The organism is Stenotrophomonas sp. LC732, from assembly GCF_052446685.1.
GTDB classification, from domain to species: domain Bacteria; phylum Pseudomonadota; class Gammaproteobacteria; order Xanthomonadales; family Xanthomonadaceae; genus Stenotrophomonas; species Stenotrophomonas muris.
Window position 1 is genome coordinate 3,363,590 of record NZ_CP199214.1, and the last position, 54,897, is coordinate 3,418,486.

The following is a 54,897-nucleotide window of genomic DNA, read 5'->3' on the forward strand; positions in this document are numbered from 1 at the left end:
GCGAGAACACGGTGATGTCACGCGCCAGCGCATCCCCGGAGGTCGCTGCGGCGCTGCCACCGGCACGCATTTCGGTCACCCGACGGGCCATCGAACCGGCCACCACGACCTGCTGCAGTGCGCTGTACACCTGCGACGAGGGGGCGCCGGAGGCGGACATCGCGCGCACCAGCTCGTTCAGCTGGGCCTGCAGGCCCGGTACCGCGCCGGTGAAGTTGTTGGCATTGCCGGCCAGCGCCAGCACCGCCGGCTCGCTGGCCACCAGCTGCCCGGCCTGCTTGCCCAGCGGCGCCCAGGTTTCGCCCAGGGTGGCGATGGCGCCGGACACGCCCGGCTCCTTGCCATAGCGGCCCTGCAGCGTCGACACGTTCTGTTCGATCGCGTTGCGGGTGGCCTTGAAGGCGGTGAAGGCCTGGGCGTTGCCGCCGACCGCGTCACGTCCCTGGTTGGCCAGCTGCTGCGACAGCACCTGCAGGTCGGCGGCCTTGGAGCCGGCGTCGGCAAGGCGGCTGCCCTGCCAGGTGGCGACGCCGGTGTTGACGCCGAACAGGATCATCGATGCCAGCAGCAGGAACAGCCAGAGGTTGCTGCCGCCCAGCCGCAGCTTGCCGGTCTTGGTGGCGTCCGAAGCAGTACTCATCGTTCAACCTCGATCTTCAATGCAGGGGGCGATGCCCGGCCTCAGGCCGCGGCTTGCCGGAATTCAGGGGTGCGCGACAGCAGCGAGAGCGAGAACACGCCCCAGTCATGGCCGTCGGCATGGAAGGCACGGTCAACGAAATGGCCGTAGCGGCCTTCGGCCAACGTGCCCGCGTCGATCTGCTGGTCCAGCTCGAAGCTGCGCTGGCCGAACAGTTCATCGATGGTCAGTGCGACGTCGCCGCCAGCCTGGCGCATGATCAGCACGCGCTGGCCTTCCTGCTGCACGGTGCGCGTGCCTTCCAGGAAGTACTTCAGGTCGACCACCGGGAACAGGTTGCCACGCAGGTTGCCCACGCCCAGCAGCCAGGGCTGCGCGCAGGGCACCGGGGTCACCGGCGGCATCGGCACGATTTCCACCACTTCGCGGAAATCGGACACCAGCCGGCGCTGGCCGACGCGGTAACCGACGCCACGCCACAGGTCCTGGGCGAACTGCCGCCCGGGCAGCTGCACTGCATGGGCCAGGCTGCGTCGTTCGTAGGCTTCAAGGATGTCGAAGGGCGAGCGCATCAGGCCACCAGTTCGTTGATCCGCGCGATCAGTTCATCCTCGCGCGGCGGCTTGACGATGTAATCGGCTGCGCCCTGGCGCAGGCCCCAGGCCTTGTCGGTTTCCATCGCCTTGGTGCTGACGATGATCACCGGGATGTGCTTGATCGCCGCATCGCGGGCCATCGCCCGGGTGGCCTGGAACCCGCTCATGCCGGGCAGGACCACGTCCATCAGCACCAGCTGCGGCGCCTGGTCGCGGACCAGCTGCAGGCCATCCTCGGCGTTGTCCGCTTCCAGCACCTCGTGGCCGGCACGGCGCAGCCACTGGGTGAACACCGCGCGGTCGGTCGGTGAATCCTCGATCAGGACGATACGAGCCATTGTGCCTTTCCCCCCTGGTCAGGCGTTGACGTATGTGCGGATGGCACCCAGCAGTTCTTCGCGCGTGAAAGGCTTGGTCAGGTATTGCTCCGAGCCGACGATGCGCCCCCGCGCCTTGTCGAACAGACCATCCTTGGACGACAGCATGATCACCGGGGTCGCCTTGAACAGCTGGTTGCCCTTGATCAGCGCACAGGTCTGGTAGCCATCCAGGCGCGGCATCATGATGTCGACGAAGATGATCTGCGGCTGCTGGTCTGCGATCTTGGCAAGCGCTTCGAAGCCGTCGGTGGCGGTGACCACCTCGCAGCCTTCGCGCTTGAGCAGCGTTTCCGCAGTCCTGCGGATGGTCTTCGAATCATCGATGACCATCACCCGGAGTCCTGCGAGTTCCCCGCCCGCAGTCGTGTTTTCAGTCATTGCCTATCCCCAAGCGCACGGCCCAATCTCTGGCGGGAGCCGCTGCGAAAGCGTATCTATATCGCACTTCCCGCGCCCGCTTCAAGGCCGGCCTGCCGCGCAGGGGGTAGCACCGGGCTGAACGTGACCGGGTTCGCAATGACTGCGCTGCCGGCAGGCGGACGCTGCGTTGCACTACGGCGGGGAGGCGCACGGCCGGCGTTGCCGCTACCATCAACGCCTTGCCTGACAGGTGCGCCCATGCCGTTGAACGTCATCGTGGTGATGGACCCCATCGCCCACATCAAGATCGCCAAGGACACCACCTTCGCCATGTTGCTGGAAGCCCAGCGCCGTGGCCATGCCCTGCACTACGTGCGGCCCGGCGGGCTGGCCCTGGAAGGTGGCGTGGCGGTGGCCCAGACCGCACCGCTGCAGGTGCGCGACGACCCGGCCGGCTGGTATGAGCTGGGCGCGTTCAGCCGTACCGCGTTCGGTCGCGGCCAGATCGTGCTGATGCGCAAGGACCCGCCCGTCGACGCCGAGTACATCTACGACACGCAGGTGCTGGACGTGGCTGCCGCTGCCGGCGCCTGCGTGGTCAACAACCCGCAGGGCCTGCGCGACTACAACGAGAAGCTGGCCGCCCTGCTGTTCCCGCAGTGCTGCCCGCCGACCCTGGTCAGCCGCGATGCCAAGGCATTGAAGGCCTTCGCGCTGGAGCACGGCCAGGCCGTGCTGAAGCCGCTGGATGGGATGGGCGGCCGCTCGATCTTCCGCAGCGGCCAGGGCGATCCGAACCTGAACGTGATCCTGGAAACCCTGACCGACGGCGGCCGCAAGCTGGCGCTGGCCCAGAAGTTCATTCCCGACATCACGGCCGGCGACAAGCGCATCCTGCTGGTCGACGGCGAACCGGTCGACTACTGCCTGGCGCGCATTCCCCAGGGTGACGAGTTCCGCGGCAACCTGGCGGCTGGCGGCCGTGGCGAAGGGCGCCCGCTGAGCGAGCGTGACCGCTGGATCGCCGGCCAGGTTGGCCCGGAGATGAAGCGCCGTGGCATGCGCTTCGTCGGCCTGGACGTGATCGGCGATTACCTGACCGAGGTCAACGTGACCAGCCCGACCTGCGTGCGCGAGCTCGACGCGCAGTACGGCCTGAACATCGCCGGCACCCTGTTCGACGCGCTCGAGGCCGGCCTGCGCTGATGGCGGCCGCACCTGCCGTCCTGCCCCCGCCGGCGCGCGAAGCGCAACGGCTGGGCGCGACCATCGCGCTGTCGATCGTGGTCCACGCCCTGCTGATCCTGGGCGTGGGTTTTGCGGTGAAAGGCGACGCACCACTGGTGCCGACGCTGGAGGTGATCTTCAGCCAGACCCGCACCGCACTGACCCCGAAGCAGGCCGATTTCCTTGCCGCCGCCAGCCAGGAAGGTGGCGGCGAGCACGACCGTGCGCAGCGCCCGCGCGACAACCAGGCCGGCATCGTTCCGCAGGCCCAGGCGGGGCTGAGCCCGGTGCCGCAACAGCAGCAATCGGCCGCGCCGGCGCCCCCGCCGCAGGCGCGGGTGGTCAGCAGCCGCAACGGCGAAGAGGCAGTGGCCCAGGCGCAGGCGCGCCCGACACCGGAGCAGCCGGAACCGGATGCACCGCTGACGGCACGCGAGCAGCGTGATGCCGAGATGGCGCGGCTGGCGGCCGAGGTGCATCTGCGCTCGGCGCAGTACGCCAAGCGCCCGAACCGCAAGTTCGTGTCGGCCAGCACGCGCGAATATGCCTACGCCAATTACCTGCGCGCCTGGGTCGACCGCGCCGAGCGCGTCGGCAACCTGAATTACCCGGACGAGGCCCGGCAGCGCCGGCTCGGCGGCCAGGTGGTGATCAGCGTGGGCGTGCGCCGCGATGGCAGCGTGGAAAGCAGCCGGATCCTGCGTTCAAGCGGGACGCCGTTGCTGGATGAGGCGGCGCTGCGGGTGGTGCAGCTTGCGCAGCCATTCCCGCCGCTGCCGAAGACCGAGGACGAGATCGACATCCTGCAGGTCACCCGCACCTGGGTGTTCCTGCCGGGTGGCACCCTGCACGACGACCGGTAGGGGTTTGTTGCCCGGGCCTGCCGCCCGGGACCCGCTGGAAGCAAAGTCAAAGTCAACATCAACAGCAGCGGTCGGGATATTGGGTTTGGCGGGGCGGTATGGGCTTGCAGGACACGCCGTAAACCCGTCCCTGGGGGCTCGATGGCGCCATCCATGGCGCCAACGGTCCTGCAAGCCCATACCGCCCCGCCTCTGACAGATCCCGACGCATCATTGCTGTTGGTAGGTGTCGACCTTGGTCGACACACATCCACGCTACGCGTGGATGCGAGCGAAGCGATCCGCTGTTGACTTTGATTTTCTTTTGATTTTCCGTGGCGGACGCACACGGAAACTGTCAGAGGTCGGGCGGGGTGGGTTCGCGGGGGTGTCCGCGGCATGGATGCCGCGGCCAAGCCCCCATGGGTGAGGGCGCTTTGCTTGCGAAGCACTGCTTCGCAAGCGCCCGAACGCACAGCCGCCAGCGGCTGGGCCGGACCGCGGAGCGGGGTTTACGGCGTCCCCCGCGAACCCACCCCGCCCGGCCAAGCGCGGCTTTGGGTTTATGCGATCAACCAACCCCGCCACGAGGGGCTCAGCCGTTGGCCTTCGCCTTCGCCTCGCGCGCGGCCTGCTGCTCGACCAGGGTCAGTGCCACGTTGTCGCGCAGGTAGGCCGGCTCGACCTTCTCCGGTGCAATGGCTTCGCCGCGCGCGAACGCCGGCACCGCCAGTGCGAGCACGTCCGACGCACGCGGCAATGCCGTGGCGTCGAATCCGCGCAGGCCAGTACCGAGCTGCGCGACCAGCGCACCCTCGGCTGCGGCGAACCCGGTACCGACACCGTAGGCCGACAGCCCTTCCGGCAGCGCCACCGCTGCCGGCGCGCAGACGCGCTCGGCATCGCGCGCGACCGGCAGGCCGTCCACGCGCTCGAAGCGGGCGACGTAGAGTTCGCCCATCCGCGCATCGATGGCCGACAGGATCTGCGTTTCTTCCGCCGGTGCGCGCAGCGCCAACACCTGCAGCGTCGAGACCGGCAGCAGCGGGCGGTCCAGTGCCAGTGCGATGCCCTGGGCAATGGCAATCGCCAGGCGCACGCCCGTGAACGCACCCGGACCGCGACTGAGGGCGATGCCATCAAGCTGGCGACGGCTGATGCCGGCGTCGGCCAGCAGCGCCTCGGCCCACGGCAGGCTCAACTCGGCGTGCCGGCGCGGGGCGAGCTCGAAGCGTTCCAGCACCTGCCCATCGACATGCAGGGCAACGGAACAGGCTTCGGTGGCGGTTTCAAAGGCAAGCAGTTTCATTGGATCAGGTCAGAACAAGGGGAACGTGGCACCGGGAGCAGGCTCCGGGCCCGCCGCAACGGCGGCCGGGGCAGCCGCATCATCGGCCACGGGCAGCCATTGTGGCCTAAAGAAGGCCTGCACATCGGCCAGGCTGCGGGTGCGCCGGAACGGCGGCAGCGACTCAAGAAAGACCCGGCCATAGCCACGGTTGAGCAGGCGCGGATCGCACAGGACCAGCACGCCCCGGTCGCTTTCGCTGCGGATCAGGCGGCCAACGCCCTGCTTCAGGGCGATCACCGCCTGCGGCAGCTGCTCATCGCGGAACGGGTTGCCCCCCTGGCTGCGGATCGCCTCCAGCCGCGCCTCGTATACCGGGTCATCCGGTGCCGCGAACGGCAGCTTGTCGATCATCACCACGCTCAGCGCTTCGCCGACCACGTCCACGCCCTCGCGGAAACTGGCCGAGCCCAGCAGCACGCCATTGCCCGATTCGCGGAAACGCTGCAGCAGCGCCGCGCGTGGCGCCTCGCCCTGCACGAACAACGGCCACGGCCCGTCGCGCAGTGCCTCGGCGGCCTCGCGCAATGCACGGTGCGAGGCGAACAACAGGAACGCCCTGCCCTGCGAGGCCTGCAACACCGGCCGCAAGGTCTGGATCAGCGCGGTGCCAAACCCGCGCGCCGCCGGATCGGGCAGGCCTTCGGGCAGGTAGCACAACGCCTGCTCGGGCCAGTTGAACGGGCTCGGCTGGACCAGCGTGTGCGGATCGTCCAGGCCCAGGCGCGTGGCGATGTGGTCGAAGCCACCGCCCACGGTCAGCGTGGCCGAGGTGAAGATCCATGCCGCGCGGCTGCGCTCGCGATGCTCGCGCAGCGGGCCGGACACATCCATCGGCGTGCGCTGGCAGCGGAAACCACGCGGGGTGAGCTCATACCAGAGCACATCGGCGGCACGGGGGGTCTCCGCCGGATCGGTATCGAAATCGAGGGTGGGCTCATCATCGCCCAGCCAGCGCTGCAGCCGCGACACCGCCTCGCGTGCCCGCGCATGACAGGCATCCAGACCCGCCGCCGCCTCGCGCAGCGGTTGCAGTGCCTGCTCCAGCGTCACCAGGCCGGCCATCACCGTATCGAATCCATCGCGCACCTGTGGCATCGCCAGCGCACGCCACTGCGTACCCCGTGGCGGCAGCCCCTCCATCGCCGAGCGCAGCGCCAGCAACGCCTGCTGCAACTGGTCGACCGGTTCCTGCAGGGCCGACTGCGCGCCGCCTACGCCGCGCGCCTCGGCCAGGCAGTCGCGGCCGAGTTCCTGCCACGGGCGCATGCCGAAGCCTTCGCCGAAAAACTGCGCGGCCAACTCGGGCAGCTGATGCGCCTCGTCGATGACAAAGGCCTGCGCCCCCGGCAGCAACTCACCGAAGCCGTCCTGTTTCAGTGCCAGGTCGGCCAGCAGCAGGTGGTGGTTGACCACCACCACGTCGGCAGCCTGCGCACGTTGGCGCGCGCGCACCACGAAGCAGTCGTCCCAGAACGGGCAATCGGTACCCAGGCAGTTGTCGACCGTGGAAGTGACCATCGGCAGAAGCGGCGAGTCATCGGCCAAGCCTTCCAGTTCGGCGATGTCACCGAACTCCGAACGGCCGGACCAGGCCAGGATGCGCTGGAACTGCGCAGCCTGCTCCGGGCTGGAAAAACGCGGTTCGCCCCGCGCCTGCTGCAGGCGGTAGCGGCACAGGTAATTCGCGCGCCCCTTCAGCAGCGCGCTGCGCAGGCCAACGCCCAGTGCCTGGCGCACGCGCGGCAGATCGCGGTGGTAGAGCTGGTCCTGCAACGCGCGGGTACCGGTGGAGATGATGGTGCGCAGCCCGGACAGCAGCACCGGCACCAGATAGGCGAAGGTCTTGCCGGTGCCTGTACCGGCCTCGGCCAGCAGCAGGTCGCGCTGCTGCAGCGCTTCGGCGATGGCGTCGGTCAGGTGCAGCTGTGCCGGACGCGGGACAAAGGCATCCAGATGCGAGGCGAGCGCGCCGCCTTCGCTGAGGGCTTCGCGGCTGGCATGGACAAGGTCGGACATCAGAGGGAGAGGATACCCGGCCGGGCGCTGCCCGGCACCCGTTTCAAGCCAGGGCAACAGCAACGGCAACAGCAACAGCGTGGTTCATGGCTCTGGGTTGCTGCGTGTTTGGCGGGGCGGGAGGGGCAGGCAGGACACGCCGTAAACCCGTCCATGGGGGCTCGATGGCGCCATCCATGGCGCCAACGGTCCTGCCTGCCCCTCCCGCCCCGCCTTCGACAGTTTCCCAGTGACGGATGCACGCGCGGCGTCGCGTCGAGCTTGCTCGACTGCCCTTTCAGAAGCGGTGGGTGGAACGGAAACAAGAAGGGGTCGGATCCGTTTTCCTGCGGAAAACGGATACGACCCCACAACGAGTGCGCGCAGCGCGCGACCCGCTTTTGATTTTCTTTTTCTTTTCCGTGGCTGGACGCACACGGAAACTGTCAGAGGTTGGGCGGGGTGGGTTCGCGGGGGTGTCCGCGGCATGGATGCCGCGGCCAAGCCCCCAGGGACGGGTTCACGGCGTCCCCCGCGAACCCACTCCGCCCGGCCAAGCGCGGCTTTTGCTTCTGGCTTCAGCGACCAACCCACAGCCACGAGGGGCTGTGCCGTTGGCTGGAAATTCAGTACCGCTTGATCCCCGGCACCGTGCAGCCCTCAATCTGCGCATGCGCCGACACCGCATTCTCCTTCTCGCCCCGCGCCAGGCGCGACTGCTCGATCGTCGCCCAATGCCGGCGGCACAGCGGCCCGGTCTTCGAGCCCAGATCCACCGCCTTGCGCGCGAACGTCTCCGCCTGCGCCCACTGGCCCTGCAGCAGCGCCAGTTCGGCACGTTCCTGCAGCACTGCCGGGTCACCCGCCACGATCTCCAGCGCGTGGTCCAGGCTGCTAGCCGCGCCGGCCAGGTCGTTCGCCTGGCGTTGTGCCAGTGCGGTTACCCGCAGATCTTCCACCTGCGAATCACGCAGCGGCTGTACCGACAATTCCTTGTCGTCCGGACCCGCTGCAGCATCCACCGCAGCCAGGCGCTGCGCCGGCGTGGTGGTATCGACCGGCTTGACCACCGGTGGTGCGCTGCTCACGCAGGCGGCCAGGGCCAGGCTGAGGCCGGTCAGGGCCAGGGGCTGCAGCAGGGATCGCATGTTCATCGGCATCATCGGCTCGGGGGAGGAGTGGCGGCGGCAGGTGCCGCGGCAGGTTCGGCAGGCGCTTCCGGCTTGCGGTCCAGGCCGAACCAGCTGCGCCAGCCACCGCCCTCGCCTTCGGCCTCGCCCTGCCCCTCCGGCGACGCGGCCGGCGCGCACGGCGCATAGGCAGGCGCATAGCCCACCACGAACGGGAAACGACGCGCGCCGGGGCAGCCTTCATCGGTGCTGTTGAGGCCGGTGGGGGCCACCGACTGCCAGTCCAGGCCCTTGTTGCTGACCCGCAGCGGCGCGCTCGGCAGGCGCTGGAAGATGCCCGACCAGACCCGCATCGCGCCGGTGGCGCCATACAGGCCGGCCTGCGCGTTCTGGTCGTTGCCGATCCAGATCACTGCCAGGTGATCACCGGTGTAGCCGGCATACCAGCTGTCACGGCCATCGTTGGTGGTGCCGGTCTTGCCGGCGGGCTGCAGGCGGCCGAGGCCATCGGCATTGAGCCGCTGCGCGGTACCGCTGGCGACCACCTGCTGCAGGCCGACACTGATCAGGTTGGCGGCAATCGAGTCGCCTTCCTGCGCCGGTGCCGGGGTCTTGTCGTATCGCTTGAGCAGCTTGCCCTGCGGATCGAGCACGCCACGCACCGCGTGCAGCGGCTGGATCTCGCCGCCGGACGCCAGGAACTGGTACAGCTGCGCCATCGCGTACGGGCTCTGGTCGGTCGAGCCGAGGATCACCGCCGGGTTGGCGTCAGCCTTGATGCCGGCCAGGACATGGATCAGCTGGGTCACGCGCTCCGGGCCAACCTGCATGCCCACGCGCACCGTGGCCTGGTTGTAGGAATGCGCCAGTGCGTCGATCAGGCGCACCGTGCCGTGGCTGCGGTTGTCCGCGTTGCCGGGACTCCAGTTGCGGCCGCGGCCGAGCTGCACCGTCACCGGCGAATCATCCACCCAGCTGGCCAGCGAGTAACGGTCCGGCTGCGCCAGGGCCAGCAGGTAGACGAACGGCTTGAGCAGCGAACCGACCGGACGCTGCGCCTCGATCGCGCGGTTGAAGCCGACCTCGGACACCTCGCGGCTGCCGATCACCGCCAGCACGTCGCCGTTGTGCACGTCGGTCAGCACCATGCCGGCCTGCAGCTCGGGGCGGCGCTTGCTTTCCAGCGACTTGATGGTGCGGGTCACCGCGCCTTCGGCATAGGCCTGCGCGGACGGCGACATGCCGGTCATCACGCTCAGGCCCGCGCCCTGCAGCGCCGATTCCGGATAGTCATGGCCGAGCTGGCGGCGGACCAGGTCAACGTAGGCCGGGAAGCGGTTGGCTGCCACCAGGCCCGGCGTCTTGGGCACGCCCAGCGGTGCCTTAAGCGCGCGCTGGTACTCGGCATCGTCGATCAGCGTGGCCTCGTGCAGCTTGCCCAGCACGAAGTTGCGGCGATCCAGCGCGCGCTCCGGGTTGCGCCGCGGGTCGTAGAAGGACGGCCCCTTGACCAGGCCGATCAGCAGTGCGATCTGCTCGGTCTCCAGCGACTGCAGGTCACGGCCGAACCAGAACTCGGCGCCGGAGGACATGCCATGGATCGCCTGGCTGCCGCGCTGGCCCAGGTACACCTGGTTGAGATAGGCCTCGAAGATGGTGCGCTTGTCATAACGCGCTTCCATGATCAGTGCGTACAGCACCTCATTGAACTTGCGGGTGACCGTCTGCTCCTTGCCGATGCCGAGCAGGCCGCTGCGGGCCAGCTGCTGGGTCAGCGTCGAAGCGCCCTGGCGGCTCTGGCCACCGGAACGGATCGTCACCCACACCGCGCGCGCGATGCCGGACAGGTCGATGCCGTGGTGGCGGTTGAAGTCCTTGTCCTCCACCGCCTGCAGGCCAGTCACCAGCAGGTCCGGCGCCTCGTCCATGCGGATCAGGCGGCGCTCTTCCTGCTTCTGGCCGTACAGGGTGGCGATGCGCGCCGGATCCAGCCGCGCGGCCTTCAGCGCCTTGCGGTTGTCGGCGTCGCGCAGCGAGGCCACGCCGCCATCGGCCAGCGACAGCTCCACCCGGCGCGGGGCCACCCGGCCGTCAACGTCGTTGAAGCCGCGGCTGGAGATGACGAAGCGCCCGCCGTTCACCGCATAGGTGGCCGGCTCCTTGCCCTGCCCGTCATCGCGGTAGGCAGAGGCGGCCAGCTCGGTCTTCAGCGTAGACGCATCCATCGCCTTGCCGGGGGTGAGCACCAGCGGGCGCGCGTACACGCGCGTCGGGATCTGCCAGCGCAGTTCACCGAAACGCTGGGTCACCTGTTGGTTCAGGTACAGCGTATAGGGAATGAGGAAACCCAATCCCAACGCGACCGCAGCCATGCTCCAGGTGATCAGCCGGCGCCGCCACAGCGGACCGTTGTCCTGCTGGTCGTCGTCGGAATCGTCGATGTCGTCGGAATCGTAGCGTCGGGGCACGGGAATGCGAGAATGTAGGGTCTGGCGAGTCTACCCCAGCCGCTGCGGCTGGCGAATTCTCCCGGGTTCCCCTGCTTAAGCTGGAGTTGCAACCGGATGGCGATGTCCCTGGCCGAGATCCGATACCTGATCAACCGCCTGTCGGGCCTGGCCCGCCGGAGCCTGGCAAGCCTGCGCACCCGTGGCTGGCGGGCCACCTGGCAACGCATCCGCGTGCATGCCCAGCGCGCCGTCCCCGCCCCGCGCACGCCACTGTTCCTGCCGCCAGCGCAGGATTTCGCCCCCTTCACGGTGCCGTTCAGCGAGTCGCCGGAGGTGAGCATCGTCATCCCGGTCTACAACCACGTCGCCCACACCGTGGCCTGCCTGCGCGCCCTGGCGGCGCACCCGCCGGCCGCCGCGTGCGAGATCCTGGTAGTGGATGACGGCAGCAGCGATTCCACCGTGCAGTGGATGCCGCAGGTGGCCGGGCTGCGCTATGAAGTGCGTGCGCACAACGGCGGCTTCATTGAAGCCTGCAATGACGGTGTATCGCGCGCACGCGGCCGCTACGTGGTACTGCTGAACAACGATACGGTGCCGCAGCCGGGCTGGCTCGACGCCCTGCTGGACACCTTCGGCAGCGTGCCCGACGCCGGCCTGGTCGGCAGCCAGCTGCTGTACCCGGATGGCCGCCTGCAGGAGTCGGGCGGGGTGATCTTCGCCGATGGCAGTGGCTGGAGCTACGGCCGCTTCGAGGCCGCCGATGATCCGCGCTTTGCCAGCCTGCGCGACGTCGACTACTGCTCGGGCGCGGCGCTGATGCTGCCACGCGCCCTCTGGCAGCAGCTGGACGGCTTCGACACCCGCTACAAGCCGGCCTACTACGAGGACACCGACCTGGCCTTCCGCGTGCGTGCACACGGCCTGCGCGTGCTGGTGCAGCCGGCCAGCCGGGTGATCCACGACGAAGGGACCAGCAACGGTACCGACACCGGCAGCGGGGTGAAGGCCTACCAGGTACGCAACCAGGCCATCTTCGCCGCCCGCTGGGCCACCGAACTGGGCCGTCATCCGGCGGTCGGCGAAGTGCCGTCTCCGGCGCTGCTGCTGCGCGGCCGGCGCCAGGTGCTGATCCTGGACGAGGAAGCACCGCAGCCGGATCGCGATTCCGGGTCACTGCGCCAGGTCAATCTGATCCGCCTGCTGCTGCAGGGCGGCGCCCACGTTGTGTTCGTACCGACCCGGCGCGAGCACGCCGGTGCGGCCACCGAAGCGCTGCAACGGATGGGCGTGGAAGTCTGGTACGCGCCCTTCCTGGACGGCGTAGCCGGCTGGCTGCGCAGCCACGGATCGCGTTTCGACGTGGCAATGCTGGTGCGTCACCACGTCGCCCACGAATGCCTGCCGCTGCTCAAGCGCTATGCACCGCAGGCACGGACCGTGTTCGACACCGTTGACCTGCACTACCTGCGCGAACGCCGCGGTGCCGAAGTCGCCGGCGACGCAACCCTGCTGCGTGCAGCGGAACGTACCCGCAGCAGCGAACTGGCCGTGATGGAGCAGTGCGACATCACCGTGCTGGTCAGTGCGGCCGAACGGGAGCAGCTGCAGTCCGATGCGCCGCAGGTGCGGGTGGAGCTGATCTCCAACCTGCATGAGGTCGCCGGTGCCGGCGCCGTATTCGAGCAGCGGCGCGACCTGGTGTTTGTCGGTGGCTTCCGTCATCCGCCGAACCTGGACGGCATGGAATGGTTCATCGGCGAGGTCTTTGCCCGCATCCGCGCCCGGTTGCCGGAAGTGCGCCTGCACTGCATCGGCGCCGCGGCGCCGGAGTCGCTGCTGGCACTGGCCGCACGCCAGCCCGGTGTGCAGATGCACGGGTTCGTCGAAGACATCACGCCCTACATGGACGGCGCGCGCATCGCCATTGCGCCGCTGCGGTTCGGCGCCGGCGTGAAGGGCAAGATCAACCTGAGCATGGCCCACGGCCAGCCGGTGGTCGGTACCACCTGCGCGGTGGAAGGCATGCACCTGCATCCCGGCCAGGACGTGCTGGTGGCCGATGACGCTGTCGGTTTCGCCGATGCGGTGATCCGCCTGTACCAGGATCCACAGCTGTGGCAGCAGTTGTCCGATGCCGGCCTGGCCAACGTCGCCCAGCATTTCTCACTTGATGCCGCCCGCGCGACCGTGCAGCGGGTGTTCTTCGCCTAGTCCGCCCGTCCACCGGCGCGACGCAGGCGGTCTTCGAACGCCGGCAGTTCGGCCAGGTCCGGTTGCAGCAACCGCGCCTGTTCGGCAGCGTGCGCGGCAAAGGCCAGGTCGCCATTGCCGAGCCGTTCGCTGCCGATCGCCAGCCAGCGCTGGGCCAACCGCAGCCGCGCCGAGGGCAGGCCCGCTGCGGTCGGTGACAGCGTCTGCCAGGCCTGCAGGCAGGCACCCGCCGCCTGTACCCGGTTCTGCCGCAGATTGTCGTCGAAGCAGCGGCGACTGGCGGGCAGCAGGCGTGCTGCGGCAGCCTTGACCCGCGTGTCGCGGGGGGCCAGTGACTGGGCTTCGCGCAGTGCGTCGAACGCGCTGTGCCCCGGTGGGCTGATCCACTGCCCTGCACGTTCGGCACGCTCGATCTTGCGCAGGTGGTCGCGCAGCTGGCGTTCGCGCTGCGCCGTACTGATCGCGGGCTGCTGCAGGGCCTGTTGCGCCTGGCGCGCACGCTGCAGGCGCTGTGCCAGTTGTTGCCGGATTGCCTGCGAAGCGCCCAGCTCCGCCGCCAGAGCTGCATCGCGTTGCGCCGCATCGAACTGGAAGTCGTCGGCGGATGTCTGGCTGCGCACGACCACCGCCTGCAGCGCCTGCTCACGCCCCCGCTGGGCATTGGGATCATCGGCCGCCACCGCAAGCACTGCCAGGAAACCCTGGGCCGCGGCGTCCAGCTGCTGTCGTTGCAGTGCCCGCTGCGCCTGCCGCAGGCGCTGGTCCACCGCGCGCGCCAGGGCTTCCTCGCTGGCCGGCAGATCGGCATGACCGGCATCGAACTGGCGGGCACGACGCAGGATCGCGGCCGCCTCGGCCAGCTCTCCGCGCCCTGCCAGCGTGCGCGCCTGCAGCAGCAGGTCGCTCAGCGCATCTTCGCGACCTTCCAGCGCCGGCAGGTTGTCCGGCTGCAGGGCAAGGATGCGCTGGAACAAGGGCAACGCACTGCTGTCGCCATCATCCAGGCGTCCGGCCGCGAACGCGTTGCGCGCCTGGGCCAACAACGCACCAATACCGGCTCCGGCACTGCGTCGCGCCTGCAGCTGGCGGGCGACCGCATCGGCTTCGCCCTGCGGCACCTGCAGCTCACGGGCCAGTGCCAGTGCCTGCGCGCTGCCGTCCAGGTCACCGGCGTGCAGGCGATCGCGCGCCTGTTGCAGCGCTGCCGCGCCGGTATTGGCCAGGCCCTGGCGCGCCTGCGGGCGATCACCGTCCAGCGCCAGCACCGCCTGGTAGCGCTCGCGCGCACCACTGCCATCGGCATCGCTCAAACGACCGGCGGCCAGCGCACGATCCCCCTCGGCCAGCAGCTGTTCGATCTGCGGCTCATCCCAGAACCAGTCGGCCAGCGGCTTGCGCAGCAGGACCAGCAGCACGAACACGGCCAGCGCCGCAAGCAGCGCCCAGCGCCAGACCCGGCGCGCATGGCGTGCCTGCAGCCACCACCAGCGACCCTCGCGACGGACGCGGTCCAGCGCAGGATGTTCAGCGCCATGCGGGCGATGCGGGGGCTCGCGTTCCATGCGTGCAGGGTAGCCGGGGCAGCGTGAAGCTCAGCCGAGGCGACGTGCCTCGCTCACGCCCGGCAGCGCATCAAGCTTGCCCAGCAGCGTCGACAACTGCCCGTAGTCGCTGACCTTCAGCCGCAGCCGCAGATGGGCACGGCCACTGTTGCGCACGTTGTCACTGTGGATGTCGAGCACGTAAGCGTCTTCCTGGGCGATCAGGTTGGTGATGTCCTTCAGCAGCCAGCGGCGGTCGACCGCGTCGACCACCACGTCCACTTCGTAGCCGCCACCGGCCTGGCCCCACTCCACCGGCAGGATGCGCTGCGGGCTGGCGGCGGCCAGCCGGGCCAGCGCGGCGCAGTCTGCACGATGCACAGTGACACCACGGCTACGGGTCAGGTAGCCGACGATCGGCTCGCCGGCCACCGGCTGGCAGCAGCGTGCCAGCTGCACCAGCAGGTTGCCCACGCCCTGCACGGTGAACTTGGACTTGCCCAGGTTCTCGCGGCGCGCGGTCGGCCGCGGCAGGGTCGGCGCGGGCGCGGGCTGGCTGGCGGCACGTTCCGCCTCCAGCAACGTCCGGCTGACCTGGTTCGGGCCGGTATCGCCCAGCGCCACCTGGATGTACAGGTCATCGACGCTGTCGGCATGGAACTTCTTGGCCGCGACGGCCAGGTCCGAGTGCTGCAGGCCCAGCCGCTTCAGCTCGCGCTCGAGCAGCTCGCGACCGGCCTGCACGTTGCGCGCGCGGTCCAGCTTGTGGAACCAGCTGCGCACCTTCTCGCGCGAGCGGTTGCTGGCCAGGAAGCCATTGGCCGGCATCAGCCAGTCGCGGCGCGGGTCGGCCTCCTTGCCGGTCAGGATCTCGACGCGGTCGCCACTGCGCAGGCGATAGGTCAGCGGCACGATACGGCCGTTGACCTTGGCGCCGCGGCAGCGGTGCCCGACCATGGTGTGCACCTGGTAGGCGAAATCGAGCGGCGTAGCGCCCTGCGGCAGGTCCAGCACCTCGTCCTTCGGGCTCAGCGCATAGACCCGGTCCTCGGTCAGCTCGGCATCGAGCGCCCCGGCCAGTTCATTGCTCTGCCCGTCCTGCGCCTGCTCCAGCAGCTGGCGCATCCAGGTGATCTTGCGATCGAAGGACTTCTCCGCGCCCTTGCCGCCTTCCTTGTACTTCCAGTGCGCGGCCACGCCCAGCTCGGCCTGCGAGTGCATTTCATGGGTACGGATCTGCACTTCGATGGTGCGACCTTCCGGGCCGACCACGGCGGTATGCAGCGAGCGATAGTCGTTGGCCTTCGGGCGTGCGATGTAATCATCGAACTCGCTTGGTACCGGCGCCCACAGCGCGTGCACCACGCCCAGCGCGGCGTAGCAGGCGGCGACGTCGTCGACCATCACGCGCACCGCACGGATGTCATACAGCTGGTCGAAGGCCAGCCGCTTCTTCTGCATCTTCCGCCAGATGCTGTAGATGTGCTTCGGGCGGCCGCTGACTTCGGCCTTGATGCCCTGGGCGACCAGCTCGCGCGACAGCACCTTCTTGACGTTCTCGACGTAACGCTCGCGGGCGATGCGGGTTTCGTCCACCTCGCGGGCGATGCGGCGGTAGGTTTCCGGTTCCAGGTGGCGGAACGCCAGGTCCTCCAGCTCCCACTTCAGCTGCCAGATGCCCAGGCGGTTGGCCAGGGGCGCGTGGATGTCGCGGGTCAGCTGGGCCAGCGCGCGGCGTTGCTCGTCGTCCAGCTTGTCGGCCGCGCGCATCCTCGCGAGCTGGCGCGCCAGCAGGATCGGCACCACGCGCAGGTCGCGGATGATCGCCAGCAGCAGCCGGCGCAGGCCCTCGCTGTTGCGTCCGGCCTCACGGCCGGCGTGCAGCGCCCACACCGGGTCGGCCGCATCCTGGCCATCGAGCAGGCCGATCACCGCCGCCTGGTGGCTGCCCAGCGGCAGCTGGTCCAGGCTGGCGCGCAGGCCCGGCAGGTCGAACAGCAATGCTGCCACCACCGCGCCTTCGTCGGCCGAGAGCATCGCCAGCGCATCAAGGGTATCGCCCAGCACCGACCAGGTGGCACGCATCTGGTGGTCGCAATCCGGCGCTTCCCAATGCTCGCGCAGGGCCTGGCGCAGCGGAGCAGGCAGCACCGCTGCCGAGGGACGGTTCAACAAGGCATCCAGGCCAGGGACGGAAGCGCGGTTCACAGCATCGAGCAGGCAAGACAGAGGCCCCTACACTAGCGCCGGCGTCGTTCAGGGACAATCACTGCGGCCACCATCACCCGGCATGAAGACATGCCGCTACACTCGCCAACACATCCAGGAGAGACCCGCCATGCCTTCGATTGCCCTGCGCGTCCGTCCACGGCTGCTGGCCTGTGCCGCCGTGTTGCTGTCCCTGTCCGCGCCTGCGCTGGCCCAGCGCGTGGTGGAGGGCGACCTGCAGCAGCAGATGTCGCCCACCGAGTTCAAGGCCGCCGGCCTGGACAAGCTCAGCGCCGCTGAACTGGCCACGCTCAACCGCTGGCTGCAGGGCAAGGTCGAGGCGGCCACCACCCAGGCCGTCGCCGCAGCGCGCGAAGAAGGCCGCCAGGAAGTGATCAAGAAGAACCGCGGCTTCCTGGACTTCGGCAGCAGCGAACCGATCGAAAGCACCCTGCAGGGCGAATTCCGTGGCTTCGGCCAGGGCCGCCGCTACGTGCTGCAGAACGGCCAGGAGTGGGAGCAGATAGACGCCACGCACTATTCCGGTGGCCGCAAGGAAGCGCCGAACGTCAGCATGCGCCCTGGCGTGATGGGCGCCTGGTACATGAAGGTGGACGGGGTGAACGTGCAACCGAAGGTTCGTCGCACCAAGTAACGCCCGGGCATTCCGGCCGTGCCGGATCCATGCCCGGCGGCCATGGTCGCCCGATGGGGCGACCATGGCGCGCGTTCACGCCTGGCGAAGTGCAGCCACCCGCTGCGCCAGCTTCTTCGCCGAAATGCCGGTGCGTGCCCCCAGCTCCTGCGCGAACAACGACACCCGCAGCTCTTCCAGATCCCAACGCAGCGCCTGCCATTGCGGGCGATCACGCAGGCCCTGCTGCTCGCCCGCTTCCAGCGCCTCCAGGAACGGGTGCAATTCCAGCATGCGCGCCTGGTCACGCGGCGGATCACGCTTGGCACGCTCGGTGCGCAGGATCATCGCCTTCAGGTAGCGCGGGTACTGCGCCAGCGCGTCGGCCGGCGTGTCGCGCAGGAAGCCGGGGTGGATCAGCCCGGCCAGCTGCGCTTCCATGTCGTCCAGGTTGCCACGCGCCCAGCCCATCAACGGCGCCTCCAGCAACGGCTTCAGTTCCGCCACCAGCGCCAGGATGGACTCGGCCAGTTTCAGCCGCGACATCGCCTCGCCGAACAGGGCCTTGGCCGCATGCTCGCGGCGTTGCTCGAAGGCTGCCGCATCGCGGATGTCTTCCAGGCCTTCGGCCAGCACCGCGTTCATCGCCGCATCCACCAGGTCTCCACGCAGGCGTTCCTGCGATTCGATCGCGGCATACAGCAGGCCGGTCTTGGCACCCACCGGCAGCTGCTTGCGCGCCTGCTTGACCTTCTCGGCCAGGGCAATCTCCAGCAGCCGGCGCACACCCAGCGGGTGGGCCTCCTGCGCCTGCTGGCGATCGGCGAAGATGCGCAGCGCCACGCTGTCGCCCTCGTCCAGCAGCGCCGGATAGGCCGGAACGCCGGCTTCACCGGGCACCTGCAGCGGAATCGGCGCGGCCGGGAACGTGCGCAGGCCATCGGCCGCCATCTCGCGCCCCGCCCGTGCAGCGAAGGCATCGCCGGCACGGCCGCCGAATTTCGCGCGCAACGCATCCAGATCCCGCGAGGTCGCCAGCACCTTGCCGTGCTCGTCGCGCAGGCGCAGGTTCATGTGCAGGTGCGGTTCGATCGAAGCGGGTTCGAAATCGAGCGCCGTCACCGTCGCGCCGGTGGCACGTGACAAAAAGCGCGCCAGTTCGCCAGTGATGGCATCGGCGCTGGGCTGCGGGAATGCCTCGAAGAACGCACGACCGAAGTCCGGCGCCGGCACGTAGTTGCGGCGCATCGCCTTGGGCAGGCTGCGGATGAGTGCCGAAGCCTTGTCGGCGACGAAGCCAGGCGCCAGCCAGCCCAGCTGCACCGGGTCCAGCGCGTTGAGCAGGTGCAGCGGCACGTCCAGGGTCACGCCGTCATCATCGGCACCCGGCTCGAAGCGGTAGTGCAGTGGCAGGCGCGCCTGGCCCAGTGGCAGGTACTTCGGGTAGCGCTCCTGTTCGCTGCCCTCACCCGGCAACAGGTCGACCAGTGACCAGTGCAGGGTCTTGCGCTGTTCCGGCGCCAGCCCCTTCCACCAGGTATCCAGCCCTGCGGCCGAATGGATCTGCGGCGGCACCCGGTCCAGGTACCAGCGCGCCTGCCAGTCCTCGTCGGCCACGATGCCGGCGCGGCGCAGCTTCGCTTCCTCCTCGCGGGCGACCTCCAGCACTTTCTGGTTGTCGGCCACGAAGCTGGCGCGGGTGTTGATCTCGCCGGTCACCAGCGCCTGGCGCACGAAGATGTCGTGCGCCTCGCCCGGTGCGATGCGGCCGTAGTGCACCGGCTTCTTCGGTGCCAGCACCAGGCCGAACAGGCTGATCTGCTCGGAGGCCAGCACCTGGCCCTGCGCGCGCGACCAGTGCGGGTCGAAGTGCTTGCGCAGCAGCAGGTGCGGCAGTTCGGCGATGACCCAGTCCGGCTCGATCGCGGCCAGGGTCATGCCCCAGACCTTCTGCGTGTCCAGCAGGTTGGCCACCAGCAACCACGGCGGCGGGCGCTTGGACAGCGCCGAACCGGGGAACGGCAGGAAACGGCGCTGGCGTGGCGCCTGGAAATCGCCCTTCTCGGTGCGGTGCCCGATCTGCGTCGGCAGGCCCGCCACCAACGCCCGGTGCAGGGTCTGGTAGGCAGCCGCGCGCACGCGTTCGCTGAAGCCGCCGCCCGCCGGTGCCTGCTCCTTCTGTGCACGTACGGCCACCGGCGTCGGCGCCGCTTCGGCCTTGCCTTCGCGGGCCAGGCGTGCAGCGCGGTGCAACTGGCCACGGGTGGCCTTCACTGCGGCGGCATCATCACGCGCTGCCGCCGGCGCACTGCTGCCGGCCAGCAACGGCGCCATCGACGCCTCGTTGGCCTCTTCCTTCCAGCCCAGTTCCTCGCACAGCAGCCGCAGCTGGCGGTGCAGCTCGCGCCACTCGCGCATGCGCAGGAAGCCGAGGAAATGACGGCCGCACCAGTCGCGCAGCTTGGACTGGGTCAGGTCTTCATGGGCCTGCCGGTAGGCATCCCACAGGCGCAGCACGCCAACGAACTCGGAACGACCATCGGCGAACTGCGCATGCGCGCTGTCGGCGGCACCGCGTGCTTCGGGCGGACGTTCGCGCGGGTCCTGGATGCCCAGGAACGAGGCGATCACCAGCATCGGCCGCAGGCAGCCGGCGGCCTGCGCGGCGACCAGCATGCGCGCCAGCTTCACGTCCACCGGCAGGCGTGCCATCTGCTTGCCGATGGTGGTCATGCGCCGCTCGGCGTCGATCGCACCCAGTTCGGTCAGCTGCTGCCAGCCATCGGCCACCGCACGCTCGTCCGGCGCTTCCAGGAACGGAAACTCCTCGATGCGGCCCAGGCCCAGCTGCAGCATGCGCAGGATCACCCCGGCCAGGCTGGAGCGGCGGATTTCCGGATCGGTGAACTCCGGCCGCGCCTGGAAATCGGCTTCGGCGTACAGGCGGTAACAGATGCCCTCGGCGATACGGCCGCAGCGGCCCTTGCGCTGGTTGGCGCTGGCCTGCGAGATCGGCTCGATGTGCAGGCGGTCCAGCTTGTTGCGCGGACTGTAGCGCTTGACGCGGGCAAAGCCCGGATCGACCACGTAGCGGATGCGCGGCACCGTCAGCGAGGTCTCCGCGACGTTGGTGGCCAGCACGATGCGCCGGTTCGGCCCGGGATTGAACACCCGGTCCTGGTCCTGGTTGGACAGCCGCGCATAGAGCGGCAGCACCTCGGTGTTGCGGTACTTGCGGCGCTCCAGCGACTGGTGCGCATCGCGGATCTCGCGTTCGCCCGGCAGGAAGATCAGCACGTCGCCGCGCGCATCCAGGCGGGTGATCTCGTCGATGGCCGACACAATGGCGTCGTTGACGGTGCGTTCGCCCTGGTCTTCGCCCTCGCCTTCCAGCGCGCGATAGCGCACTTCCACCGGGTAGGTGCGGCCTTCGACGCTGATCACCGGCGCATTGTCGAAATGCTGGGCGAAGCGTTCGGTATCGATGGTGGCCGAGGTGACGATCAGTTTCAGGTCCGGGCGCTTGCGCAGCAGCTGCTTCAGGTAGCCCAGCAGGAAATCGATGTTGAGGCTGCGTTCGTGCGCCTCGTCGACGATGATCGTGTCGTAGTTCGACAACCAGCGGTCACTGGCGATCTCCGCCAGCAGGATGCCGTCGGTCATGAACTTGATGCGGCTGTCGTCGCTGACCTTGTCGTTGAAGCGCACCTGGTAGCCGACCAGCTGGCCCAGTTCGCTCTGCAGTTCCTGCGCCACGCGGCTTGCCACCGCACGTGCGGCAATCCGTCGCGGCTGGGTGCAACCGATCATGCCGGCCTGGCCACGGCCTGCGGCTAGGCACAGTTTCGGCAGCTGGGTGGTCTTGCCCGAGCCGGTTTCACCAGCGATCACCACCACCTGATGGTCGCGGATCAGCCCGATGATGGCGTCGGCTTCACGCGCAATCGGCAGCTGCGGGTCCAGAGTAATGGACGGCTGCTGCTGCGCCCGGACCTGCCGGCGCTGCAACGACGCCTGCAAGGCCTGCTCGAAGGTAGCGGCCAACGCCGCATCCTGTGGCTTGGCCTGGCAACGCGAGAGCATCCCCAGCAAACGGCCCCGGTCGCGGCTCATGGCGCCGTCGATGGCGGCGCGCTGTTGGCGCAGGCGGGACGATGGATTTTTATCGATAGAGTTCATCAATCGGTTCGTTCAAAACTTTGATAGCGACCAGTCATCACGACCGGTTTATTGTGAAGGCCAACGATTCCACAAGGAGGAACCCCATGGCGAAGACCAAGAGCACGACCAGGGCCAAGACCGGCAAGCAGAAGCTTGCAGCGGCGGCACCGTCGGCGCCGAACATCGATATCGGGATCACCCAGGGCGACCGCAAGAAGATCGCCGACGGTCTGTCGCGCTTCCAGGCCGATGCGTTCACGCTCTACCTGAAGACGCACAACTTCCACTGGAACGTGACCGGGTCGATGTTCAACTCGCTGCACACCATGTTCGAGACGCAGTACACCGAGCAGTGGGCGGCACTGGACGACGTGGCCGAGCGCATCCGCGCGCTGGGCTTCAATGCCCCGGGCTCCTACCGGGAGTTCGCTGCGCTGACCTCGATCGCCGAGGAACCGGGCCTGACCGACAGCGCGGACTGGCGTGAAATGGTACGCCAGTTGGTGGTCGCCAACGAAGCAGTCTGCCGTACGGCACGTGAAGTGCTGGAGGTGGCGGCCAAGGGAGACGACGCCCCGACCGAGGATCTGATGACCCAGCGGCTGCAGACCCACGAGAAGTACGCCTGGATGCTGCGCTCGCTGCTGCAGTAAGAGTTGGGGGGCCCGGCAGGGCTGCGCCCTGCACCCGCAGAGGCCTTAAAGCCAAGGCCAGAGCCAGAGCAAAAGCTGGCCTCCTGTGAGTAGGCGGGATGGGTCCGGTGGCAGGGGACGCCGTAAACCCGTCCTTGGGGGCTTGGCCGCGGCATCCATGCCGCGGACTGATCTGGCCCCCCGTCAGCGGACGCCAAGAAGCGATACTTTGATCGCACTTGGAGGTCCCTTATGTCCCGTATCACCCGTCGTAGCTATACCGATGAGTTCAAGCACCAAGCCGTGGAGCTGGCCGAGTCGCTCGGGCCGGCCGCAGCGGCCCGTCAGTTGGAGATGTCGGTCAAGACGCTGGCAAATTGGCTTGACGCGGTCCGTGCTGGCCGGTCGTTGACCTCTGAGGCTCGCAGGCCAGCCACCGACCTGGAAAGCGAGATCAGCCGCCTTCGGGCCGAGAACGCCAATCTGAAGATGGAGCGGGAAATCCTAAAAAAAGCGGCGGCGTTCTTTGCCAGAGAGTCCAAGTGAGGTACGCCTTCGTCGCCAGTCAAAGGACTCAGTACCCGACCAGGTTGTTGTGTCGGGTTCTTGGGGTTTCTGTCTCTGGATTCCATGACTACCTGCACCGGCAGTGTGCCCAAACGTGCGATGTCGATTTGGCCCTCCGTACCGAGCTTCGGGCCATTCATGTGACCAGCAGGCGCAGTTATGGGCGACGTCGGCTGGTCAGGGCCTTACGAGCCAGGAATCATCCAGTCGGCCACAAGCGCGTGGCACGGTTAATGGCCGAGGAGCGAATCCAGGGCAAGGCCAAAGGCCGATTCCGACCCAAGTCCTCTGGCGGCTCATCTCAGCTCGCCCCCAACCTGCTGGATCGGCAATTTGCCCCCGGAACCGGACCGACGGCGTGGGTCGGGGATATCACGTATGTCCCTACCCGCCAGGGATGGCTGCATCTGGCCGTGGTCATCAGCGTCCAGACCCGGCAGGTGCTGGGCTACAGCGTTTCCACGCGTCTGACTGAAGAGCTGGTGGTGAAAGCATTTGCCAATGCTTGGGCTCTGCATCCACAACGACCCGGCCTGATCTTCCATTCAGATCGTGGTGGGCAGTACTGGGGAAACGAGTTTCGCCAGCTGCTGCAGTCCCATGGCGTGGTCCAAAGCATGAGCCGGCCTGGCAATTGCTGGGACAACGCGGTGGCCGAGAGCTTCTTTGCGACGCTCAAGACAGAAGAGGCTGCCGAGCCTTACGCCAGTAGAGAACAAGCCAGCCAGTCCATCGCTGCTTACATCCACGGCTTCTACAATCCAGCCCGGCTACACTCGGCGCTGGGCTACCACTCGCCTAACAACTACGCCCGGCAGCTCCGGACTGCCGCCTGAAACGGCTTCATGGCGTCCGTTTTCAGGGGGCCAGATCAGACACCCCTGCCACCGGACCCACCCCGCCTTCGGCAGTTCTCCGCGATCTGCCGGCAAAGCCATTGGGGTCAGATCCGTTTTCCCCAGGAAAACGGATCTGACCCCATCTTGTTTGTCGAGTTCTGACAGTTTTCATCCACGCATGGCGTGGATTGATCTGGCCCCCGTCACCGGGAAACTGTCGGGGGTGGGGCGGTGTGGGCTTGCAGGACCGTTGGCGCCATGGATGGCGCCATCGAGCCCCCAAGGACGGGTTTACGGCGTGTCCTGCAAGCCCACACCGCCCCGCCCAATAAGCAGACAGCCCAGAGCCGGCTGTTGCCTTTGACGTTGCACTGGCTTGCAGCAGGTGCAGGGCGCAGCCCTGCCGAACCCCTACCCCTCCCTCCGGGGTAAACTAACCGGATGGCTTCCCGTCCCGCGCACGACCTGCTCCAACGCGTCTTTGGTTACGACGATTTCCGTGGTCCGCAGCAGGACATCGTGGAGCATGTGGCTGCCGGTCACGATGCCCTGGTGCTGATGCCCACCGGCGGCGGCAAATCGCTGTGCTACCAGGTCCCGGCCCTGCTGCGTGACGGTTGCGGCATCGTCATCTCGCCGCTGATCGCGCTGATGCAGGACCAGGTCGAAGCCCTGCGCCAGCTCGGCGTGCGCGCCGAGTACCTGAATTCCACCCTGGATGCCGAGACTGCCGGCCGCGTCGAGCGCGAACTGCTCGCCGGTGAGCTGGACATGCTCTATGTCGCTCCCGAGCGGCTGCTGACCGGTCGCTTCCTGTCGCTGCTGTCGCGCAGCCAGATCGCCCTGTTCGCCATCGACGAAGCACACTGCGTGTCGCAGTGGGGCCACGACTTCCGCCCGGAATACCGCCAGCTGACCGTGCTGCACGAGCGCTGGCCGCAGATCCCGAGGATCGCGCTGACCGCCACCGCCGATCCGCCAACCCAGCGCGAGATCGCCGAGCGCCTGGATCTGCAGGAAGCACGCCACTTCGTCAGCTCCTTCGACCGCCCCAACATCCGCTACACCGTGGTGCAGAAGGACAACGCCCGCAAGCAGCTGACCGACTTCCTGCGCAGCCACCGTGGCGAGGCCGGCATCGTCTACTGCATGTCGCGGCGCAAGGTCGAGGAGACCGCTGAATTCCTCTGCGGCCAGGGCTTCAACGCCCTGCCCTACCACGCCGGCCTGCCGCCGGACGTGCGCGCGAACAACCAGCGCCGCTTCCTGCGCGAGGACGGCATCGTGATGTGCGCCACCATCGCCTTCGGCATGGGCATCGACAAGCCGGACGTGCGCTTTGTCGCGCATACCGACCTGCCCAAGTCGATGGAAGGCTACTACCAGGAAACCGGCCGCGCCGGTCGCGATGGCGAGGCCGCCGAGGCCTGGCTGTGCTACGGCCTGGGCGACGTGGTGCTGCTCAAGCAGATGATCGAGCAGTCCGAGGCCGGCGAAGAGCGCAAGCAGCTGGAGCGGGCCAAGCTCGACCATCTGCTGGGCTACTGCGAATCCATGCAGTGCCGCCGCCAGGTGCTGCTGGCCGGTTTCGGCGAGACCTACCCCCAGCCCTGCGGCAACTGCGACAACTGCCTGACACCGCCGGCCTCGTGGGACGCGACCATTCCGGCACAGAAGGCGCTGAGCTGCGTCTACCGCAGCGGCCAGCGCTTCGGCGTCGGCCACCTGATCGACATCCTGCGTGGCAGCGAGAACGAGAAGGTGAAGCAGCAGGGCCACGACAAGCTCAGCACCTATGCGATCGGTCGCGATCTGGATGCGCGCACCTGGCGCAGCGTGTTCCGCCAGCTGGTCGCCGCCAGCCTGCTGGAAGTGGACAGCGAGGGCCACGGCGGCCTGCGCCTGACCGACGCCAGCCGCGACGTACTGACCGGCCGCCGACAGATCAGCATGCGCCGCGACCCGGCCAGCAGCACCAGCGGGCGCGAGCGCAGTGCGCAGCGTACCGGGCTGTCGGTACTGCCGCAGGATCTGGCGCTGTTCAACGCCCTGCGCGGCCTGCGTGCCGAACTGGCCCGCGAACAGAACGTGCCGGCGTTCGTGATCTTCCACGACAGCACCCTGCGCAACATCGCCGAACAGCGCCCGACCAGCCTGGATGCACTGGCACGGGTCGGCGGCATCGGCGGCACCAAGCTGAGCCGTTACGGCCCGCGCCTGGTCGAGATCGTGCGCGAAGAGGGCTGACGGTATCGCGTTGCCGCGCTGCGCGGCCGCCGGGCATGGTCCCAACGGCCCGCGGGCGCCCCTGTAGAGCCGAGCCCACGCTCGGCTGCCCCTGCGCGAACAGCAGCCGAGCGCGGGCCCGGCTCCACCTTGGTGCAGCTCCAACCTTGAACCGGCCATTCAGCCGGAAGTGCATCCGCGCCCGCTTGCGGCTAGATTAGCGCCATGTCCCTGGCTTCGACCCTGCTTCGTGTCGTGCTCATGCTCAGCCTGTTGCTCAACGGGCTGAACGCGGCCATGGCCAGCGGTCATGAAGAAATGGGGCGGATGGCACACGCCGTCGCGGCCGCCGCAGCTGGCGGTGACGCCGACTGCCACCACGCCGGCATGCAGGCCGACCCGGCCCCGCAGGCCAAGGCCCCCGCCCACGACGCCCACTGCCAGATCAAGGACTGCGTGCGCAGCTGTGCCCAGCACCCGTTGCTGGTGGTGCAGCCGTTGCCGTTCATGGCCGGCCCGGCGTTGTCGCTGGCACCACAGCCGATGCCGGCCACCGGCCGTCCGGCGCCGCCGCTGCCGCCGATCTCACGCCCTCCCATCGGCTGATTCCACATGCACCGTGCGCCCTGCGCACCGTAGCCGGCCACCTGCCGGCGTCTTTACGTGTCTGGAGTCACCACCATGAATACCCGCATTCCCCCCGGTCCGGGCGCCGTGCCCATGCCGTCGCGCCGCCTGTTCGTGCAGGGCCTGGCCGCCGGCGGCGTGGTTGCCGGCATCGCCGCCGTCGGCGTACCACAGCGCGCGCTCGCCGCCGCCACGGCCACCCCGCGCCTGGCCGGCGCCCCAGCCGTGCTCAGCGACACCCGCATCGAACTGGCCATCGGCGAATCACTGGCCAACTTCACCGGCCGCACCCGCCCGGCGATCACCGTCAATGGATCGCTGCCGGCGCCGATCCTGCGCTGGCGCGAAGGCCAGACCGTGGACCTGTTCGTGCGCAACACGCTGGAACGCCACCCGACCTCGATCCACTGGCACGGCATCCTGCTGCCGGCCAACATGGACGGCGTGCCCGGCCTGAGCTTCAACGGCATCGGCCCCGGCGAGACCTACCACTACCACTTCCAGCTGAAGCAGTCGGGTACCTACTGGTACCACAGCCACTCGATGTTCCAGGAGCAGGCCGGCCTGTACGGCGCGCTGATCATCGATCCGGCCGAACCGGCGCCGTACCGGCACGACCGCGAGCACGTGATCATGCTGTCCGACTGGACCGACATGGATCCGGGTGCGCTGTTCCGGCGCATGAAGAAGCTCGCCGAGCATGACAACTACTACAAGCGCACCCTGCCCGACTTCCTGCGTGACGTGAAGCGCGGGGGCTGGTCAGCCGCGCTGTCCGACCGTGGCATGTGGGGGCGGATGCGGATGACGCCGACCGACATCTCCGACATCAACGCCCACACCTACACCTACCTGATGAACGGCACCGCCCCGGCCGGCAACTGGACCGGGCTGTTCCGCAGCGGCGAGAAGGTGCTGCTGCGTTTCATCAATGGCGCCTCGATGACCTACTTCGATGTGCGCATTCCCGGCCTGAAGATGACCGTGGTCGCCGCCGATGGCCAGTACATCCATCCGGTCAGCATCGATGAGTTCCGCATCGCGCCGGCCGAAACCTACGATGTGCTGGTCGAGCCCACCGGCCAGGACGCGTTTACCATCTTCTGCCAGGACATGGGCCGCACCGGCTTCGCCGCCGGCACGCTGGCGGTACGCCATGGCCTGCAGGCGCCGATCCCTGCACGCGACCCGCGCCCGTTGCTGACCATGAGCGACATGGGGCATGACATGGGCGGTGGCGGTCATGGCGGGCACGACATGACCGCGATGAAGGGCATGGAAGGCGGCTGCGGCGCCAGCATGGGCCACGGTGCGCATGGCGGCGGTGATGCCGCCAGCAAGGCGCCAAAGCACCCGCCCAGCGAGCGCAACAACCCGCTGGTGGACATGCAGAGCTCGGCGACCGAACCGAAGCTGGACGACCCCGGCATCGGCCTGCGCGACAACGGCCGCCAGGTGCTGACCTATGGCGCGATGCGCAGCCTGTTCGAGGACCCCGATGGCCGCGAGCCCAGCCGTGAGATCGAACTGCACCTGACCGGGCACATGGAGAAATTCTCCTGGTCGTTCGATGGCATTCCGTTCGCCAGCGCCGAACCGCTGCGGCTGAACTACGGCGAGCGCATGCGCATCGTGCTGGTCAACGACACCATGATGCAGCACCCGATCCACCTGCATGGCGTGTGGAGCGATCTGGAGAACGCGCAGGAGGAATTCCAGGTGCGCAAGCACACCATCGACATGCCGCCCGGCACCCGCCGCAGCTACCGCGTGCGCGCCGATGCGCTCGGCCGCTGGGCCTACCACTGCCATCTGCTGTACCACATGGAAGCGGGCATGATGCGCGAAGTGAGGATCGAAGAATGAGCCGCTCACTGCTTTCCCCCAGCCTGCTGGCCGTGGGCCTGGCCGCCGCATCGCCGGTGTTCGCGCAGTCGCACGCCGGGCATGACATGGCCGCGATGGATCCGCCCGCAAAGACCGCCAACGCGCCGGTCGAACAGGTCGATCACTCGAAGATGGATCATTCGAAGATGGATTCGGGCGCCACAGATCATGCCGGCATGGATCACTCGAAGATGGACCATGACGCGATGCAACCGGCGGCGATGGACCATTCGCAGATGGACCACGGGGCAATGGGCCATGCCACGCCCGCGCCCACCGAACCGCGCGACCCCATCCCGGTGCCGTCCGATGCCGATCGTGCCGCTGCATTCCCACCGATCGCGCACGGCGCGATGGAGCATGCGCCGGAGATCAACAGCCTGCTGCTGATCGACCGCCTCGAACATTGGGACGGCAAGAGCAGCAACGGCCAGGCCTGGGAGGCCACCGGCTGGATCGGTGGCAACATCAACCGCCTGTGGCTGCGCACCGATGGCGAACGCAGCCGCGGCCGCACCGAGTCATCGTCGCTGGAAGCACTGTATGGCCGCAGCGTGTCGCCGTGGTGGGACGTGCTGGTCGGCGTGCGCCAGGACTTCCGCCCGGCCGACTCGCGCACGTGGGCGGCCATCGGCATCCAGGGGCTGGCACCGTACAAGTTCGAGAGCTCGGCCACGCTGTATATGGGTTCCGGCGGCCAAGTGCTGGCCAAGGCCGAGGTCGAGTACGACGTGCTGCTGACCAACCGCCTGATCCTGCAGCCGCTGCTGGAAGCCACCATCGCGGCCAAGGATGAACCGGAGTACGGCATTGGTCGCGGACTGAACAAGGTCGAAGCCGGGCTACGCCTGCGCTATGAGTTCAGCCGCCGTTTCGCGCCATACATCGGCATCAGCCACGAGCGCACGTTTGGCGACACCGCCGACTATGCCGGTGACCACGCGCGCGACACGCGCTGGGTCGCCGGCGTACGCATGTGGTTCTGAGCAGCGGTTCGTGAGCAATGGCCAGCCCCGGCAGCCGCCGGGGCCGGCTACACTGCGCCACGCTCCAGTACAGGCACCACCATGTCGTTGCAGATCCGCCGCGCCACCCTTGCCGATGTCGACGCCCTGTCGGCGATCGCGATCGCCACCTACAACGAAACCTGGGGCGATTCCTATCCGCCGCAGGAGCTGCATGATTTCCTGCAGGCGCACTACAGCAGCGAACCGCAGCGCAGCGAACTGTCCGACCCGCGCAGCGCCATCTGGCTGCTGATGGACGGCGACGCCGTGGTCGGCTACCTGGCCGCCGGTGCCAACACCCTGCCGCATGCCGATGCACGCGAGGGCGACATCGAACTGAAGCGGTTCTACATCCTGGCCGCACACCAGAACGGCGGCCATGGTGCACGCCTGATGGACGCGTTCATGGCCTGGCTGGACCAGCCGCAGCGCCGCACCCTGTGGGTGGGCGTATGGGAAGAAAACTTCGGCGCGCAGCGCTTCTACGCGCGCTATGGCTGCAGCAAGGTCGGCGAGTACGACTTCATCGTCGGTGATACCCACGACCGCGAGTTCATCCTGCGGCGGCCGTGATCATGCAGCCCATGTAGCGTCGAGCCATGCTTGGCCAGGGGCCGCAATATCCAGTCGAGCATGGCTCGACGCTACAAACTAGAAATCGAACAGTTCCGACAGGAAGCTGTCCTTCTTCTTTTTCTTGTAGCCCTGGCCCCGGTTGTCCTCGTAGCGCTGGCCGAGGTGGCGGGTATCACGGTGCATCACCGGTGGCGGCGAGGCCGGCTGAGCCAGCACGGGCGCTGGCGGCGGTACGGCCGCACCGGCGCCTGCGCGCTCGATGATCTTGTCCAGCTCGCCACGATCCAGCCACACGCCGCGGCAACTTGGGCAGTAATCGATCTCGATGCCGTGGCGTTCGGCCATCTGCAGCGTCTGGGTCTTGCACACGGGGCACAGCATCGGTATTGCTCCTGTCGGTCTGGTTTCGACTGTACCTGCACCGCGATGACTGTGCGGCAACGCGTGACCGATGGCACAGGGACTTCCGGCGCGTGCCCACATGCGTACCGCGCGGCACACTGCGCCCTTGTCCCGCAGGGAATGCGTACATGACCGTGTTGTCCCGCCTGCCCACCACCGCGCGCCTGTTGCTGGTGCTGCTGGGTGTCGGCCTTGGCCTGAACCTGCGGGATATCGCCGCGGCCATCGGCACACCGGTTCCCGCACTGCCCATCCCCTATGGCGGCAGCCTGTTGGACAACGCGCTGGCGGTGCTGGTGGCACTGCTGCTGGTCGCGCTGCTGCGGCCCCGCGACATGGGCCTGATGGCCAGCTTGGGACTGCGCGGAAACGGCTGGGGCGGCCCGTTGTGGGTGCTGCTGGCCAGCCTGCCCTGCTGGCTGGGACTGGCGCTGCTCGGAACTCCGAACACGGCACTGACTGCGCTGGATGCCACGATGCTGGCCGCGCTGTTCCCGCTGGCCGAGGAAGTGCTGTTCCGTGGCCTCGGCTTCGTGCTGCTGGTGAAGATCGTGCGCGGTCCGTGGCCGTTGCTCGCGCTGCCGCAGGCACTGCTGTTCGGCATGGTGCACTGGCTCGGCTTCGGCGGGTTCGACGGCGGCGGCATCGCACTGTTCATTGGCGCGGTGATCGCGCTGGGCGGCTTCATCTTCGCCTGGCTCGACCACCTCGACGGCGACACCCTGTGGTGCGGCCTGATCCTGCATGTTTCGATGAACCTTGCCTGGAATGTGTTCAGCCTCGATGACGCCATCGCATTGGGTTGGCAGGCCACCGGCCTGCGCATCGGCACCGCCCTGCTCGCGGTGGCGGTGCTGGCCTGGCACGTGCGGTTCAGGCGCCAGAGAGGGCTGTAACGCCCGCTTAGCTTGCCGTGCACGTCGGGATCACTACCGGCTTGCGCATACTTGCGCGCCTTTTCACCGTTGCTGTCCGGAGTTGTCGCGTCATGTTGCTGTCCAAGCGCCACGTTGAACCCCGCGTCCTGCTCATCGAGGACGCCGAGGAAACCCGCGAGCTGAGCCGACTGGCGCTGGAAAGCCAGGCCTGCCACGTAGTGGGCGTGAGCTCTGCCGAAGCGGCGCTGGGCCTGCTGGCGGCCGGTGAGCGTTTCGACCTGCTGTTCACCGACGTCAATCTGGGTGCGATCAGTGGCATTGAAGCCGCCAACCGGGTCCGCAGCCTGTATCCCCAGCTGCCGATCCTGGTGACGTCGGGCATGGACCAGCACCAGGTGCTGCCGCAGCTCCGCGACGGCATCCATTTCCTGCCCAAACCCTACAACATGAGCGAGCTGCTCGACGCCATCCGGCTGTGCTTCCGGCACGCCGATGTGGGCGTATTGACCGGGCCGGACGCACAGGCGGCCTGAGGCACTCATCAACCGCTGCTGTACGGCCCGGTACCCGGGAACACCTTCAGCAGCGCGCGGGTGATCATGTCCGGGTAGACGGTGAAATGGTCCTCGCCGTCGATCACCATGTTCTCCACCTTCAATGATCGCCCGCTGCTGCGCAGCTGCTCGGCGAACTCGGCGTTGTGGCGCAGCATGTCGTTGCGGGTGAAATAGCGCGGCTCCGGCTTGACCGTTTCGAAGCTGCCGATCGACAGCACCACCGTGGTCGGCTGCGCAGGCGCCTTGGCTTCGGCCAGCATGCGCGGCACCCGATGGTTGTCGAACCACAGCGACGGGCTGGACAGGATGTAGCTGCGGAACATGTCCGGGCGCGTGGTCAGCACGTAGGCGCCGAACAGGCCGCCATAGGAATGACCGGCATAGGCTCGCCGTGCCGGATCGGTGCGGTAGCGCGCATCGATCAGCGGCAGTACGCGCTCGGCGAGGAAGTCGCGGTAATGCGCGGCGCCGCCGTAGCTGACGTCGTCGCTGTAGTCACGCGGATCGGTGCGCGCCGGATCGCTCGGCGTGTAATCCCGCGAGCGGCTCTGCCTGGAGGTCAGGCCTTCCTGCGGCGGCAGCCCGACCAGGATGAAATCCTCGATGTTGACGCCCTTCTGCCCGACCAGGTTGCGCACGCTGCGCACCAGCGGGAAGCTGTACAGCGCATCGGTCACGTACAGCACCGGATAGTGCTTTTCCGGATGTGCGGCGTAGTCGGCCGGCAACGCCACCCAGATCGGGTAATCGCGTCCCACCGGGTCGTGCACGCGCAACGCCTCGGTATCCGGCAGCACCACGCCCTGCGCGGCGGTGGCCGCGCTTTCCTTCGCTTCATCCGGAGTTGCCGGTGGCGCCACCGACATCGCACAGCCCCCCATGGCCAGGCAGGCCGCCACACTCCATCCACGCACACGCTGCATCCACACTCTCCCGTTGCGGGCGACGCACCCGGGTGGCGTCGCTACCGCATCCTCACACGTCGCGCGGCGCCGCGCCACGCGCGGTCAGGGCGAGGCCGGCGGCGGCGCCGGGAACAGTGTGCGCAGCGCCTGCAATGCGGCCGGGTGGTAGACGGTCGCGTGGGTTTCCTCCGGCAGCGGCAGGTACTTCACCAGCGGCGACGGCGAGGCCTGCTGCAGCAGCGCGGCCAGTCGTGCCGTGGAGGCGGCCAGTTCCGGTTGCCCGCTGCTGGCCAGGAACACGTGCGGCTGTGCACGCGTCACCGCCGGCAGCTGCCGGGATGCTCTGGCCAGCATCGCACCACGGTTCCACCACAGGCTGGGGTCCAGCGCGATATAGCTGTTGAACAGCGTCGGCTCCTGCAGCAGCGTCTCGACCACGAACAGGCCAGCCAGCGACTCACCGATCAGCGCACGCTCGTCTGTGGTCGGGTAGCGCTGGCGTACCTGCGGCATCAGTTCATCGCGCAGGAAGCTGCGGTAGGCCGCCGAGCCACCGATGCGTGGCGCGATCTTCTGGTCCTGCGGGTCGCTGCTGGGGCCGGTCATGTCGCGGCGGCGCTCGGTATTCTCGATGCCGACCAGCAGGAACGGACGCATGCTGCCATTGCCGGTCAGCACCTGCACCAGCCCTGCCACATGCAGGAAATCCTCGCCGATGCCGCCATCGGCCATGTACAGCACCGGCAGCGGCGCCTTCGGATCCAGGCCCCAGGGCTGCGGACGATAGACATTGATGCGGCGGGTCTCGCCCAGTGCCTTCGACTGCACGGTGAAGGTCTCGCCGATGACCAGTGGTGCGGCCGCAGCGGTCGATGCCGGCGGTGCTGCCGGCACGGTGGGAACAGCTGCGAGGCCCGGCCCTGCGGCGGCCAGCAGGATCAGGGCGGAGAGAGCGACGACGCGCATGCGAACTTCCATTTTCGAGAGGACGGCCAGCATAACTGCGCCGGCGCCCTCAACGGCGATCCAGTTCGATCACGGCCTGGCAGGCACGGAGCTGGTCGTCGGCATCGCGTCCGATTCGAACAAGCGCTGCCGCAACCTCTGCTCGTAACTGGGCGCCCGCATCACGTTCGCCGGTGCGGGCGGCGGCTTCGGACAGACGGCCGGTATGGCACGCGGCGAGGTCGTCGCGCAGGCGGAGAGTGCCAGCGCGCAGGGCAGCCACCACATCGGCATCCACCTCGGCCGCGCGCTCACGATCCTGTTCATGTTGTTCCCCCAGTGAGGCCATCGCCTCGCTCCGTTCTTCCTGATCCCGGCGCAACCGCCGTTCGGACTGCACCGCGCCGGCCTGTTGCTCCGCATCGGCACGCGCCATCGCGAGGTCGCTGCGATCACCGCGCCAACGCCAGCCAGTCATGAACATCAGCAACGACCACAGCACCAGCGACGCCATCACCACCAGCATGCGCGGCATGGGTCACTGCTCCGCCAGGCAACGCGCATGGCGCTGCTGCTGGCGCTCCCACACTCCCCAGCACACGGTGTTGGGGCGGCCGTCGATGCGGGTTGAACAGTCGTAGCCCCCTGCCCGCCTCCACAGCAGCAAGGCATCGCAGGCCTGGTGATACTCACCCTGCAGCAGATGCCGGCGCATCGACGACGCGCGCCAGTTGCCGATGCCGTACTGGTAGAGGAAATCGACATAGACGTCGTACTCGCCCTGGCTGAGCGCCACACCGGGCAGCGACGCGCGGAACTGCCCTTCCTCCCTGGCCAGATGAGCCTGCACGGCATGCAGCGCGCGTACCGGCGTGGTGCGGTCGCCCAGCCTCACCGGCGTGCCATCCTCGCGAACGGTCGAGCCGAAGCCATAGGTGGGTCGGTCATTGCGCGTGGGCACCACTGCGGCGTCGGTGTATCCCTCGCGGTCAACGATGGCGATCAGGCCCGCAGCACTCAGCGCAAGCGCGGCGACCAGGCTGCGTACCGGCAATGTACTGCCGGGCCGGCTCATTCGCGCTCCCTGCGGCGCCATTCGCGCAGCCAGCGCCAGCCCAGATAGGCAATCTGCGCCGCCAGGTAGATGATGGTGAGGACCACGACCAGGCGGTCCAGGGTGATGCCGGCTGCAAGCGCACCGGCGACGGTAACCGGCGGCGCCGACTTGATGGCCGCCGCGCCGGCCGTGCTGATGATTTCTTCTTTCATGATGGGTCCTGGAGGGAATGCAGGCCGCGTCGCATCGACGTGGCCCGAAGAGGTGCCCGCCCCGCTGCCGGCTCGGCACGAGGGTTGTTCCGGTCGGGAGGCGGGCGGAAGATCGGTTCCGCCGCTCATGCGGCCTGGGCGATGCCCTCCATCCAGCCACGTACGCGCTGGAAGCCAAGTTCGACCAGGTTGAGGTAATGCCGGTTGGATACCGGCCGCTGCCCGCTGTTGGCCAGCAGCAGATTCGCCGTTTCGAATCGTTCGACCTTGCGTCGGCCACGCCCGCAGTAGTAGCCGCGCAGCGCACAGGCCATCGCCACGTTGTCACGCGCGACCGCCGTGATGATGTCTTCGATCTGCTGCGCCAGCTGATCAGTTTCCAGAGGCTTGTAGCCCTGGGCCCGCCCCGGCATGTCACCACGATGCTCGATCAGCACCGCCAGCAGGTTGCGCGACTGGAAGCCGAGGTATTCGCAGTCGCGATGCAGCGCATATTCGCCGCCCCAGTGCTCCAGGCGGCTGCGGACATACTCACCGAACGTATCAAGCTGCATGGGTGGCTTCTCCTTTGACGGGCGACGGGGTCGGACCGAACACATCCGGGCGCAGGGATTCGCGGCGCACGGCGCCCGCAGTGGCCAGCTCGATGCGCCGGCACAGGCGCGCGCCGGGCAGCTTGTGGCCGCGGGCGATCATGTAGAGGGTCCGCAGCGCGCAACCGGTCTGGTGGGCCAGGCGGCGCATGACGGGACAGCTGGGGGTGCCGTAGCCCCCTTGGGAGATGGCGTAGTCGATGAGGTTCATGGGCCACACATTACTGCCACGGTAATGGATAGTCAATACCGTTTTGGTCATTTGCTGGATTGGTAATGCAGCGCACCATCTACAGATGGACGCCAGTACCGCTCGCACCCTCAACATGCGCCTCCGCGTGGCCGCCGCCGGCGGCCCGGCCGAGTGGGCCCGCCTGTACGGTGGCACCCGCTGGGCCCAGCCCCAGGTCAGCCAGTGGATTTCCGAGAGCAACCCGAAGAGCATCGGCCATCGGCTTGCGCGCGATCTTGAATCAGTGATGCAGCTTCCACATGGAACGCTGGATCGCGTCGATCAGGACGGAGACGTGTCGCTTCAGTCTCAATCTACGGGACTGGATTTCGAGAAAATGAGCGCTGCGGTCAAGGTGCTTTCGCACTACCTGGAGCTGGTCGGCGATCCACCGGAATGGATCTACGATCCCGTGCTGCTGGAGACCGCATTCATGGTCGTGGACGAGTTCGGTCAGCCCTCTGCACCGGACAATGTGCTCGACCTGACGAAGCTTCTGGCAAGACGGATCAGGGAGGCAAAGGATGACTCACACGCGACTCGAGGAGCTCGCACAGCGGTTGGCCGCTAGGACCCAGGAACTGCGCGGCGAGCGCACCCCGGCGCCGGCATTGCGGGTGGTGGCGGGAGACGCACATGTGGTCCGCGGGGAGAGGCGCATGGACGCGATCATGCGCGAGTGGCATTGCCGCATGATCCGCAACGTACGCCGACGCTGGGGCGAACCCATGCAGCATGTGATCGACCAGGCATGTTGCGGTGTGGTCAACATCGAGCAGCTCGCCGACGACGCACTGATCCAGTTGCACAAGGACATGGAGCGCGCGGAGGAGTGCATCCGCGAGGGCATTTCCTTCCACGACGCCGGGCTGTTGCGCGCGCATTACGGCTGACAGCGTCCCTGGCCGGCCGGAAACGGCCGGTTCTGATGAGATCAATTACCTGAAATTACCATTATTGTTACCTTAAAGGTAATTTTTTTAAGGTGAGTGACGTGGGGCAGCAGCGACGGAAGCGGGTGCGCGGAGCGCCGCTTCCCCGCACCCGCTGCCAGCGGGCGCCGGGGAGTCGATAGCACCTGCAACACCGCATCGTTGCAGCGGCGCTTTGATCTGGCCCCCTGAAAACGGACGCCATGAAGCCGTTTCAGGCGGCAGTCCGGAGCTGCCGGGCGTAGTTGTTAGGCGAGTGGTAGCCCAGCGCCGAGTGTAGCCGGGCTGGATTGTAGAAGCCGTGGATGTAAGCAGCGATGGACTGGCTGGCTTGTTCTCTACTGGCGTAAGGCTCGGCAGCCTCTTCTGTCTTGAGCGTCGCAAAGAAGCTCTCGGCCACCGCGTTGTCCCAGCAATTGCCAGGCCGGCTCATGCTTTGGACCACGCCATGGGACTGCAGCAGCTGGCGAAACTCGTTTCCCCAGTACTGCCCACCACGATCTGAATGGAAGATCAGGCCGGGTCGTTGTGGATGCAGAGCCCAAGCATTGGCAAATGCTTTCACCACCAGCTCTTCAGTCAGACGCGTGGAAACGCTGTAGCCCAGCACCTGCCGGGTCTGGACGCTGATGACCACGGCCAGATGCAGCCATCCCTGGCGGGTAGGGACATACGTGATATCCCCGACCCACGCCGTCGGTCCGGTTCCGGGGGCAAATTGCCGATCCAGCAGGTTGGGGGCGAGCTGAGATGAGCCGCCAGAGGACTTGGGTCGGAATCGGCCTTTGGCCTTGCCCTGGATTCGCTCCTCGGCCATTAACCGTGCCACGCGCTTGTGGCCGACTGGATGATTCCTGGCTCGTAAGGCCCTGACCAGCCGACGTCGCCCATAACTGCGCCTGCTGGTCACATGAATGGCCCGAAGCTCGGTACGGAGGGCCAAATCGACATCGCACGTTTGGGCACACTGCCGGTGCAGGTAGTCATGGAATTGAATCGCCCAGGGTTTTCTAGACAGTCGTCAGCCGTTTAGTGCGTACTGCTTCTCGAACTCTACCGGGGACAGCCCGTCGTTGGAACTGTGCCGCCGTTTTGGGTTGTAGAACATCTCGATGTACTGGAAGACGTCGGCCCGTGCCTCGTCGTGATTGCTGTAGATCCTCCGCTTAATACGCTCCCGCTTCAGTAGCTGGAAGAAGCTCTCCATCGCTGCGTTGTCATGGCAGTTTCCTCGTCGACTCATGCTGCACACGATGTCGTGCTCGCGCAGGAAGCTCTGCCAGTCTTCGCTGGTGAACTGGGTTCCCTGGTCGGAGTGAAGCAGAAGCCCGGGGCTTGGCTTGCGCCGCCACACTGCAGCCAATAGCGCCTGCAAAACCAGGTCCGTATGTTGAGTTGGTCGGGTTGCCCATCCAACGACCTGACGCGAAAACAGATCAAGCACTACCGCCAAGTACAGGAAGCCGTCGTACGTGCGGATGTAGGTGATGTCCGTGACCCACGCGCGATTTGGCTCACTGACTTTGAAGCCGCGAGCCAGAACGTTCTTGGCGACTGATCCAACAGGGCCGCTCAATGGGCGTGGTCGCCGACCGTAGCCGACCATTGCCCGCAGCCCCTCGCTCTTCATCAAGCGTGCCACGCGATGACGACTACACGTCTCGCCAAGCTCGCGCAGATCTGTGGTCACTTTGCGGTGGCCATACACAGAGCCGCTTTCCAGCCAGCTGTGCTTGATTAGGCCGAGCAACCGCTGATCGTCCTTGTCGCGAGCGCTTGCCGGCTCTTTTAGCCAGGCGTAGTAGCCACTGCGATGGACGCCAAGCATCCGACACATCGCCGCGAGGCCGAACTCATCTGCGTGTTGCTTCATGAAGGCGTACTTTGCTCTTACCCCTTTGCAAAGTACGCGGCGGCTTTTTTTAGGATGTCTCGCTCTTCAGTGACCCTGCGTAGCTCAGCCTTGAGGCGGCGCACTTCCGCGTTCTGGTCCTGCTCGACACGCCGGCCAACATCGCCTTTGCCTTGTTGCCGCTTCCAGCCGTAAAGACTATGGATCGACACGCCCAGTCGCTCGGCAACCTCCGCTACCGGACGGCCGTACTCAACGATCTGTCGGACCGCCTCGATCTTGAACTCATCGGTGTACCGCTTCGTGCTCATAACCACCTCCGCCTAAGCCATAGTTTATGGCTGCGAGGTGTCTACGGAACCCTGGGCGATTCATTTTGCATGAGGAAGGCGTCAGCGTACCTACCAACCTGAGCGGGATCGTCTACATCCCCTTCCCAAAGGGAATGGTAAGCGCGGCATTCGGTGTGCTTGCTCGTGAGTTGAAGGCGATCTACGTCTGATCAATCGAGGCCCCCAGCACGAGGAGCGTTGAGCGCTAGGAAGAAATCAGGCACTCGACCTGTAGTGAACGAACTCCCCGAGAAGCGATGATTGCATTGAACACCTCGATCATGGTGCGCTGTAGGGCGTTCACTTGTAGGCATACATGCTTCGCGACATCAGCCCTGTCTTGATCTGGCTCCATCGACTCCATTGTTTCCACCGACATCAAGGCCCCGGCCCTCAACGTAATAATGAGCGACAGTCGGTCGCTCAAGCCGGCATCAAACACGTTCGTGGTCTCGCAAATTCGATCTATTCGCGCCGTATTGAACTGCTTCAAATAGACCAGCAGAGCTGCTTCTGCACCTGGTTTGGCACTTAGAAGTCCCAGGCCATTCGAATAGCCGGCCGTCTCGGCATTTCCGTTAATGAATGCACTAATTGAACGAAGCTGCGCTATCTCCAGTCCTAGATCGCCAGCAATTAGCTGCGACAGGCGGGAAGCGTCCGAACGCCTCCGCGACCAGGCTGAGGCACGGTCATAAGCAAATACCCCTGCAGCAAGCAGGGCCGACAATGCTGTACCCGCCGCACTGATGGTGTCTGCCGTCCAGAATGCCGACTGGCTGCTCATCGTCCCCCCGCTGGTCAAGTTCCAACCTGCGAAGGTATCAGCAAACGGCGATTCTGAAAGACGCGACCTGCCTTCGACTTCGTCTGTATGGCACGCGCTACCCAGCCCCATCGAAAGGCGGGGAAATGTGCAGCTTGGCCAACCTGTTCGCCCGCACCGCCTCTCGATAGGCCTCGATCTTGGCAACATCCTCGCGCAGGCGGGTCTCGTGCCTGATCACCCACATCTCGGCGCCGGCGCGGCCCTGCTCGTAACTGCTACACCGGCGGGACGGCCCGCCGGGACCATGTCGGTGCCTGTCGAGACTGGCGATCCACATCCCATCGTTCACCCGTTGTAGCAGTACGACCACCCATACGCCGCTGCAAGCGACGACCGTGGGGGCATCGTCCGAGAGGCTGGCAGAGCGCGTCGTCCAGTAGAAGTCGGGGGGCAGCGGCATGGCCGGCAGGATACGGCTGGGCGTCGCAAACGCTGCGACAAGGGCGCGGGTTGCAAGCGTGAGCGCGTGCGGCGGCAGGGAAGCTGATGGCCCCTTACGCGCGATAGAGTGCAATTTTTGAGGTGACCACGGGAAAGAGGTAACAAAGGTAATCAGCCCATCAAACTCGGCCATTTAACTTTTAAAATCAATTACTTATGCGATCTTTGTGAAGGTAACAATAGGGTAACCTTCGAGTAACCCGATTACCTTTTGGGGAGGTAACATCGTCAGAGTAAAAATCCCTTATGAATCAATGACATTACTTTGTAGGCGGCAGAAAATTACCTCCCATCACCTCAAAAGGTAATCACCTTTATGCTTTTGTAATCAAAGGCTTAGACCCTGTTCGGGGCAGCGTGTTACCTGGTTACCTCCTTCCCGTGGTCACCTCAAAAATCGGACCTGTCGAGAAGGGCCAAGGAACGCCCGCAGAGGGCCTCGCAGGCGCCCCTCTCGCGCAGGGAACCGCAGGGCCAAGCGATGGCTGGAAACCCCGGAGAACGCCAGACAGGGCTGGGGCTGGGCTTTGCTGCGGGGAGTGCAGAAAAAGCACCCTATGAAGTGGGCAGGCGTGGCGGGGAGACGAGTGCGCGCGCCCAGGTCAGCGGCCGAAGGTGGTTGGGGCAGCCGGTGTCGCGCCCGCCCGGCGCTATGCTGCTTCCCCGATCAGGAGCAAGGCACGTGGATCTACTCAAGGACGCAATGGACCGCGCGCTCGCAGAGATGCGCCGCCACGACTCGCAGCGACGCTCCCTTCCCCGCGAATCGTTGATTGCCTTGGCTGCCGATGCCCAGCAGGTCATCGACGCCACCCGCGCGGCAATGGCAGATGGTGCTGGCGGCCCTCGGACTGAGCGGCGCATGGCTGCCGGTGGCCTGCTGGTTTACGCTCTGGACATCGCATGGTCGGCCTGTCACCTGCTGCGCACGGACCCGGTGCGCACGCACATCGTGGTGCTCACCCTGTGGCGCCCTTTGCTGGAGGTCTGGCTGCGGGCGGCATTCTTCGCATTGGAAGCGACCGACGACGAAGTAGCGTCATTCCTCCATAAGGGGAAGCTTCCTCGGCGCAATCCGAAAGACCCAAGAGATTTCAGCCCGCGACTGATCGCGGGTCTTGTCGGCCCGACGATCTGCCCGGACGAACCGGGCTTACTGAATGACCTGGGCGCTGAGGTGAAGGACTGGCACGGCCTCGTGCATGGCGGCAACATCGTTGTTGACCTGTATGACGGCGGGGACACGCTTCAATCGCAGGTCGGCCCAGACGACATGGCGGTCATAGTTAACCGGGTCGCAGTCGTCGCGTGCCTGATCGGGCTGGTCGGCCTGAACCTATCCGTCGACGAAGGCAGGCGCGCGGAGATTGAGCCCCTCCAAGCCAGCCTTACCGAACGAGTCCGCTCATTCCAAGCACGATGGCCACAAATCCAGCGGGATAGGTTGGCGTAGGCAATGAAGAAAGCCGCCCGAAGGCGGCTTGTGGTGGGCTGTGGTGCGGATGGATTACTGTGCAGCCAAGCGCGACTTGGCCACATCGAGGTAGTGCGCCGTCATCTCGATGCCGGTCCAGTTGTACCCCTCGGCATCCGCGGCCACCAGGGTGGTGCCAGAACCGGCGAACGGGTCGAGGATGCGGCCGCCCTGCTCACAGATGCGCACAAGCTGGCGCATGAGATCGGTCGGCTTGCCAGTGAGGTGGTGCTTGTCCGCTCTACGCACGGCCTCGCGGAAAACACCCGGCAGCGTGGGTGCCGCCCGGCCCAGCGGCATCCCGCCCTTGCTGCCCCACACAACGTACTCGGCCTGGTTGGAGAAGCGGCCACGCTGCGGTCGCACGCCGCCCGTCTTGTCCCACACCGCCACACCGCGCCAGATGAAGCCGGCGCACTGCAGCGCGTCGGTAGTCAGCGGCAGCTGCCTCCAGTCGGTGAACAGCAACACGGGCGCGCCATCGCGCAGGACGCGGTGGCACTGCGCAAGCCACAGGTGCATCCATGCCAGATGTGATCGCTGGTCGCGTTCGTCGCTGGGGAAGTCCGCATGCAGGTGCGGGCCACCGCTCTGCATGTACTTCTCGTTCGGGCTACGCTGGCGGGCGGAGGCGTGCGTGCCGCCGCTGGCATACGGGGGATCAGTGATGAGCGCGTCGAAGCTGTTGGCCCGCAGGGTCGGCAGGACGGTCAGCGCATCGCCGTGGATCAGTTCGTTCTTCATGGGTAGAGCCTTCTTCGTGGTGTCGCTCGTGGCGATCCGTGGAGAGGCTCTGGGCCTTCATGTGGTTCATGTCCCCACACCGGGGGCACTTCATCTGTAGGTCGTAGTCGCCAGCCGCTTTGGCCAACAGGCGCGCGCAGGCGCCGCAGCGCAGGTTCTGTCGTGCTTGACTCATGCCGCTGCCGCTCCCAGCTCGAAGACGTCGAAGCGGATCACTTCCTGCCCCAGCCACTCGTTGATCGCGGTCATGCGCGTCTGCAGCGGGGCAAGCTCCATCGCCGCCCACACCGCCGCTGCGTCCCGGATCGAGCCAAAGCCGCCGCTGTTCTGGGGCACGATGCCCAGCAGCTGCGGCGGTACCCGTAACGCGGCCAGCATGTCATCGCGGGTCACGCTCTTGATGCCGGTGAATTCATCCCTTGCCGCCACCTCACTGACCGGGATCACCTGCAGGCCGTCCTTCTTCCCGTTGGGCGAGTGAACGAACAGGTTCTTGAAATTGCCCGGCCCGCGCGACTGCCGCAGTGCGTCGCGTAACGCATCCACGTCCATGCCCTCGGGTTGGGGATCGGTCATGTAGAGGATGTAGCCGGCGTGCGAACCGTTGTTGTAATACTTCCGGCGGAAAAGCGTGGCCGACTCATTCAGCAACGCGGCCTGTACGGCTGGCATCCATTCCGGCAGGCCGTAGATTTCCTGATCCGCGTCCGCCTCGCGCAGCTGGAACACCTCACCAGCGGGAAACTCATGCTCTACCCGTCCGGCGCGCACCTGGAAGAACTCACCGGGCTGCACGCCACGGCGCACGTACTGCGCCAGCGGCACCGCAAGACTGTGCGCGGCTCCTGACATAGCGCGGCGACGCTCGACATACCCCATGCCGAAGGTGGTGTAGTCCAGCGCCAGCTGCGAGAACGCCTCGCGGCCCAGCAGCCGGTGCGGTCGGAACGTGCGCACCAGCATGTTGCGTTTGAATGTCAGGCCGCTGTGCAGGTACGGGTTGGAGCGCGTGGTGCGCGACAGCCCTTGCAGATCGACCGGCGGCTCGAAGTAGCGGCCATTGCGCCAGCATTCGAGGTAGTCGAGGAAACCGCGCGATTCCAGCACAGGGCTGGCCTCGCCAAAGGTGAAGGCCTCGATACTCACCGGCGGCGCGGCCATGGCGCCCTGGTCGGTGTCGGTCATCAGAAAATCTCCATGGTGCCGCGCGCAGCCTGTCCGCCTTCCAGCGGTTCGTTCTGCAGCGCATGCATGAGTGCCCAGGCCAAGTCAGCATGGCCGGTGGTGCGCGAGCGCCCGGCGGTGTAGGTCACCTGGCGCCCGCTGGGGGTGATGGTTTTCTGGATCGCCAGCAGCGATTGCGTGAGGTCGGTCCAGCCGGCGTCGTACTCCAGGCGTTCGTCATTGATTACGTCATAGGCTTTCAGCACCAGCCGCGTTTTCACCTCGGGCGAGTAGTTGAAGACGGTCACGCCGGGGAAGAACTGGCGCACCAGCTGTGCAACGCCGGTGCCCATGCCGGTCGCGTCCACGCCGATGTAGGTCACCCAATAGCGCTTGGTGATCTGCTCGATGAACGCGGCCTGGTCCTTGAACTCCATGCCCTTGAACTGGTGCCGTTCCAGCACGCGGAACTTGCCCCCGGGCACCAGCGGCGGGGCCACCACCACAATGCCCGCGCTGTCGCCGGTCTCGGCCGGGTCGTAGCCGATCCACACAGCGCGGTCGCCGTAGGGACGGACGGCAAACGGCTTGTAGTCATCCGCCCACTCGACCCAGCTATCGACCTGGCAGGGCTGCAGCATGGTTAGCGGGAACACGCTGGCGCTGTCATCCACGAACTCGCACATCAACAGATTTGCGAATTCCTCGGCGCTGTAGTCGCGGCGTAGTTCCTCGATATCGAACAGGTCACAGCCACGGCCGGCCGCATCGAGAACGGTCACGATCTGGCGCCAGATCGCGTCCTCGCAATGCCGGCCACCCATCAGGCGCGCGTGGCTCACGTCCAGCTGGATCTGCTGGGACACCGAGCGTCCCTTGTTGAAGCGCTCACCGGTCCAGAAATCGAAGGCTTCATGCGCCATGGTCGACGGCGTGCTGAAGTAGGTCTTGCGCCACTTCTTGTGCATCGCCATGCCGCTGGCGACCTTGTTCAGCTGGTTGAAACCGTATGTCCAGAAGAACTCGTCAAAATAGAAATTGCCGTGGTAGCCCTGTGCGGTGCGGGCGTTGGTCCCCAGGAAGAACAGCTCGGCGCCATTGGCCAGGGTGATCGGGTCGCCGGTCAGGTCACGGTCCAGCACCTCACGCACGAAGCCGCGCATGTAGCCGAGGAAGATGTGCGCCTGGCTCTTGGATGCGCTCAGGAAGATCTGATTCCGACCGGTGGTCAGCGCGTCGATCAGCGCCTCGCGGGCGAAGTAGTAGGTGGCACCGATCTGGCGCGATTTCAGGATGATGCGCGTGCGTTCGTTGCCCGCCCGGTACCAATCGCGCTGGTAGTCGAAACAGCCATCTACGAATGCCGTCTGCAGGCGCTCGATCTCTTCCTCGCTGAACTCGTTCTTGCGCGCCTTCTTCTTGGGAGACGCGTTGCGGTTGGCCACCGCCGGATTGAGGTCGGTCTCGTTGCCACCGCCCTGGTACCGTTGAATGCGCGCCTGCCGTTCCAGCTGGCGGTGCAGCAGATCAATCTCTTTGAAGTCACCGCCGGTCTTGCCTTCCTTGTGGATCAGGATGGCTAGGCGTGCCTCCAATGCGCCGCCGATGCGCTCGACGGTGTCTGCGCGGTCCCATTCGTCGCGCGCCTTCCAGCTGTGGACCGTCTTTTCCTTCTCGCCGATCAGCGAGGCGATATCGCACACACGCCAACCCATCCAGTACAGGAACTTGGCTTGGCGTCGTGGATCGACGTGGAGTTTTTCGGCTACGCTGGTCACGTGAACAGGTTGCCCGCCGCCACGCGCGCGCGACACGAAAAACCCACGTAGAACAGCGGCTTACAAACTGACCGCGTTGCCGCTACAGCGCCCTCATTCGACCATGGGTCATCGCATCGAGAACCGATGCGCAACGACACCAGCAGAGGGCGAGATGGCCAGCAAAACCAAGAAGCGTTCCGAGTTCTTTCGTGTCGCCGTCGAAGGCGCCACCACCGATGGCCGCGTGATCGAACGCCAGCAGATCGCGGACATCGCCGAAACCTACGACCCGGAGGTGTACGGCGCACGCATCTGGCTGGAACACTTCCGCAGCACGCTGCCGGACAGCCCGTTCCGCGCCTATGGCGACGTGCTGGCGGTGAAGGCCGAGGAAGTCGAGATTGCCGGCAAGAAGAAGCTGGCGCTCTTCGCCCAGGTCGAGCCAACCGATGACCTGGTCGACATGGTCAACGTGCGCAAGCAGAAGGTCTTTACCAGCATCGAGATTTCCCCGGAGTTCGCCGACAGCGGAAAGGCGTACCTGTTCGGCCTGGCCGTGACCGACTCCCCCGCCAGCCTGGGCACCAGCATGCTCGCGTTCTCGGCCCAGCACCCAGAGAACAGCCCGCTGAAGGACCGCAAGCAGGCCCCGGAGAACCTGTTCACCGAAGCCACCGAGACGGTCATCAAGTTCACCGCCGAGGATGAACCGGAAGCCCGCCCCGGCCCGGTCGCTGTGTTCCTTTCGAGCCTGGGCCTGGGCAAGAAGGCCGCGCCGGCACCGGCCAAGGAAGATCCCGAGTTCAACGTGGCCGAGTTCGCCGCTCAGCTGCTGGGCGCGGTGGGTGAGCAGGATGCGGCCATGGCCAAGCTCAGCCAGGACAACCGCGCACTGCGCGAGCAGGTGCAGACCCTGTCCACTCAGGTCGCCGGCCTGCGCAAGAAGCTGGACGAAACCCCGCAGGCATTCACCCAGCGTCCGGTTGTTCCGGGTGGCAAGGACGTGGACGCCGCCAACATCACCGACTGCTGATCGGCCTCTCTTTCACCATCTACGGAGCTTCCCATGCGTACCGAAACCCGCCGCCTGTTCGAGGGCTATACCCAGCAGGTTGCAACGCTGAACAACGTCAGCGGCGTGGCCAACACCTTCTCTGTCGAGCCGACCGTGCAGCAGAGCCTCGAAGCCCGCATGCAGGAGAGCAGCACGTTCCTGCAAGCGATCAACATGGTCGGCGTGAACGAACTGAAGGGCCAGAAGGTTGGCGTTGGCATCACCGGCACCATTGCCGGCCGCACCGATACCAGCGGCAATGGCGAGCGCAATCCGTCCGATCCGACCTCGCTGGTGTCCAACACCTACGAGTGCCAGAAGACCGACTTTGACACCGCCCTGCCCTATGCCCGTCTGGACGCCTGGGCGCACCGTCCCGAGTTCCAGACCCTGATCCGCGACGCGATCATCCAGCGCCAGGCACTGGACCGGATCATGATCGGTTGGCACGGCACCAGCATTGCCATCAACACCGACCGCGTCGCCAATCCGATGCTGCAGGATGTGAACAAGGGTTGGCTGCAGAAGTACCGCGAGCATGCGGAAGAGCGCGTCATGACCGAAGGCGTCGATGGCAGCGGCAAGATCAAGGTCGGCGGTGCCGGCGCTGACTACGGCAACATCGACGCGCTGGTAATGGACCTGGTCGCCAACATGATCGACCCATGGCATCAGGAAGATCCCAGCCTGGTGGTGATCTGTGGCCGCCAGCTGGTGCACGACAAGTATTTCCCGATCATCAACCGTGACAACGCTCCCACCGAGAAGGTCGCGGCCGAATTGATCCTGGGCGCCAAGCGCATCGGTGGCCTGCAGCCGGTCATCGTGCCGTTCTTCCCGGCCAAATCGCTGATGGTGACCAGCCTCAGCAACCTGTCGCTGTATTGGCAGATTGCCTCGCGCCGCCGTCACATCATCGAGCAGCCGAACAAGAACCGCGTCGCCAACTTCGAGTCGTCCAATGATGACTACGTGGTGGAGGACTACGGCCTGGGCGCAGTGGCCGAGAACATCGAGTTCGGGGTCTGACCATGGCTGACACCCCCGCCAGCCGTCATGTGAAGCGTGCGCTCGCCTCAAAGGAGGCGGCGCGCACCGCCGGCAGCAACCTGATGGAAGGAACTACCATCTACCAGCAGATGCAGGTGCGCCTGGCATCTGACCGTGCCCGCCTGAAACAGATCCAGTCCACCCAGGGCAAGGCCCAGCTCAAGACTGCGCTGCTGCCGTCCTATGCCCCGTATCTGGAGGGTGTGCTGTCGGCGGACGCCGGCGGCAAGGACGATATCGTCTCCACGCTGATGCTGTGGCACTTCGATGCCGGGCTGTTCGATGCCGGCCTCGACATTGCGCGGTACGTCCTGGCCCACGGTCTGGATATGCCGGACACCCACAAGCGCACAGCGGCCTGCGTGGTGGCTGAGGAAATCGGCTTGGCCGCGCTGAACGCGCTCAAGACCAGCGCCCCGTTCGACCTGAATGTGATCGACCGGGCGGCCACGCTCACCGAGGGCCAGGACATGCCCGACGAAGTGCGCGCCCGTCTGCTGCTGGCGCGTGGACGCAGCCTGCTGGCCACCGATACCGAGGCCGCGCCACTGAGCGCCGGCGCAGTCGCCCAGGCCATCGAAGACCTGCGCACCGCCATCCAGCTGCATGACAGCTGCGGCGGCAAGGAAGACCTCAAGCGCGCCGAGCGCCTGCAGAAGAAGTTCGAGGCCAGCCAGTCCAACGACTGACCTCACACCGAGCGTACCCCGCGACCCCGCCGGCTCGGGGCCGATCACCAAGACCTCTCTCCCTTGGTGTGACGCCCCGACCACCGGCGACCTACGGACACACCATGAGCGCCTTCACCGCCAACGCATCACCCGCACCCAAGCTCGCCCCCGTAACCGCCGGTGCATTCTGGCCGGAGATCGACGTGGACGCGCTGCGCGAAGCCATCCGGGTTCCGGGTGACGTGCTGTCGGCACGGCTGCGCAACACCGTGGTGCTGGCCGTGGCTTCGGTCACGCGGGAGTTGGCGTTGTGGCAGGCCCGCAAGGAAGCGGACGGCTTTTCTGCGCTGGCAGACATACCGGCGCAGCAGATCGACGGAGAGTCTGTGCTGCTGCAGCTGTACCGGCGCGCAGTGCAGTGCTGCACCGCCGTGGAGCTGCACGAACGCTACCGGTCCTACGACGCTACCGCCCAGGGCAATCAACGCGCCGACGATCTGACCCCGACCATTGATGAGATGCGGCGCGATCACCGCAACGCCATCAGCGATCTGCAGGGGCTGCGCCGGGTCACGGTGGAGTTGATCTGATGCGCGTCCGCTCGCTACAGGGCGACACCATCGACGCGCTGTGTCATCGGCACCTCGGAACCACCGCCGGCATGGTCGAGAGGGTGATGGCGCTGAACTATGGAATCAGCCTGCACGGCCCTGTCCTGCCCATGGGCACCGTGGTGGAACTGCCGGACGTACCGACACCCTCAACCGGCGCAGTGATGCGTCCCCTTGTCCAGCTATGGGATTGAAGATGACCGAACCAACTTCCACCGGCAGCATGGCCGCACTGGCCACCGGCGTCGGCCTCGCCTCGCTGCTGCCGGGCATCGAGACGGACGCATTCATCGGCGCGTTCGCCGGTGCCACACTGTTCGTCGTATCCGCCAAGGATCTGTCGCTCTGGAAGCGGCTGATCTACCTGGCCATCAGCGTGGTGGCCGGCTACATGGGCGGCACGGAGGTCATGCGCCGGTTTGACGTGGCGTCCAGCGGCCTGGCCGCGTTCCTGTGCGCGGCCACCATCATCACCCTCACCTTGGCCCTGATCGAGCGCAGCCGCAGCGCCGATCCGAGCCGCCTGCCGCGCGGAGGCTCCGATGGCTGACCTACTGACCACCGCCACGCTGCTGTGCTGCGTGGCCATCTGCGTGCGCCTGCTGACCTACCGGCCGGCCCCCAACGCCAACCATCGCCACGGCATCGCCTGGTGCGCCTGGCTGCTGATTGCCAGCACCGGCGGGCAGGCCCTGCAGATCATCCTGCAGGGCGCCGGCGCCCGCGTCACCGCTTGGCAGCTGGCACTGTTGGTGGTGCTGCTGGTGGCCGTCTATCGGGCGCGTGGGAATGTGGCCCACCTGTTCGGGAGCAACTGACATGCTGACCCCTGCTCTGCTCGCTCAGATCATGCAGTGCCCGCTGCAGCGCGCACAGCGCTGGGCCGAGGCGCTGAACGCGGCCATGAGGCGCTTCGGCATCAACACACCGGTGCGCGCGGCCTACTTCCTGGCACAGGTCGGCCACGAGAGCCTGAGCCTCTCGCGTGTCGAAGAGTCGCTCAGCTACAGCCGCGAACGCCTGCTGGAAGTGTTCGGCCGGTACATTTCGCCAGCCGAGGCCGCCGCGTTCGTTCATCAGCCGGCAAAGCTCGGCAACCGCGTCTACGCCAACCGCAACGGCAACGGTAGCGAGGCCAGCGGCGACGGCTATCTGTTCCGCGGCCGTGGCCCGCTGCAGCATACCGGCCGGGGCAACTACCGCCGCATGGGGCAGCTGATCGGCCAGCCGCTGGAAGAACAGCCGGGCCTGCTGATCGAGCCGGAGATCGGCGCCATGGCGGGGGCTGCGTTCTGGAAAGAGAACGGCCTTAACACCTACGCCGATCAGCGCGACGTGCTGACCGCCAGCCGCGTCATCAACCTGGGCAACGCCCGCAGCCGCGCCACGCCCAATGGCATGGCAGACCGCACCGCCCGCACCACGCGCGGCCTGGCCGCGCTGGGGGCGCGCTGATGCTCTACCGCACCCTCGCACTGGCCGCCCTGGTGCTGGCTACCGCCGGCCTCTTCAGCTGCCAGCAGTCGCGCGTCAGCCGCGCCACCATCGCGCTGGACAAGGCCAACGCGGCCTTGGCCAAGGCCGTCGCCGACAACGCCGCCCTGGCCAGCAGCCTCAAGCTGGCCGAAGGCACCACCCGCGTCGTGACCGAGTACGTGGACCGCGTACAGCTGGTGCACGAGCGCGGCGACACCATCGTCAAAGAGGTTCCCATCTATGTCACCGCGAACGCTGATGCTGCCTGTGTTGTTCCTGCTGGCTTCGTGCAGCTCCACGACACCGCTGCGAGCGGCAGCCCCACCGCCGGCCCTGCCGGAAATCCTGATGCGCCCGCCGCCGCCACTCCGCTCTCTGCCGTCGCCGAAACCGTCGCCAGCAACTACGCCACCTGCCACGCCACCGCCGAGCAGGTAGTGGCCCTGCAGGAACTGGCCCGCGAGCTGCACGCCGAGCTTGAACGGCAGGCAGGTACGCCATGAAGAAGCCGCAGCTGCTGCGCGACCACCTGGTCGCCGCCGTCCCGGCACTGGCCAGCGACCCCGACAAGCTGCTGATCTTTGTCGACGGTGGCGGCCTGGCCGGTACCTACCGGCCGGGTCTGGCGTTCGAGTACCGCTACACCCTGGACCTGGTGCTGACCGACTTTGGCAGCGCACCCGAGGCAGTCATGGTGCCGCTGCTGCAGTGGCTGACCCGTCACCAGCCCGAACTACTGGCCAACCCTGCCAACCGTGAGAAGCTGACCTTTGAGGTGGACGTGCTGGGCGACAGCCTGGTGGATCTGGCCATCAAGATGCCGCTCACCGAACGGGTGCTGGTCACCCGCGCCGCTGATGGCAGCGTGCAGCTGCAGCACCTGCCCGAGCCTCCTGCAGAGGATGCCCACGCCGACACGCTGGCCGGCGGCGTCCTGGTCGCAGACGGTGTCCAGATCGCCACCCTGCCGGCGATCACGGAGTGAGCGAGGATCTACAGCGACTGGAAGCCTGGGCCGCGCCCCTGCTTCGGCGTCTGCAGCCGGCCGAACGCGGCAAGCTGGCGCGCAAAGTCGGTACCGCGCTGCGCCGGGCACAGCAGCAGCGCATCGCAACGCAGAAAAACCCCGATGGCACACCCTACGCGGCGCGCCGTGCCGCGCCCCTGCGTCGGGCCAAGGCCGGACGCATCAAGCGCGGCGCAATGTTCGCCAAGATCCGGCAGGCGCGGCACCTTCGTGTACGTGTGACCCCCAATGAGGTGGCTGTCGGCTTCACCGGCCGCGTATCGCGCATTGCACTGATCCATCAGGAGGGCCGCAGCGATGCGGTCAGCAAGGGCGGGCCCCGCGTTACCTATGCACGTCGGCGCCTGCTGGGCTTCTCGCCCGCCGATGAACAGCTGGTGCGCGATCTGATCCTCGACCATCTGGACGGTCTGTAGCGTAATCCCCCGCCCTACACGGCGTAGCCGGTGGCCACGCGCGCGCGCGATGGGATGCTGAAACGCATCCCCGAATCGGCGCTGTCGTGTCCACATTTACCGCCATCGAAGTCGACAAGCTGCCGGCGCCCGACATCTTCGAGCAGCGCTCGTTTGAGTCGATCTACGCCGAGCGTCTGGCTGAGTTCCGCCGCCTTTGCCCGGAGTACACCGCCGTTGTCGAATCCGACCCGGTGGTGAAGATCCTGCAGGCCAGCGCGTACCGAGAGGTGCTGCTGCGCGAGCAGTTCAACCAGCGCGCTCGCGGCCTCCTTCTTCCGTACTCCCAACGCGGCGACCTCGACAACCTGGCGGTGCCGTACGGGGTTCAGCGAAAGCTACTGACCCCCGCAGATCCCGAGACGGGCACACCGGCGGCCTACGAAAGCGATTCAGACTTCCGACGCCGCATCCAGCTGGCGCCTGAGGGCCTGTCGGTTGCTGGCCCCGAAGGGGCCTACATCTTCCACACCCTTTCGGCCGACGTGGCCGTACTCGACGCCAGCGTGGCCAGCCCTTCGCCCGGCGAAGTCGTGGTGACCGTGCTTTCACGGGAGGGCGATGGCACGCCCTCTGGGCAGCTGCTGGCTGCGGTGGAATCGGCCCTGCTCAACGGGAACGTGCGCCCTCTCACCGACCATGTGACTGTGGCGGCAGCCACCATTGAGCCGTACGAGGTGCGCGCGCAGCTGACCACCTTCAACGGACCTGACAGCGCCCTGGTCATTGCCGAGGCCAACCGCCGCATGCGGCTTTTCCTGAGCCAGTCGCAGCGGCTGGGCCGTGACGTTCCTCTCTCGGCGCTGTATTCGGCCCTGCATGTAGAGGGCGTGCAGCGCGTGCAGCTGGACAGTCCCGCCGCAGATATCACGGTCAGTCCGCAGAGCGCGGCGTACTGCACCGCTGTGGTGATCGAACACGTGGGCACCAATGACTGAGGTGCGCACCCTGCTGCCCCCCAATGCCACCGCGCTGGAACGGGCCGTGGAAGGCGCCGATGCGCAGCTGATGGGCATCCCAATGGTTCACCACCTGCTGTGGAACCCGTGGACGTGCCCGGCGGAGTTTCTGCCGTTCCTGGCGTGGACGGTGTCGGTGGACACCTGGGACAGCGAGTGGCCGGAACAGATCAAGCGCGCCCGCATCGCCAGCTCGTTCCAGATCCAGCGGCACAAGGGCACCGCGCAGAGCATTGCCGACGTGGTGGCCAGCTTCGGCGGACAGGTGCAGCTGCGGGAGTGGTGGCAGATGGACCCGCCCGGCCAGCCCCACACCTTCGAGCTGCTGCTGACCCTCAGCGGTCAAGGTGGGCAAGACGCTACCGCCGACTTTATCGACCAGGTGATGGCTGCAGTGGACCGCGCCAAGCCCGTACGTTCGCACTACTCCTTCACTCAGGGCATCAACGCCGAGGGCGCCATCGGCGTCCTGGGCGTGGCCCGCGTGCTTACCTCTACCCGCCTGCAGCTGGCCGCCAGCGAACCGTAGGACATACCCATGCCCATCCCCCAGATCACCATTACGCCGGCAGGCTTTGCCGCCATCGTCAACGCAGAGAACACGGGTACCGCGCCGGTCAAGGTCACACAGGTCGGCTTGACTGCTCAGCACTTCGATGTGGGCACCGTGGGCGCATCCGTGCCGGCGGAGTTCAAGCGCCTGACCACCTTCGGTGGTAAGGCCGTTGCTGACGACACGCTGCACCTGAACGTGCGCGACGACGGTACTGACACCTACACGCTGCGCGGCTTTGGCCTGTACCTGCAGGACGGCACGCTGTTTGCCGTCTATTCGCAGTCCACGCCCGTCATGGAAAAGGCAGCGGCCGCAACCCTGTTGCTGGCCACGGACATTCGGTTCGCCAAGATCAACGCCACCAGCATCGAGGTCGGCGATATCGACTTCATCAATCCGCCGGCGACGACCACGCAGATGGGTGTAGTGCGGTTGTCCACCGAGCAGGAGGCGGACGCCGGCAGCGATCACGTCACGGCGATCACCCCGCGCGGCCTGGCCCGATACATCAACAACCGCTTCGGCACCGGGGCGCCTTCCACCTTCGTCAAGACGCTGCTCGGCTTGGCCACCGCTGCCATGTTCCGCGTCGAGCTGGGCCTGAAGTCCGCTGCGCTGCGCGATGAGGGCCATGGGAACGGCCTCAACGCGGACCTGCTCGACGGCGCGCACGGCGATTACTACCTGGACTGGAAGAATTTCACCGGCGTGCCGAACAGGTTCACGCCGGCTCCCCACACGCATCCCATCGACGAGGTCGACGGCCTGCAGCCCGCGCTCGACGGCAAAGCCAACCGTGCCGGAGAGACCTTCACCGGGCCACTGGCGGTGAATGGGGCCATGCTGCGTTCTTACGGATGGAACGGCGTAGCCAGTAACGGAATCCTGGTGCTGGGTGATACCGGCTCCTCCGTCGTTAAAAACGGGGCTTACTTCGACTTCACCAACTCGGCGGGCGGGTATACCGCCACCCTTTCGGCCGGCGGCACCATCTGGACCAGCGGCAACTTTGACCCTGCCAAGAAGCTGAACAAAGCCGGCGATACGATGACGGGTGACTTGACCACCGTCGGTCTTCGTGTCGGCTATCCCGGCAACGCTGTTTGCCGCGTCTTCAGTTCCGCCGGCGTCGTCTACTGGGACAGCCGCAGCAGCTATGATGGCGCGCTGCCCGACGCCACCGCCTACTACCGCGCTGTTTCACACGAATTCCGCAATTCGTCAGGCAATCGCGTTGTGCTTATCAATGGCAGCGGCGGGATCTACGCCAGTCTCTTTGCTGGGGCGCAAGCCTTCATCGGTGGCGACCAAAACACCCAAGGGACGCAGATTTTCTGGAACGCTGCTGGCGAAACGAACGGTTACGGTTGCTCTGAGTACATCTGCAACTATGGCGGCGGCACTGGCGGGCACCACTTCTACGTCAGGCCTAGCGCAAGCGCCGGACTCGCTCGCGTCATGGGTGTTGGCCGCAACGGAGCGCTGTGGACGGCCGGCGGCTTCGACTTCGGCTCATCGCGCAAACTCAAAGACGTTGACGGCCCGATGCCCTATGGCCTTGCGGAGGTCCGTCGCATTGCGACCCTGATTGGCCGATACAAGCCGGAGTACAACCCAGACGGACGCAAACGTCTGTTCT

58 protein-coding genes (2 of these 58 only partly in view) are annotated in these 54,897 nt (G+C 66.7%); 31 read left to right on the plus strand and 27 right to left on the minus strand.

The window, feature by feature from the left end; translation table 11 throughout:
- The 4 genes in view from ACT6SE_RS15985 to pilG are tightly spaced (at most 41 nt apart) and all read right to left on the minus strand, a layout consistent with a single transcriptional unit that may run on beyond the window.
- Positions 1-640, minus strand: partial view of a methyl-accepting chemotaxis protein gene (locus ACT6SE_RS15985; RefSeq protein ID WP_014038185.1) — the beginning only. It extends 1,397 nt beyond the left edge of the window; only the first 640 of its 2,037 coding nucleotides appear in the window; it begins with the start codon at positions 638-640; the stop codon falls past the left edge of the window.
- A gap of 41 nt (positions 641-681) precedes the next feature.
- Entirely contained in the window at positions 682-1,212 is a 531-nt protein-coding gene (locus ACT6SE_RS15990; protein WP_014648092.1) for a chemotaxis protein CheW, read from the minus strand.
- A complete protein-coding gene (locus ACT6SE_RS15995) occupies positions 1,212-1,574 on the minus strand; it encodes a response regulator transcription factor (protein WP_014648093.1) in 363 nt (120 codons plus the stop codon). The genes ACT6SE_RS15990 and ACT6SE_RS15995 overlap by 1 nt, the downstream gene beginning before the upstream one ends.
- An 18-nt stretch (positions 1,575-1,592) precedes the next feature.
- Entirely contained in the window at positions 1,593-1,994 is a 402-nt protein-coding gene (gene pilG, locus ACT6SE_RS16000) for a twitching motility response regulator PilG (RefSeq protein ID WP_005418455.1), read from the minus strand.
- 240 nt (positions 1,995-2,234) lie between these two features.
- Here pilG and gshB point away from each other — a divergent pair, with 240 nt between their 5' ends.
- Both gshB and ACT6SE_RS16010 read left to right on the plus strand, forming a co-directional pair.
- Positions 2,235-3,182, plus strand: a complete 948-nt coding sequence (gshB, locus tag ACT6SE_RS16005; protein ID WP_046432057.1) for a glutathione synthase — start codon at positions 2,235-2,237, stop codon at positions 3,180-3,182.
- Positions 3,182-4,066: an energy transducer TonB family protein gene (locus ACT6SE_RS16010; RefSeq protein WP_014648095.1), complete on the plus strand. Its 885-nt coding sequence runs from the start codon at positions 3,182-3,184 to the stop codon at positions 4,064-4,066. The genes gshB and ACT6SE_RS16010 overlap by 1 nt, the downstream gene beginning before the upstream one ends.
- A 574-nt stretch (positions 4,067-4,640) precedes the next feature.
- Here the strand turns inward: ACT6SE_RS16010 and tsaB are convergent.
- From tsaB to mrcB, 4 genes are all read right to left on the minus strand, one after another.
- Positions 4,641-5,354: a tRNA (adenosine(37)-N6)-threonylcarbamoyltransferase complex dimerization subunit type 1 TsaB gene (gene tsaB / locus ACT6SE_RS16015; protein WP_014648096.1), complete on the minus strand. Its 714-nt coding sequence runs from the start codon at positions 5,352-5,354 to the stop codon at positions 4,641-4,643.
- A gap of 9 nt (positions 5,355-5,363) precedes the next feature.
- A complete protein-coding gene (locus tag ACT6SE_RS16020) occupies positions 5,364-7,412 on the minus strand; it encodes an ATP-dependent DNA helicase (RefSeq protein ID WP_014648097.1) in 2,049 nt (682 codons plus the stop codon).
- A 605-nt stretch (positions 7,413-8,017) separates the two neighbouring features.
- Entirely contained in the window at positions 8,018-8,554 is a 537-nt protein-coding gene (locus ACT6SE_RS16025; RefSeq protein ID WP_014648099.1) for a hypothetical protein, read from the minus strand.
- Positions 8,551-10,989 carry a penicillin-binding protein 1B gene (mrcB, locus tag ACT6SE_RS16030; RefSeq protein WP_014648100.1) on the minus strand — a complete coding sequence of 813 codons (2,439 nt, stop codon included), beginning with the start codon at positions 10,987-10,989 and terminating at the stop codon, positions 8,551-8,553. The genes ACT6SE_RS16025 and mrcB overlap by 4 nt, the downstream gene beginning before the upstream one ends.
- A 96-nt stretch (positions 10,990-11,085) precedes the next feature.
- On the opposite strand from mrcB, the gene ACT6SE_RS16035 reads away from it, so the two are divergent.
- Entirely contained in the window at positions 11,086-13,185 is a 2,100-nt protein-coding gene (locus ACT6SE_RS16035; RefSeq protein ID WP_046432063.1) for a glycosyltransferase, read from the plus strand.
- Here the strand turns inward: ACT6SE_RS16035 and ACT6SE_RS16040 are convergent.
- Both ACT6SE_RS16040 and ACT6SE_RS16045 read right to left on the minus strand, forming a co-directional pair.
- On the minus strand, positions 13,182-14,747 hold the full coding sequence (locus ACT6SE_RS16040; protein WP_046432065.1) for a hypothetical protein: 1,566 nt from the start codon (positions 14,745-14,747) through the stop codon (positions 13,182-13,184). The two genes, ACT6SE_RS16035 and ACT6SE_RS16040, sit on opposite strands and share 4 nt — an antisense overlap.
- A gap of 30 nt (positions 14,748-14,777) precedes the next feature.
- Positions 14,778-16,934 carry a RelA/SpoT family protein gene (locus ACT6SE_RS16045; RefSeq protein ID WP_046432067.1) on the minus strand — a complete coding sequence of 719 codons (2,157 nt, stop codon included), beginning with the start codon at positions 16,932-16,934 and terminating at the stop codon, positions 14,778-14,780.
- A gap of 130 nt (positions 16,935-17,064) precedes the next feature.
- Between ACT6SE_RS16045 and ACT6SE_RS16050 the strand changes: the two genes are divergently transcribed.
- Positions 17,065-17,589 carry a hypothetical protein gene (locus ACT6SE_RS16050; protein ID WP_014648104.1) on the plus strand — a complete coding sequence of 175 codons (525 nt, stop codon included), beginning with the start codon at positions 17,065-17,067 and terminating at the stop codon, positions 17,587-17,589.
- A gap of 75 nt (positions 17,590-17,664) precedes the next feature.
- Here the strand turns inward: ACT6SE_RS16050 and hrpA are convergent, their stop codons facing one another.
- Positions 17,665-21,747, minus strand: coding sequence for an ATP-dependent RNA helicase HrpA (gene hrpA / locus ACT6SE_RS16055; RefSeq protein WP_049420097.1), 4,083 nt, complete (start codon positions 21,745-21,747; stop codon positions 17,665-17,667).
- An 86-nt stretch (positions 21,748-21,833) separates the two neighbouring features.
- On the opposite strand from hrpA, the gene ACT6SE_RS16060 reads away from it, so the two are divergent.
- The 8 genes from ACT6SE_RS16060 (at position 21,834) to ACT6SE_RS16095 (ending at position 30,087) form a co-directional block, all read left to right on the plus strand.
- Positions 21,834-22,382: a Dps family protein gene (locus ACT6SE_RS16060; protein WP_046432071.1), complete on the plus strand. Its 549-nt coding sequence runs from the start codon at positions 21,834-21,836 to the stop codon at positions 22,380-22,382.
- A gap of 231 nt (positions 22,383-22,613) precedes the next feature.
- Positions 22,614-22,907 carry a transposase gene (locus tag ACT6SE_RS16065; RefSeq protein WP_006388655.1) on the plus strand — a complete coding sequence of 98 codons (294 nt, stop codon included), beginning with the start codon at positions 22,614-22,616 and terminating at the stop codon, positions 22,905-22,907.
- Positions 22,904-23,764 carry an IS3 family transposase gene (locus ACT6SE_RS16070; protein WP_046429951.1) on the plus strand — a complete coding sequence of 287 codons (861 nt, stop codon included), beginning with the start codon at positions 22,904-22,906 and terminating at the stop codon, positions 23,762-23,764. Before ACT6SE_RS16065 ends, ACT6SE_RS16070 begins: the two co-directional genes overlap by 4 nt.
- 444 nt (positions 23,765-24,208) lie before the next feature.
- Positions 24,209-26,014: a DNA helicase RecQ gene (gene recQ / locus ACT6SE_RS16075; protein ID WP_032958973.1), complete on the plus strand. Its 1,806-nt coding sequence runs from the start codon at positions 24,209-24,211 to the stop codon at positions 26,012-26,014.
- 204 nt (positions 26,015-26,218) lie between these two features.
- The gene (locus ACT6SE_RS16080; protein WP_014648107.1) at positions 26,219-26,599 is read left to right on the plus strand and encodes a CopL family metal-binding regulatory protein; all 381 of its coding nucleotides are present in this window, start codon (positions 26,219-26,221) and stop codon (positions 26,597-26,599) included.
- Between the two features lie 75 nt (positions 26,600-26,674).
- Entirely contained in the window at positions 26,675-28,486 is a 1,812-nt protein-coding gene (locus ACT6SE_RS16085; RefSeq protein ID WP_046432074.1) for a copper resistance system multicopper oxidase, read from the plus strand.
- Positions 28,483-29,493, plus strand: coding sequence for a copper resistance protein B (locus ACT6SE_RS16090; protein ID WP_046432076.1), 1,011 nt, complete (start codon positions 28,483-28,485; stop codon positions 29,491-29,493). Before ACT6SE_RS16085 ends, ACT6SE_RS16090 begins: the two co-directional genes overlap by 4 nt.
- Positions 29,494-29,574: 81 nt before the next feature.
- Positions 29,575-30,087, plus strand: coding sequence for a GNAT family N-acetyltransferase (locus ACT6SE_RS16095; protein WP_046432078.1), 513 nt, complete (start codon positions 29,575-29,577; stop codon positions 30,085-30,087).
- Between the two features lie 78 nt (positions 30,088-30,165).
- Here ACT6SE_RS16095 and ACT6SE_RS16100 read toward each other — a convergent pair whose 3' ends face one another.
- Positions 30,166-30,471, minus strand: a complete 306-nt coding sequence (locus ACT6SE_RS16100; protein ID WP_046432080.1) for a TFIIB-type zinc ribbon-containing protein — start codon at positions 30,469-30,471, stop codon at positions 30,166-30,168.
- 149 nt (positions 30,472-30,620) lie between these two features.
- Here ACT6SE_RS16100 and ACT6SE_RS16105 point away from each other — a divergent pair, with 149 nt between their 5' ends.
- Together ACT6SE_RS16105 and ACT6SE_RS16110 are read left to right on the plus strand one after the other, a co-directional pair.
- Positions 30,621-31,388 (plus strand): CPBP family glutamic-type intramembrane protease, encoded by a 768-nt coding sequence (locus tag ACT6SE_RS16105; RefSeq protein WP_046432082.1) that lies wholly within the window; start codon positions 30,621-30,623, stop codon positions 31,386-31,388.
- 92 nt (positions 31,389-31,480) lie between these two features.
- Positions 31,481-31,903 carry a response regulator gene (locus ACT6SE_RS16110; protein ID WP_014648113.1) on the plus strand — a complete coding sequence of 141 codons (423 nt, stop codon included), beginning with the start codon at positions 31,481-31,483 and terminating at the stop codon, positions 31,901-31,903.
- 8 nt (positions 31,904-31,911) lie between these two features.
- On the opposite strand, the gene ACT6SE_RS16115 is transcribed toward ACT6SE_RS16110, so the two are convergent.
- The 7 genes from ACT6SE_RS16115 to ACT6SE_RS16145 all read right to left on the minus strand — a co-directional run bounded on the left by ACT6SE_RS16115 (position 31,912) and on the right by ACT6SE_RS16145 (position 35,850).
- Positions 31,912-32,850 carry an alpha/beta hydrolase gene (locus tag ACT6SE_RS16115; RefSeq protein WP_046432083.1) on the minus strand — a complete coding sequence of 313 codons (939 nt, stop codon included), beginning with the start codon at positions 32,848-32,850 and terminating at the stop codon, positions 31,912-31,914.
- An 84-nt stretch (positions 32,851-32,934) separates the two neighbouring features.
- Positions 32,935-33,798, minus strand: a complete 864-nt coding sequence (locus tag ACT6SE_RS16120) for an alpha/beta hydrolase (RefSeq protein WP_046432085.1) — start codon at positions 33,796-33,798, stop codon at positions 32,935-32,937.
- Between the two features lie 49 nt (positions 33,799-33,847).
- Positions 33,848-34,312, minus strand: a complete 465-nt coding sequence (locus tag ACT6SE_RS16125; RefSeq protein WP_046432087.1) for a lysozyme — start codon at positions 34,310-34,312, stop codon at positions 33,848-33,850.
- Between the two features lie 3 nt (positions 34,313-34,315).
- Positions 34,316-34,852, minus strand: a complete 537-nt coding sequence (locus ACT6SE_RS16130; protein ID WP_014648117.1) for a glycoside hydrolase family protein — start codon at positions 34,850-34,852, stop codon at positions 34,316-34,318.
- On the minus strand, positions 34,849-35,046 hold the full coding sequence (locus tag ACT6SE_RS16135) for a hypothetical protein (RefSeq protein ID WP_014038210.1): 198 nt from the start codon (positions 35,044-35,046) through the stop codon (positions 34,849-34,851). Before ACT6SE_RS16135 ends, ACT6SE_RS16130 begins: the two co-directional genes overlap by 4 nt.
- A 125-nt stretch (positions 35,047-35,171) precedes the next feature.
- A complete protein-coding gene (locus tag ACT6SE_RS16140; protein WP_014038211.1) occupies positions 35,172-35,600 on the minus strand; it encodes a hypothetical protein in 429 nt (142 codons plus the stop codon).
- Positions 35,590-35,850: a YdaS family helix-turn-helix protein gene (locus tag ACT6SE_RS16145; RefSeq protein ID WP_046432091.1), complete on the minus strand. Its 261-nt coding sequence runs from the start codon at positions 35,848-35,850 to the stop codon at positions 35,590-35,592. The genes ACT6SE_RS16140 and ACT6SE_RS16145 overlap by 11 nt, the downstream gene beginning before the upstream one ends.
- A gap of 85 nt (positions 35,851-35,935) precedes the next feature.
- Here ACT6SE_RS16145 and ACT6SE_RS16150 point away from each other — a divergent pair, with 85 nt between their 5' ends.
- Together ACT6SE_RS16150 and ACT6SE_RS16155 are read left to right on the plus strand one after the other, a co-directional pair.
- Positions 35,936-36,442 (plus strand): hypothetical protein, encoded by a 507-nt coding sequence (locus ACT6SE_RS16150; protein ID WP_041863715.1) that lies wholly within the window; start codon positions 35,936-35,938, stop codon positions 36,440-36,442.
- Positions 36,443-36,530: 88 nt separating this feature from the next.
- Positions 36,531-36,764 (plus strand): hypothetical protein, encoded by a 234-nt coding sequence (locus tag ACT6SE_RS16155; RefSeq protein WP_032958956.1) that lies wholly within the window; start codon positions 36,531-36,533, stop codon positions 36,762-36,764.
- 253 nt (positions 36,765-37,017) lie between these two features.
- Here ACT6SE_RS16155 and ACT6SE_RS16160 read toward each other — a convergent pair whose 3' ends face one another.
- The 4 genes from ACT6SE_RS16160 to ACT6SE_RS16175 form a co-directional block, all read right to left on the minus strand.
- Positions 37,018-37,821, minus strand: a complete 804-nt coding sequence (locus ACT6SE_RS16160; protein ID WP_444811164.1) for an IS3 family transposase — start codon at positions 37,819-37,821, stop codon at positions 37,018-37,020.
- Positions 37,822-37,824: 3 nt separating this feature from the next.
- A protein-coding gene (locus ACT6SE_RS16165) for an IS3-like element ISStma9 family transposase (RefSeq protein WP_087944428.1) occupies positions 37,825-38,966 on the minus strand; the annotation gives its coding sequence in 2 pieces (ribosomal slippage) (positions 37,825-38,729 and positions 38,729-38,966; 1,143 coding nt in all).
- 226 nt (positions 38,967-39,192) lie between these two features.
- Positions 39,193-39,774, minus strand: a complete 582-nt coding sequence (locus ACT6SE_RS16170) for a hypothetical protein (protein WP_148277529.1) — start codon at positions 39,772-39,774, stop codon at positions 39,193-39,195.
- Between the two features lie 97 nt (positions 39,775-39,871).
- Entirely contained in the window at positions 39,872-40,390 is a 519-nt protein-coding gene (locus tag ACT6SE_RS16175) for a hypothetical protein (RefSeq protein WP_444811025.1), read from the minus strand.
- Between the two features lie 549 nt (positions 40,391-40,939).
- On the opposite strand from ACT6SE_RS16175, the gene ACT6SE_RS16180 reads away from it, so the two are divergent.
- Positions 40,940-41,710, plus strand: coding sequence for a hypothetical protein (locus ACT6SE_RS16180; protein ID WP_130767834.1), 771 nt, complete (start codon positions 40,940-40,942; stop codon positions 41,708-41,710).
- A 54-nt stretch (positions 41,711-41,764) separates the two neighbouring features.
- Here ACT6SE_RS16180 and ACT6SE_RS16185 read toward each other — a convergent pair whose 3' ends face one another.
- Genes ACT6SE_RS16185 through ACT6SE_RS16200 form a run of 4 tightly spaced genes read right to left on the minus strand, consistent with a single transcriptional unit; the run spans position 41,765 to position 45,417 of the window.
- On the minus strand, positions 41,765-42,475 hold the full coding sequence (locus tag ACT6SE_RS16185; RefSeq protein ID WP_130767833.1) for a DNA-methyltransferase: 711 nt from the start codon (positions 42,473-42,475) through the stop codon (positions 41,765-41,767).
- Positions 42,393-42,650 (minus strand): Com family DNA-binding transcriptional regulator, encoded by a 258-nt coding sequence (locus ACT6SE_RS16190; protein WP_080354499.1) that lies wholly within the window; start codon positions 42,648-42,650, stop codon positions 42,393-42,395. The genes ACT6SE_RS16185 and ACT6SE_RS16190 overlap by 83 nt, the downstream gene beginning before the upstream one ends.
- A complete protein-coding gene (locus tag ACT6SE_RS16195) occupies positions 42,647-43,660 on the minus strand; it encodes a phage portal protein (protein ID WP_049405093.1) in 1,014 nt (337 codons plus the stop codon). Before ACT6SE_RS16195 ends, ACT6SE_RS16190 begins: the two co-directional genes overlap by 4 nt.
- Positions 43,660-45,417, minus strand: coding sequence for a terminase ATPase subunit family protein (locus ACT6SE_RS16200; protein ID WP_444811026.1), 1,758 nt, complete (start codon positions 45,415-45,417; stop codon positions 43,660-43,662). The genes ACT6SE_RS16195 and ACT6SE_RS16200 overlap by 1 nt, the downstream gene beginning before the upstream one ends.
- Before the next feature lie 154 nt (positions 45,418-45,571).
- Here ACT6SE_RS16200 and ACT6SE_RS16205 point away from each other — a divergent pair, with 154 nt between their 5' ends.
- The 14 genes from ACT6SE_RS16205 to ACT6SE_RS16270 form a co-directional block, all read left to right on the plus strand.
- Positions 45,572-46,432, plus strand: a complete 861-nt coding sequence (locus ACT6SE_RS16205) for a GPO family capsid scaffolding protein (protein WP_061478796.1) — start codon at positions 45,572-45,574, stop codon at positions 46,430-46,432.
- Positions 46,433-46,465: 33 nt separating this feature from the next.
- A complete protein-coding gene (locus ACT6SE_RS16210) occupies positions 46,466-47,482 on the plus strand; it encodes a phage major capsid protein, P2 family (RefSeq protein ID WP_444811027.1) in 1,017 nt (338 codons plus the stop codon).
- A gap of 2 nt (positions 47,483-47,484) precedes the next feature.
- Entirely contained in the window at positions 47,485-48,192 is a 708-nt protein-coding gene (gpM, locus tag ACT6SE_RS16215) for a phage terminase small subunit (RefSeq protein WP_444811028.1), read from the plus strand.
- A 104-nt stretch (positions 48,193-48,296) separates the two neighbouring features.
- Positions 48,297-48,764, plus strand: a complete 468-nt coding sequence (locus tag ACT6SE_RS16220; RefSeq protein WP_180879365.1) for a head completion/stabilization protein — start codon at positions 48,297-48,299, stop codon at positions 48,762-48,764.
- Positions 48,764-48,979 (plus strand): tail protein X, encoded by a 216-nt coding sequence (locus tag ACT6SE_RS16225; protein ID WP_014648126.1) that lies wholly within the window; start codon positions 48,764-48,766, stop codon positions 48,977-48,979. Before ACT6SE_RS16220 ends, ACT6SE_RS16225 begins: the two co-directional genes overlap by 1 nt.
- Positions 48,980-48,981: 2 nt before the next feature.
- The gene (locus ACT6SE_RS16230; protein WP_049405104.1) at positions 48,982-49,335 is read left to right on the plus strand and encodes a putative holin; all 354 of its coding nucleotides are present in this window, start codon (positions 48,982-48,984) and stop codon (positions 49,333-49,335) included.
- Positions 49,328-49,603, plus strand: a complete 276-nt coding sequence (locus tag ACT6SE_RS16235; protein ID WP_049419453.1) for a phage holin family protein — start codon at positions 49,328-49,330, stop codon at positions 49,601-49,603. Before ACT6SE_RS16230 ends, ACT6SE_RS16235 begins: the two co-directional genes overlap by 8 nt.
- Before the next feature lies 1 nt (position 49,604).
- Entirely contained in the window at positions 49,605-50,240 is a 636-nt protein-coding gene (locus ACT6SE_RS16240; protein ID WP_049419452.1) for a glycoside hydrolase family 19 protein, read from the plus strand.
- Complete coding sequence (locus tag ACT6SE_RS16245) at positions 50,240-50,764, plus strand: hypothetical protein (RefSeq protein ID WP_049419451.1); 525 nt, start codon at positions 50,240-50,242, stop codon at positions 50,762-50,764. Before ACT6SE_RS16240 ends, ACT6SE_RS16245 begins: the two co-directional genes overlap by 1 nt.
- Complete coding sequence (locus tag ACT6SE_RS16250; protein WP_049419450.1) at positions 50,761-51,246, plus strand: phage tail protein; 486 nt, start codon at positions 50,761-50,763, stop codon at positions 51,244-51,246. Before ACT6SE_RS16245 ends, ACT6SE_RS16250 begins: the two co-directional genes overlap by 4 nt.
- Complete coding sequence (locus ACT6SE_RS16255) at positions 51,243-51,704, plus strand: phage virion morphogenesis protein (RefSeq protein WP_049419449.1); 462 nt, start codon at positions 51,243-51,245, stop codon at positions 51,702-51,704. Before ACT6SE_RS16250 ends, ACT6SE_RS16255 begins: the two co-directional genes overlap by 4 nt.
- Before the next feature lie 86 nt (positions 51,705-51,790).
- Complete coding sequence (locus ACT6SE_RS16260) at positions 51,791-52,681, plus strand: baseplate assembly protein (protein ID WP_049419448.1); 891 nt, start codon at positions 51,791-51,793, stop codon at positions 52,679-52,681.
- Complete coding sequence (locus tag ACT6SE_RS16265) at positions 52,674-53,231, plus strand: phage tail protein I (RefSeq protein WP_049419447.1); 558 nt, start codon at positions 52,674-52,676, stop codon at positions 53,229-53,231. The genes ACT6SE_RS16260 and ACT6SE_RS16265 overlap by 8 nt, the downstream gene beginning before the upstream one ends.
- A gap of 9 nt (positions 53,232-53,240) precedes the next feature.
- Positions 53,241-54,897 carry the 5' portion of a hypothetical protein gene (locus tag ACT6SE_RS16270; RefSeq protein WP_049419446.1) on the plus strand. It continues 191 nt past the right edge of the window, so only the first 1,657 of its 1,848 coding nucleotides appear in the window; it begins with the start codon at positions 53,241-53,243; the stop codon falls past the right edge of the window.

Coding starts and splice junctions, on each gene's coding strand:
- ACT6SE_RS16230 (WP_049405104.1), top strand. CDS start 48,982: ATGACCGAACCAACTTCCACCGGCAGCATGGCCGCACTGGCCACCGGC.
- ACT6SE_RS16235 (WP_049419453.1), top strand. CDS start 49,328: ATGGCTGACCTACTGACCACCGCCACGCTGCTGTGCTGCGTGGCCATC.
- recQ (WP_032958973.1), top strand. CDS start 24,209: ATGGCTTCCCGTCCCGCGCACGACCTGCTCCAACGCGTCTTTGGTTAC.
- ACT6SE_RS16150 (WP_041863715.1), top strand. CDS start 35,936: ATGGACGCCAGTACCGCTCGCACCCTCAACATGCGCCTCCGCGTGGCC.
- ACT6SE_RS16175 (WP_444811025.1), bottom strand. CDS start 40,390: ATGGCCGAGTTTGATGGGCTGATTACCTTTGTTACCTCTTTCCCGTGG.
- ACT6SE_RS16220 (WP_180879365.1), top strand. CDS start 48,297: ATGAGCGCCTTCACCGCCAACGCATCACCCGCACCCAAGCTCGCCCCC.
- ACT6SE_RS16105 (WP_046432082.1), top strand. CDS start 30,621: ATGACCGTGTTGTCCCGCCTGCCCACCACCGCGCGCCTGTTGCTGGTG.
- ACT6SE_RS16065 (WP_006388655.1), top strand. CDS start 22,614: ATGTCCCGTATCACCCGTCGTAGCTATACCGATGAGTTCAAGCACCAA.
- ACT6SE_RS16040 (WP_046432065.1), bottom strand. CDS start 14,747: ATGGAACGCGAGCCCCCGCATCGCCCGCATGGCGCTGAACATCCTGCG.
- ACT6SE_RS16085 (WP_046432074.1), top strand. CDS start 26,675: ATGAATACCCGCATTCCCCCCGGTCCGGGCGCCGTGCCCATGCCGTCG.
- ACT6SE_RS16080 (WP_014648107.1), top strand. CDS start 26,219: ATGTCCCTGGCTTCGACCCTGCTTCGTGTCGTGCTCATGCTCAGCCTG.
- ACT6SE_RS16265 (WP_049419447.1), top strand. CDS start 52,674: ATGACTGAGGTGCGCACCCTGCTGCCCCCCAATGCCACCGCGCTGGAA.
- gpM (WP_444811028.1), top strand. CDS start 47,485: ATGGCTGACACCCCCGCCAGCCGTCATGTGAAGCGTGCGCTCGCCTCA.
- ACT6SE_RS16020 (WP_014648097.1), bottom strand. CDS start 7,412: ATGTCCGACCTTGTCCATGCCAGCCGCGAAGCCCTCAGCGAAGGCGGC.
- ACT6SE_RS16245 (WP_049419451.1), top strand. CDS start 50,240: ATGCTCTACCGCACCCTCGCACTGGCCGCCCTGGTGCTGGCTACCGCC.
- ACT6SE_RS15990 (WP_014648092.1), bottom strand. CDS start 1,212: ATGCGCTCGCCCTTCGACATCCTTGAAGCCTACGAACGACGCAGCCTG.
- ACT6SE_RS16035 (WP_046432063.1), top strand. CDS start 11,086: ATGGCGATGTCCCTGGCCGAGATCCGATACCTGATCAACCGCCTGTCG.
- ACT6SE_RS16140 (WP_014038211.1), bottom strand. CDS start 35,600: ATGCAGCTTGATACGTTCGGTGAGTATGTCCGCAGCCGCCTGGAGCAC.
- ACT6SE_RS16115 (WP_046432083.1), bottom strand. CDS start 32,850: ATGCAGCGTGTGCGTGGATGGAGTGTGGCGGCCTGCCTGGCCATGGGG.
- ACT6SE_RS16155 (WP_032958956.1), top strand. CDS start 36,531: ATGGACGCGATCATGCGCGAGTGGCATTGCCGCATGATCCGCAACGTA.
- ACT6SE_RS16130 (WP_014648117.1), bottom strand. CDS start 34,852: ATGAGCCGGCCCGGCAGTACATTGCCGGTACGCAGCCTGGTCGCCGCG.
- ACT6SE_RS16050 (WP_014648104.1), top strand. CDS start 17,065: ATGCCTTCGATTGCCCTGCGCGTCCGTCCACGGCTGCTGGCCTGTGCC.
- ACT6SE_RS16190 (WP_080354499.1), bottom strand. CDS start 42,650: ATGAGTCAAGCACGACAGAACCTGCGCTGCGGCGCCTGCGCGCGCCTG.
- ACT6SE_RS16110 (WP_014648113.1), top strand. CDS start 31,481: ATGTTGCTGTCCAAGCGCCACGTTGAACCCCGCGTCCTGCTCATCGAG.
- hrpA (WP_049420097.1), bottom strand. CDS start 21,747: ATGAACTCTATCGATAAAAATCCATCGTCCCGCCTGCGCCAACAGCGC.
- ACT6SE_RS16010 (WP_014648095.1), top strand. CDS start 3,182: ATGGCGGCCGCACCTGCCGTCCTGCCCCCGCCGGCGCGCGAAGCGCAA.
- ACT6SE_RS16250 (WP_049419450.1), top strand. CDS start 50,761: ATGAAGAAGCCGCAGCTGCTGCGCGACCACCTGGTCGCCGCCGTCCCG.
- ACT6SE_RS16025 (WP_014648099.1), bottom strand. CDS start 8,554: ATGATGCCGATGAACATGCGATCCCTGCTGCAGCCCCTGGCCCTGACC.
- ACT6SE_RS16060 (WP_046432071.1), top strand. CDS start 21,834: ATGGCGAAGACCAAGAGCACGACCAGGGCCAAGACCGGCAAGCAGAAG.
- ACT6SE_RS16125 (WP_046432087.1), bottom strand. CDS start 34,312: ATGCCGCGCATGCTGGTGGTGATGGCGTCGCTGGTGCTGTGGTCGTTG.
- ACT6SE_RS16095 (WP_046432078.1), top strand. CDS start 29,575: ATGTCGTTGCAGATCCGCCGCGCCACCCTTGCCGATGTCGACGCCCTG.
- ACT6SE_RS16210 (WP_444811027.1), top strand. CDS start 46,466: ATGCGTACCGAAACCCGCCGCCTGTTCGAGGGCTATACCCAGCAGGTT.
- tsaB (WP_014648096.1), bottom strand. CDS start 5,354: ATGAAACTGCTTGCCTTTGAAACCGCCACCGAAGCCTGTTCCGTTGCC.
- ACT6SE_RS16205 (WP_061478796.1), top strand. CDS start 45,572: ATGGCCAGCAAAACCAAGAAGCGTTCCGAGTTCTTTCGTGTCGCCGTC.
- ACT6SE_RS16100 (WP_046432080.1), bottom strand. CDS start 30,471: ATGCTGTGCCCCGTGTGCAAGACCCAGACGCTGCAGATGGCCGAACGC.
- ACT6SE_RS16090 (WP_046432076.1), top strand. CDS start 28,483: ATGAGCCGCTCACTGCTTTCCCCCAGCCTGCTGGCCGTGGGCCTGGCC.
- ACT6SE_RS16170 (WP_148277529.1), bottom strand. CDS start 39,774: ATGAGCAGCCAGTCGGCATTCTGGACGGCAGACACCATCAGTGCGGCG.
- ACT6SE_RS16135 (WP_014038210.1), bottom strand. CDS start 35,046: ATGAAAGAAGAAATCATCAGCACGGCCGGCGCGGCGGCCATCAAGTCG.
- ACT6SE_RS16120 (WP_046432085.1), bottom strand. CDS start 33,798: ATGCGCGTCGTCGCTCTCTCCGCCCTGATCCTGCTGGCCGCCGCAGGG.
- ACT6SE_RS16195 (WP_049405093.1), bottom strand. CDS start 43,660: ATGACCGACACCGACCAGGGCGCCATGGCCGCGCCGCCGGTGAGTATC.
- ACT6SE_RS16185 (WP_130767833.1), bottom strand. CDS start 42,475: ATGAAGAACGAACTGATCCACGGCGATGCGCTGACCGTCCTGCCGACC.
- ACT6SE_RS16240 (WP_049419452.1), top strand. CDS start 49,605: ATGCTGACCCCTGCTCTGCTCGCTCAGATCATGCAGTGCCCGCTGCAG.
- ACT6SE_RS15995 (WP_014648093.1), bottom strand. CDS start 1,574: ATGGCTCGTATCGTCCTGATCGAGGATTCACCGACCGACCGCGCGGTG.
- ACT6SE_RS16145 (WP_046432091.1), bottom strand. CDS start 35,850: ATGAACCTCATCGACTACGCCATCTCCCAAGGGGGCTACGGCACCCCC.
- pilG (WP_005418455.1), bottom strand. CDS start 1,994: ATGACTGAAAACACGACTGCGGGCGGGGAACTCGCAGGACTCCGGGTG.
- ACT6SE_RS16225 (WP_014648126.1), top strand. CDS start 48,764: ATGCGCGTCCGCTCGCTACAGGGCGACACCATCGACGCGCTGTGTCAT.
- gshB (WP_046432057.1), top strand. CDS start 2,235: ATGCCGTTGAACGTCATCGTGGTGATGGACCCCATCGCCCACATCAAG.